This window comes from Thermoanaerobacter ethanolicus JW 200, from assembly GCF_003722315.1.
GTDB lineage: Bacteria > Bacillota > Thermoanaerobacteria > Thermoanaerobacterales > Thermoanaerobacteraceae > Thermoanaerobacter > Thermoanaerobacter ethanolicus.
In genome coordinates this window covers 668,015-725,685 of record NZ_CP033580.1, presented here as the reverse complement: position 1 = coordinate 725,685, position 57,671 = coordinate 668,015, and the positions used below count along the sequence as shown (strand labels likewise).

Sequence of the window (57,671 nt, the reverse complement as noted above, 5' to 3'; positions counted from 1 at the left end):
CATTACAAACTTTATCCCTGATGCTTGTATTTATTGCAATGGGTCTCATGATTTCTATGCAATTTAAAACTGTACAAGGCGGCAATAGACCTCCTACCTCTATTTCAGCTACAAATTATGCAAGATTAGAAGAACTTACTCAGCAGCTCAAAAAAGCTCAAGAAGAAAAGGCAAATTTAGAACAGCAATTAGAAGAACTCACTAAAAGATTTAAAGAGTACGAAGATGCTGCATCAAAAGATGATGCCGCTTTAAAAAATCTACAGCAGGATGTTGAAAAATATAAAATTTTAGCAGGACTTACAGATATGGTAGGCCCAGGAGTTATAGTAACGGTAAATGACAGCGACTTACAGCCTCGAGACGGCGAAGACCCTAATTTGTACTTAGTCCACGATGAAGATTTATTAAATATTGTAAATGAATTGAAAGCGGGTGGTGCTGAAGCAATAGCTATAAATGACCAAAGAATAATTGCAATGTCTGAGATACGATGTGTAGGCCCCACAATAAACATAAACTCTACAAGGTACGCTCCTCCTTACGTAATAAAAGCAATAGGAGACCCTGACACATTACAAGCAGCCCTTAATTTAAAAGGCGGAATAGTAGATACTTTAAGATTTTATGGTATCAAAGTAGATATACAAACTTCTGATAAAATAGTAGTGCCTAAATACAGTGACCCTATTAAATTCTTTTACGCTAAACCTGTGACTCCCTAAACCCTCTTACCTTCTTAATATAGGAAAGACAGGTTCTATCCACTAAACCTGTCTTTAATTTTTTTGATAATTTTGTTTTCCGCAATTATGTAGTAGCAGAAAAATTTACCTGCCATTGTGGGCATTGCCGCCACAAATCGCATATTTCGCTTTTTTGAAGAAGTCCAGTTTTTTTTGTACTCTTCATCTCCTCTTAAAAAGTCAAATATTCTATCTCCTTCTTCAATAGACTGCTTTATAGCAAGACCTAAAGTTATAGTGCCAACACTTCTTTTGCTATAATCCAAATCATAACCGCTTATATAATAATACCTTTTACCCCCTACATGATAACTTAAAAGACTAGCAACTGTTTTTCCCCCGTCTTTTAATTCAAAAAGACTCAATTCTCCTTTTGATAACATGTCTTTTGCCACATCCTTGTGGAACTCCCTTATCCTCTTAGAATAAAAAGCTCCAGGCATGTGCCTTTGTCTCCATCGCCTTTGATGAAGAACTATTAAATTATCCATTGCTCTATCTATCGATTCTATATCCTTCACCATTGAAAAACTTCCGTCATATTCCTTAAAAAATCTTCTGATTTCATAATTGAGATTTCGTCTAAATTTTCCATCTAAACTATTTAAATATTCTTCCCAGCTTTGAGGTAATTCCACATAAGGACATACATCTTGCACATCATAATCGTAATAAAGGTTACTACCCATTATATAGGGGAAAAACTCACTCTTTTCAGGAATATGTTCCAAATCTAAAACAGTAAAAGCATCTATATATCTTTCCAAAAAATTTACTAAGCTTGTATAAAATTCATTTTCATGTCCTTTTCTCACGATAAAATCAAGATAATCACTATTGTTAGAACCTATAAATTTTATCCTTTTAACCAAAAGTCCTTTTTCAAAATATGTTATCATAAAAGGCGCAATTCCAATGGGCATATTTTCTTCATAAACCAGTAATACCAACATTTTTTTACCATATCCAAAATGTTTCCACCAGTTTAACACCCATTCAAAAGTATTAAAAGGATAAATTTCCGCCACATTCTCTAATTCATGCCATATATCCTCTATATCTAAAAGGTCAGAAACATTTGTTATCTTCTCAAAAATTACGTTAGATACTTTTCTTTCATCCAAAGAAGTACCCTCCAAACTATATATAAAAATATCATAAAGCCTATTGTAGAAGCAAAATATACCCAAGGCGGTTGACTTTTCGCAAAAAAGTCTATTTTAATCAATTGCATAGCAGCAAGATAAGACACTACTGCCCAAAAAGTAGACCATATAAAATCAGCAATAGCAGAAAATATCACATACACAGTAAAATTCATACGGGTTATACCTGAAGCCCAAATAGCCGGCGTCCTTGGAAGACCTACAAGCCTACCTAATAAAACCGTAAATCCTCCATATTTAGCAAACCATTTATCCATAGCTTCAAGGTCTTTTACTGTTATTTTTAAATATTTACCGTATTTTTCAACAACAGGCCTACCTTTATAATAGCCTACCAAATAAGCTATCACATTTCCTGTCACATTTCCTAAAGCAGCGATGACTATAACATAAAAAAGGTTCATATCCCCTTTTGTGACTAAATACGCTGCCGCAAAAAATAATATTTCTACAGGGCCTGGCATTCCCGTTCCTTCAATCATAAGCCCTATAAAAAGCGCTATATATCCATAATTTATTATTGCATTATAAAGAAAAGATTGTCCTTCCATCGCCACACCATCCATTATTTTTAAATTTATTATAGCACAAATAAACAAAGCAGGGCAATTGTCACCCCTGCCTTAGCGCATTTATTTTTTATATTTCTCTATTACATCCTTGTACATCTCATAAGTCTTTTTAGCAATGCTTTCCCAACTAAACATCTCTTCAACACGTTTTCTCCCATTTTCTCCAAATTTTATAGCTAAATCTTTGTTATTTAAAAGTATGTTTATATATTTTGCTAATTCTTCAGGATTGCCTGGTTCTACAAGGAATCCTGTCTCTTCATGAACTACAACCTCTTTAATTCCTCCTGTAGCACTTGCTACAACAGGAGTTTTACAAGCCATTGCTTCTAAGTTTATTATGCCAAAAGGCTCATAAACAGAAGGGCATGCAAAAACTTCCGCATTGCTGTATAACTCTATAATTTCTTCTTTTTCCACCATTTTATTTATCCAAATAATATTGTCGTAAAGTTTAACTTTTTGCTCTACTTCTTCTAAAACCTCTTGTGTATCCGGAGAACTAGCACATAGTACAACCTTTATATCCTTAGGTAGATACTTTACTGCATCTATTAAATGAGTAATGCCCTTTTGCCTTGATATTCTTCCTACAAAGAGAATGTATTTACCCTCAATTCCATATTTTTGGCGAGCAATATTTCTATCTGTTTTCTGGTATTGGTTCAAATCTATGCCGTTATATATAACTTCAACTTTTTCTTCTGGAATATTGTAATACTTCAATATATCTTCTTTCGAACCTTGTGATACTGCTATAACCCTATCGGCGGCTTCAATCCCTGTTCTTTCCATCCAAGAACTTAATTTATATCCATTACCTAACTGTTCCTCTTTCCATGGCCTTAAAGGCTCAAGGCTGTGAACTGTAACTACAAGGGGTTTATCATACAATTTTTTAGCTAAAAAGCCCGCCATGAAAGTATACCAGGTATGGCAGTGTAAAATATCTGAGTCTATCTCATCCTTCACCATTGCCAAATCAATGGAAAAAGGCCCCAAAATTTTCTGATATCTTGGATCTGAATTTTCCTTTAACTTATCCCACTGTTTATATCCACGGACTTTTAGATTATCAGCCGTATAATCTTGGTCACCAAAGCATCTCACGTCTACTTCCATCAGTTTAGACAGTTCCCTAACAAGATAATCTACATGAACACCAGCTCCACCGTAAATATTAGGAGGGTATTCATTTGTAAACATTGTAACTTTTAACTTATCCATAGTTTACCTCCGATCCGTGTTTTTCCAATTTCAAATCCTCAATACACCCTAAAATACCTTTTAAAGGTATTTTAAACCAAGAAGGTCTATTATTTACCTCATAAATTCCTTCAAAAAGAGCTTTATCTAATTTAAAAATAGCTAAAGCCTTCTCGAAATTTTCACCTTCTGGTATAATGTCTGGTGCTTCCCTTGTCACCAATTCCAAATAGTTTTCTACAAAAGTCTCCGTGACAGCTTCTTCCCACACTGACAGCACTTTTTCTATTTTTTCATCCTGCAACTTACCTTTTGCATTAAGATAATTAAAATAAGCAGCATAAGCAGCATAACTAAAAGAACGTACCATGCCTGCCACATCTTTTAAGGGAGATATTTTTTTTCTCCTCACCTCAATAGGTTTTGTCGGTTCCCCTTCAAAATCTATTATCACATATCCCTCTTCAGTCTTTAAAATTTGCTCCAAGTGTAGGTCTCCATGACATCTTATATATTTGCCAAAAACAGCAGTATCTTTAAATTCTTCTAATTTGCTCATTAAAAACTCTTGTTGCTTTACAATCTCTTCTATCATTGAAGTTATTTGTTCATCAAAAGTAGACAATTTTATAAAATTTAAAAGTTTAGCGAAATTATTTTTTATGCTCTTCAACACTTCTTCAACATCTGATATTTCAACATTTCTTTTAGCAAAATCTTCTTTATCAATATAAGACAATTTAATATGCATATCGGCAATTATCCTTGCTATCTCTCTTACCTCTTCAAAGTAATTGCTCAAGTATCCTTCTACGTAACTTTCTTCAATTTCCTCATAATCGGATAAAGTAGAAATTACAGAAGACAGATACTCTTGCGTATATTGCCACATGTCTCCCATGTTTTTAATGTGTTCCACTATTATAGCAACAGTATACCTATCTCCGCTACTGTCTTCATATAAAAAATAACCTCTTATATCTTGAACATTTCCAAAACCTGCATTTTTAAGTTCAAAAGTCATTTCAAGGTCAGGATTAACTCCTTTTACAAATTTTCTATAAGTCTTTATTATTTCATCTTTTTGTAAAAATGTTAAACTATTACTGGACTTATTGCTCAGCCTTCGTGAACTGTATATATCGTCTTTTTTAAGATTATAAGGAATTAATTGGGCACCAGACTCAAATTTTATAACTGTTTCTTCACTTAACGCTTTATTTAAAAACTTAACATAATTTATATCGTCAATTCCATCGTATATAAAAGCTTTTAAATTTGGACTCTCAATAATATCTATTAAATCATTATTCCTAAAATAAGGAGTTATAATTAAAGGCACATAATAAAGCAAAGTAATCTCTTTCTTACTCGTTGGAGCTTTCACCACAAAAGCTATAATAGCTGCAATTATAATCTCAGCTTCCTTTTTAGACAATATTGCATAATCAAATAAAAATATATCTAAAATATTATAAGCCTTCTCCTGAAACCACCTAAACTTTTTAAAATTGTCTTTATCTATATTTTTAATTATATCTTTCAGTTTTGTAGGTATATCTTCAAAGTTGAAGGTTTTACCAATATACATTTGACCACTTCTTTCAATAGAATTTCATTCTATTCTTAAAACTGATGCTGCCAATTCTGGTGGCACAGGATTTATATAAACTCCTGTCCCTAACTCGAAACCAGCTGCCACAGTAAGCCTTGGAATAATTTCAATATGCCAATGATAATTTCTTATATCAGAAATTGGTACTGTATGAACCACAATATTATATGGCGGAAAGTTAAATTCTCTCTCGTACTTTTCTATAAGAGGCTTCAAAATTTCAGTCAAATTTGCAATATTTTCTTCTTTTAACTCTTCAAATCGCTCTTGATGCTCTTTGGGTATTATCCATGACTCATAAGGATATTGAGATGCATAAGGAGCGATAACAATGAAATTCTCATTTTCACCTATTATCCTTTTACCTTCTTCTTTTTCACATTTGACAATTTCACAATAAGGACATTTGCCCTTCTTCTTAATATATTCTTGTATACCTGTTACCTCTTTTTCTACTACATCTGGAATAAAAGAAGTAGCTATAATCTGCCAATGCCCGTGTTCTAAGGAAGCTCCTCCTCTTGCTCCAAAATTTTTGAACACCTGAATGTATTTTATTTTATCGTCTTGAGCAATTTTTTTATAACGCTCAATTATTGCCATAAAAACTTTTTGCATTTGCCCTAAAGATAAACTTCCAAAAGTTACATCGTGTTCTGGTGACTCTACTATCACTTCCGCTACACCATAGCCATATTCCGCTTTATAAAGGGATGGTACCTCAAAACTCTTTAAATCCCTATTCACGGCTGCAAATTTATTTTCAAATCCTCTCACTAACCAGTTCCCTTTTTTATCCTTAATTTCAACTAAAGTAGGAGGAGTCATCTCTTCATTCCCGGGGCAAAAAGGGCAAGTATTATTATTTTTCTTTTCCTCATGAGTTATGTTAAAATCATAAGGTCTTTTACCTCGCTCTGTAGCTATAATCACCCTTTTACCAGTTATAAGGTCATATCTTATTTCGGACATTTGTAAGACCTCTCCTATTCTTTTTAGTAAATGCAATCGAATGCATCGTCAGATTAAAAAAAGAATTTGATTAATTATGAAAATTAATCAAATCGGGGAGAAATGCTAAAACTTTTATGCAACCGAATGCATTCTACTATTATAATATACTTTTCCTTTAAAATTGTCAATGTTTTTTTGAAGATTACTAATTCATTTTTAAATAATTTCTCCTCATGAAGGAAAAAATAAAACAAAAAACTGTTGACAAAACTAAAAATTAATATTATAATAAAATTGAAATTAATACAAAATTAAATTTAATACAAACGAGGTGGGATAAATGGAAGTAAAAGAGTTGGTACTAAAAACTTTAAAAGAATCCTCTGAACCTTTAAGACCAGGAGATATTGCTCAAAAAGCTAATTTAGACAAAAAAGAAGTAGACAAAGCTATAAAAGAGCTAAAAAAAGAGGACTTGATAATGTCTCCCAAAAGATGCTACTACGCAGCAAAATAATCGTGAGAAAGAAGTAATGAAAATGACTTATACAATAGAGCAATTAAAAGATTATTTAAAGAGACATGATATAAAGCCTTCTACCATAAGGATAAAAGTATTAGAATACCTTTTAAACAATAGAATACACCCAACAGCTGATGACATTTATCAATACTTGATAGGCGAAATACCAACCCTTTCAAAAACCAGTGTTTACAACACATTGGAATTGTTTATGGAAAAAGGAGTTGTAAATGCTTTATCTTTGAAAGAAAAAGAATTGCGATATGATATAAACACTTACTTTCACGGACACCTTAAATGTGAAATATGTGGCAACGTATACGATTTTCCCGTATCAGAGGAAATTATAAATGTAGAAGAATTAAAAGGCTTTATAATTAGAAATGTTGACATAAATGTTTATGGCATATGCAAAAAATGTAATGAGAAAAATAAGGAGGTTTAAAAATGGAGGAAATTAGAATGAAATTGTTAGGAGAAAAATTCCCATCTATGGAGGTAGTGACCACTCACGGAGTAAAGAGACTGCCTGAGGATTACGCGGGAAAATGGTTTGTGCTTTTTAGCCACCCAGCAGACTTTACACCAGTTTGCACAACAGAATTTGTAGAATTTGCAAGGAAAGCTAATGACTTTAAAGAATTAAACACTGAATTAATAGGTCTATCAGTTGACCAAGTTTTCTCCCACATAAAATGGGTAGAGTGGATAAAGGACAACACAAACATAGCTATTCCTTTCCCAGTCATAGCTGATGACTTAGGAAAAGTCTCTAACCAATTAGGAATGATTCATCCAGGCAAAGGCACCAATACTGTAAGAGCAGTATTTATAGTAGACGACAAAGGAACAATAAGACTTATAATGTATTATCCACAAGAAGTTGGAAGAAATGTAGATGAAATATTAAGAGCATTAAAAGCATTGCAAACAGCAGACCAATACGGCGTGGCACTCCCTGAAAAATGGCCAAATAACTACTTAATTAAAGACCATGTAATAGTCCCACCATCCACTGATGAAGCTTCTGCAAATGAAAGAAAAGAAAAGATTAAATCAAAAGAAATTGAAGCTTTTGACTGGTGGTTTGTACACAAGCCTTTGAAATAAGGTCACTCATAAAATATCCCTTCTTTTCGACAGCGACGACCTCTTTAACAAAGTAGGTCGTCGCTTTAGTTTGTTGACAAATGAAATTTTTATGAGATGTGATATAATGAAAGTAAGCTTAAGTTGATAGGGGGATAAAAATGAAATATATAGATTTTAGAAGCGATACAGTAACTCTTCCAACACAAGAAATGCGAGAAGCCATGTACAAGGCTGAAGTAGGTGATGACGTCTACGGCGAAGACCCTACAGTAAGAAAACTTGAAGAAATGGCAGCAGAAATGTTGGGAAAAGAAGCAGCAATGCTAGTAACAAGCGGTACACAAGGTAACCAAGTCTCAATAATGACTCACACTCATCCAGGAGAAGAAATTATTGTAGAAGAAAACTGCCATATCATAACTTATGAAGTTGGAGGAGTGGGATACCTTGCAGGCGTACAGACAAAAGCTTTGAAAAGCAACAAAGGTGTCTTAAATCCTGCCGATGTAGAAAAGGCCATAAGGCCAAAGGACATACATTACCCCGTCACAAGTCTTATCTGCCTTGAAAATACTCATAACAGAGCTGGTGGCACTGTAACTCCAATTGAAATTATGAAGGAAATATACGAAATAGCTCAAAAACACAATATACCTGTTCATTTAGATGGTGCGAGAATATTCAATGCCGCTACTTATCTTAAAGTAGATGTAAGAGAAATAGCCAAATATGCAGATAGTGTAATGTTTTGCCTCTCCAAAGGCTTATGCGCCCCTATTGGGTCGGTAGTCGTCGGCACAAAAGATTTCATTGAAAAAGCAAGAAAATACCGCAAAATGTTAGGTGGTGGAATGAGACAAGCAGGTTTTATTGCAGCTGCTGGCATTGTAGCACTTGAAAAAATGACAAAAAGGCTACAGGAAGACCATGACAATGCAAGATTTTTAGCAGAAGGATTAAAAAATATACCGGGAATAAACCTCGACCTGGAAACGGTACAAACAAATATAGTAATGGCCGACATATCAAAAACAGGAATGACTGGCAAAGAATTTGCTCTAAAATTAAAAGAGCAGGGAATTTTAATAAATGGCGGAAATGATTTTGCAGTAAGATTTGTAACTCATTATTACATAAGTAAAAAAGACATTGAAAAAACTCTCGATGCAATTGAGAAAATTGTAAGACAGTTTTAGAGAGAAGGTATCCCCTTCTCTCTATGTATATTCTATTCTCACCTTACTCCCTTCGCCAGAGACGGCAGGTGGTGTAACAATTAGTTTTACAGGTACTCTGTTTTTTAATTCTTCTACGTGGCTTATTATGCCCACTACCATTTTGTCTTTTTTAAGCCTTTCTAAAGAGGTCATCACTATATCCAAAAGTTCCGCGTCAAGACTTCCAAAACCTTCATCTAAGAAAAAGAATTCTAAAGGTGCTCTTCCCTTTAATTGTATATGAGAAGAAAGAGCCAAAGCCAAAGAAAGGGATGTCAAAAAAGTTTCACCGCCAGATAAAGTATCTACAGACCTTCTTACTCCGCCATTGAAGTCATCTCTCATTACAAAATTGTTGTCTGAATCAATCTCAAGGGCATACCTTCCCCTACTTATTTCCTTAAGCCTTTTTGATGCAAAAAAGGTTATATATTTAAGCTGTCTTGCGGCAATAAAATCTACAAATTTATTTCCCTGAAAAAGATTGTCCAATTCATTTAATATATCCACTACACGCTCTAATTCCTTTTTCTGCTTTGTAAATTCTTCTACTTTTTGCAAATTCTCTTGCATATCTGAAATAGCCTTTTCTGTAGCGCCTATTTCCTTCCTTTTTTCGTTTAAGACCTGTTCCAACCCTTTAATGCTTTCTTCTAATTGATTCCATTCTTCTTCATTAATTTTATGCCCTTGCAATATCTCCATCAGTCTGTCTATACTTTTGTTTACAGATACATATTCATTTTCAAAATTCTTAATTTCTTCCTCAATTTTTTTAATATTTTCACTGTCTAATAAATACTCCAAAGCCTCTTTTTTATCCTTAAATCCCTTTTCTAATAGAGCATTTTCTAATTTTTCACTTTGTTCCCTAAACATATTATTTAAAAGGTCCCGACTCTCAAGGGCAGATATCTTTTTACTCTCTATATTTTGTTTATCCTTTCTTGCCTTTTCTAAAGTTTCTTTTAAAACACTCTCCATTTTTATAATTTTTTCTTTATTATACTGAATCTCTTTTAAATATTCTTCTATGTCTCTACCTTCTGATAAAGAATCAAACTCCTGCTGCCTCTCCCGAAGGTTTTTACTTTTTTCCTTACCTATTTCCTCTATCTGTCCTTTCCTTATTGAAAGAGCATTGAGATTGTTTGAAAGGGTTTCCTTTTTATTTGTCAATTCTTCAATCGTATTTTTAAAATTCTCTATTTCATTCCTCAGCCCTTCTATTTCCCTCTCTTTTTGATTTATTTCCTCCACTTTTTCTTTAAAATCTGAAATCCCCAATTCTTCCCTTGATATTCTTAACTGACCTTCTAATTCACTGTAAGTTATACTAATAGCCTCAAGAGAAGACTCAAACTCTTTCAAAAGGCTAATATCTTTATTTATACCTTCTTTTAATCTTGTATGTTCTAAATCTAAACTTGCTTTTTCCTCCTTTAATTTTTTAATTAAGGTCTCTAATTCTTCCTTACTCTTATTCCATTTTTCTAATTTTTCTTTCCACTGTATAAAATCAGACTCCATCTTATTTAATTCTTCTTCTAACTTTAAAAGGTTAATGTCTTTTAGTATATCCCACAGTTTATCATATTCTTTTTTATACATCTCTTCTTTGACTTCTATTCCTGATAATTCACCTTTTAACTTAAAAAGCTTACTTTGATAGTCCATTATATCCTTTTCTAAGTTTGCCTTTATTTCCTGCTTTTCTTTTATTAAGTCTTCCTCTACCTTTTGTGCCAATCTTACATGATGAATCGAACCACAGACAGGACAGGGAACACCTTCTTTTAATCCCTCTGCCAGTTCACCTGCCATGTTGTTTTTTACAAGTTCCTCTATATCTTTTTTTACTTCTTCCAAACTATTATTTTTATTTTTTAATTTCTCTTCAATCTCTTTTATCTCATTATTTATTTCTTCTTTTATTTTTAAAATTTCTTTTAAATTATTTTCCGCCTCATTTTTTAACTTTTCTTTTTCTTTCAATTCTAAAATTTCTACTCTTTTTCTTTCTAAACTTTTTTGCAGGTCCAAAAGGTCTTCATTTGTGGGAGGCTTTTGCATTTCAAGTTTTTTTATATTATTGTCAACCTCTTGTATTTCTTTTTCTTTTCGTTTCAATAAATTATCTATTTTTTCAATATCTTTCTGCTGCTTACCTATTAGCTCTTTTAATTCTAAAATTCTTTTCTCCTTTTCTTTTTTCTCTTTGTCTGCCCTTTCAAACTCTTTCTGAATCTCAAAAGCAGCAAAAATTTTTTCCCTTTTATTCGAATCAACTTTAATTTCATTAATTCTTTTTTCCTTCTCACCCAACTGTCTTTTTGCTATATCTATAGAATCGGACAGGGCTTTTATTTCTCTTTCTATCCCATCTATCTGCTTTTTTAAATCTTTATACTCCTTTACAAGTTTCTCCCTTTCACTATTAATCTTTTTTATCTCATCTCTCAGTTTAAAAGCCCTTTTAAGCCTTTCTTCCTTTTCAATTATGAGAGGAATTTTTTCTTCCTTTTCTTTTAATGAAGCCTCATATTCTTTTTCTACCTTCTCAAGTAATTTTTCAGCCTCCTCCAACTCTTTAGAATACTTTTCCACATCCTTTTGATTTAAAATGAGTTTTTTCTCTGTCTCCACTAAAGAGTCTATATACGGTTTTACTGATAATGCCTTTTCCGCTTTTTTTAACTTTTCCTTTTTATCTTCTATTTCTTTTAATTGCTGGTCTAAGACTTCCTTCTTATGCAAAAATTGATTTAACTCCTGCTGTTTTTCCCATATCCCTTTAAGTTTTTCCCTTTCTTTATCTAATTTATCCTTTTGTTCTTTTAAAGTTTTCTCTTCTTCTTTTAAAATCTCAAACTTTTTCTTTAAATCTTCCAATGCTTCTTTAGTAACACCTTCGTGCTGACTTAACTTCGCATTTACCTCATTCAATAAATTACTTTTTTCTCTCTTTACATCTCTTATTCTAACAAGTAATTTGCTTCCATACTTTTCTAAGCCAAAAATCCTCTCTAACATGTCCCTTCTTTCTTTGCCTGTTAGCTTTAAAAATTCACTAAATTTCCCTTGTGGAAGCACTACAGAACGAGTAAAATCCTCTGCTGTAAGTCCAATTAAATCCACTATTTTTTGCTGAACTTCCCTATCTTTTTCTGCCAAAACTCTTTCTCCACTTTCCCCTATTTCCCGCAGTCTTGCTAATGTAGTTTTATAGCCGCCGCTTTTTGCGTCCCTTTTTACATTTCTCTCAACTATATACCTTTTTCTTGCCCCATCAACACCTATTTCAAACTGGTATGTCAAAGACATAGATGTAGATTGAGTATTTATAAAATCCTTGCTATTTCTGGGAATTTTCCCGTACATTGAAAGAGTAATTGCATCTATAATAGTGGATTTTCCACTTCCTGTGGGACCAAATATGCCAAAAAGTCCTTTTTCTGTTAGGACTTCAAAATCAATAATTTGTTCTTCTACAAAACTATTAAGCCCAGCAATTTTAAGCTTCAGAGGTCTCATCTTCCTCATCCTCTTCCTTTACTATACTCATAAAAAGTTCTAAAACCTCCTCTGTTGGAGGAACTTTGTTTTCCTTTAAATAAAATTCTTCAAAAAGTTCCTTTACACTTTTATCATCTATCTCATAGTCTTCAATTTCCATCTCATCCTCTGGCAAAATTGGCTTTATTTCAACTATATCCGGTAATATGCTCTTCATTTCTTTTATCTTTGAAGAAGGCAGTGGAGACTCAGTTTTAATCTCGAAATATGCCCATATATCTTTATCCCTGTATTCATTGCAAATCTCTAAAGCTTCCTCTATACCATTGCACCTAAACACTTCAATAGGCTTGTAATTTTTAAAATATATTTCCTTCACAAGTGCAGGTTCTCCTACCTTTAAATCTACTAAATAAGCACATTTAGAATGGTTCATCTCACTTTTGCTGTACTGAAGAGGGGAACCAGAATAATAAGCAGGAAGAGTAGAAGAAATTCTCTGAGGTTTGTGAAGGTGTCCGAGAGCTATGTACTGCGCCTTTTGTGGCAGGTGCCTTATTTCTACTGTAAAACTTCCTCCTAACTGAATAGGCCTTTCTGAACCTGACTCCTCTCCTCCTGCAACAAAAATATGAGATACCGCAATGTTTATAGTATCTTCTCTGTATTTTTTCGAAAGGTCATTAAAAATTTCACCAACTCTTTCAGAGTAACTTTTCTGCCTTTTCTCTTCCTCCAATTCTGATGTAAAAATTTCATTTAGCCTTTTTTCACTGGGATAAGGAAGAGCTATAATTACAGCTTTTTCACCTTTTATCTCAATTTCTAAAAAACCTTCTCCCGAATCTAAAATTTTAAACTTTCCAAAATCTCCTTTAGGAGCAATACTTTTAGGAGTACCTAAAAGTATCACTCCGTGCTCATAAGCAAGAGGGCTGGCAGCAGAAAGCCTTTCAGGATTGTCATGATTCCCTGCTATGACCAAAATCACTCTTTCCCCGTTGGAAAGTTTTTTTAAAGTTGTGTAAAAAAGCATTTCCGCCCTTGCAGGAGGGTTTGAAGAATCGTATATATCCCCGGCAATTATGACCAGGTCTACATTATTTTCCTCCACCATCTGCACAAAATCCTCTAAAAATTTCTCCTGCTCTTCAATCCTTGAAAAATTTTCAAGGCTTTTTCCCAAATGCCAGTCTGAAGTATGTAAAATCCTCATTTTATCACCCTTAATATTCCAGAATCATTCCATTAAAGAAGAGGTAAATATATTTTTCTTTGACTCTTTTGCCAGTAATCTTTTCTAAAGCCTTTGCATAAAGATCTATCTGCACTTTATATTTTTCTTTTATTTCCTCCATCATTTCCTCTGTCACATAATCCGTCTTGTAATCAATAAGGATTATTTCTCCCTCTTCTTCAAAAAAGCAGTCAATAATGCCTTGCACAGCTATAAATTCATTTTCGTATTCTTCAGGCAAATCTTTGTAAACTTCTGTACTTTTAATTTTTATATGGAAAGGCACTTCCCTTTTTACATTTTGAGAACTTAACATTCTCCTTCCAAGAGAAGCTCTAAAAAATTCTTCAATTCTTCTTATGTCTATCTCTTTAGACTGTGCTTCTGTCAAAATCTCTCTATCCACCATATTCTTAATTTGCTTCTTTATGCCTTCTACACTCAAATCCCCATTTAAATCTAATTTTTGCATGACAAGGTGCATAGCTATACCTTTTTCGGCTGCAGTAAGTCCTTTTTTCTTTTCTAAAAAGGCAGGAATTTTAAGGACTGTTTTTTCAAATATTGAAGTAGTGTCCTCATCTATTACTTCTTCGTTTAAAATTCTTTTAATTTCTGTAACAGAAAGTTTCGCAGGCAAATGGCAGGCTTTTTCATAAAGATATACATAATTTAAACGCCTTGTCACTTCATCATAAAATTCACTGCTAGGGCTATCTAAATCTAAGTTTTCAAGCCTTTGCAATAAGTTTGTCTCTTCCTCAACCTGTTTTTTATCAAAAATCACATCTTTTTTATTCCAAATCCTTACCTGCCACTGTGAGCTATCCTCTTCCACAGCCACATATTGTACCTGTGCAAAATCCCTTAAAGGTTTTAAATCCGCATGCTTTATAACAGCAGGACCTATCCAATCTATATAACTTTTACCTTTTAAAATTTCATACTCAGGCACCTTACTCTCCAACATAGCAATATTGCACCATTTTTTCACTTTTTCCTTTATGTCTTTAACACTTCCAACTAATATTAACTTTTCTTTTGCCCTTGTCAAAGCAACGTACAAAACTCTCATCTCTTCAGAAAGGCTTTCTAACTTTATTTTGTTTTTTATTGCCTCTTTCACAATGCTGGGATAAGAAATTCTTCTTTTGAAGTCCACAAACTCAGGGCCTAATCCTAATAAATGATGGTACAATACGCTTTGACTTAAATCCTTTAAATTAAACTGTTTACCTAAGCCTGCAACTATAACTACCGGGAATTCAAGACCTTTACTTTTGTGTATACTCATTATCCTGACTACATTTTCATTTTCTCCTACTATTTTAGCACTTCCCATATCGCCACTGCTGACTTTGAGGCGGTTTATAAAATTGATAAAGTTAAACAGCCCTTTAAAACTTGTTTCCTCGTACTGCTTTGCCCTTTCAAACAAAATCCTCAAGTTTGCCTGCCTCTGCACTCCTTGAGGCATTGCCCCCACATAGGCATAATAACCAGTGTCTTGATATAAATACCACAAAAACTCATCCACCGGCATATAAATGGCTTTCTCTTGCCACTTTTTCAATGATTCTAAGAAACTTTTAGCTTTTTGCCCTAATTCATCCTCCCTTTGTGATACCTTTTTAAGTGCTTCATATATAGCTCTATTAGGCTCTTCTAACCTTATGTCAATTAATTCTTCTGGGATAAAGGAAAAAATAGGAGACCTCAAAACTGCCAACAACGGAATATCTTGCATTGGGTTGTCTATCACCTGAAGGAGGGATATTATAGTCTTTATCTCCGTTGTTTCAAAGTATCCCGTTCCTGTGTCCGCAAAAGCAGGAATACCGACATTTATAAATTCTTCTAAAAATACAGGTGCCCATCTTTCTGTAGCCCTCAAAAGTATTACTATATCCCTATACTCAACAGGCCTATAATTTTTGAGGTTTTTATCATAAACCATAAAGGTATTTTTCTCATTTTGTGTAACTAATTCCTTTATCCTTTGAGCTACCACCCTTGCTTCTACTTGTATGTTGTCAATAATCTCTTCCTCTTCTTCCCCATAAACCTCTAATTCTTCCTCTTCAGGAGTTTCATCATTTTTCTCTATCAAATGTATTTCCACAGGTCCACCTACAATGGCATCAAGAGGAGGTGTTCCAAAATCTGCTCCACAATTTAACTTCTCTTCCTCTGTATAATCTATCTCCCCTACATTCTTAGACATTATTTTTTTGAAAATGAAATTTACCGCATCTATGATTTGGGGTCTGCTTCTGAAATTTTTATAAAGCAGTATCTTTTTATTTTTATCTTCCTCTTTTGAAGAATAAGTATTGTACTTTTCAAAAAATATATGAGGATTTGCCTGCCTAAACCTGTATATGCTCTGTTTTACATCTCCTACCATAAACCTGTTAGGTGTGTCTTCTCGGGCTATAGTGCTTAGTATAACTTCCTGTATTAAATTAGAATCTTGATATTCATCCACAAAAATTTCTTGGAATTTTTCTCTATACATCAAAGCTGCCTCTGAAGGCTTCACATTCCCGTTTTCATCGACTTCTGTCAAAATTTGCAGTGCAAAATGTTCAATGTCATTAAAGTCTATAATGCCTTTTTCCCTTTTTTTATCAGTATATTTTTTATCAAAAAGTAGAATCAAATCCACTAAAGCCTTCATGTTAGGGTATAAAGCTTTAATTTCTTCTTCAATTTTTTCTATGTCATCTGAAAAAAACTTATTTCTTATCTCCTTAATTTTAGCTTTAACCTCATTTCTTATTTTTGTCACTTCATCTTTTACTTTAGGGTCTGCATCTTTACCTGCTCTGGGAAGTCTATCAAACTCTATGGCATTTATCTGTTTTCTAAATTCCTCCCAATTTTCACAGTCTAGAAGTTTTTCCAAGCTTTCCGCCTCTATTTCAAAATTATCAAGATAGCTTTGTAAACCATTTTCACCATGAAGTTTATCAATTGCCACATACATTCCATTTAAAAGCCCTGACATTTCTACTTTTAAACTGTCTAATATTACTGCCGCCCATTGTGAATTCTCAAAATGAAAATCCTCTTTAACTTCAAAGCTTAATAACACATCTCTAAGCCATTTTTCAGGCCAGGGAAGTGATTTTACAAAATCGTACAATTTTAAAAGAATATCTACAAGGGGTTTATCGTCCTTTGTGCCTCCATAACTTTCAACCAATGTCAAAAAATCTTCATTATCCTCTTTTTGATATAATTCCTCAAAAAGCTCCTCTACCGCCTCTAATTTTAAAAGTAAAGTTTCTGTATCATCCCCTATTCTAAAGTTAGGGTCTAAATCTATGAGAAAAAAGTTATTTCTCACTACTTCCAAGCAGAAGGAGTGAATTGTGGTGATTATAGCTTTGTTAAGTAATGTTAGCTGATTGCTAAGCCGCCTGTCTTCCGGATTTTGGTCTAACTTAGAAATCAACGCTTCTGCTATCCTTTCTCTCATCTCAGAAGCGGCAGCATTTGTAAAAGTAACAACTAAAAGTTTATCAATATCTACAGGATTTTTGTCATCCGTGACAAGTTTTATGATTCTTTCAACTAAGACAGCCGTTTTGCCAGAGCCTGCACCTGCTGCCACCAAGAGATTACTGCCCCTTGTATTTATAGCCAGCTGTTGTTCATAAGTCCATTTGGTTTCCATCTGACTTCACTTCCTGTTCCAATATACTCCATATCTCCTCAACATCTTTACTCTTTATAACCCTGTACTCATTCCCTTTAAAATTCGTTTCAAATTGGCAGACAGAAGAGTAATGGCAATATTTACAAGGAGTTTCTTTATCTTTTTTATATGGAGAAATTGAAATGTTTCCCTCTAACATCTGTTCGCTGAGACGTTGTATGGTCTTTTTGACGTGCCTTCTCAACAATTCAAACTGCTCTTTTGTGGCTCCTTTGGTGTTTTTGCCTACACTCCCGTCTTTATTGATTGTTGCTGGAATTATATAAGAAGTACCTTCAATTGATTTGTCCATCTCTTTTATGATTTGAGCATCATTTAAAACAAGCCCTTCCAATCTCAACTTTTTAAAAATTTGCATTTGCAACTCTTCATCTGATATATCTTTATCTGCCTTTATAATCGGGTCATCTATTTTAAAGTAGAATATGCCAGCCGGATTTAAATTTGTGTTTCCGTTTATTGCACTTTCTAATATAGCATCTAAATATATCAAAAGCTGAAGTTCTAAACCATAAAACACATCTGAAAGGTCTAAAGTTTTGTTGCCAGACTTGTAATCTATTATCCTTATATAGGCTTCATCCTCTTTTTCAAATATATCAACCCTGTCTATCCTCCCTATGAGATTTATCTCCTCACCGTTTGACAGCACAATCTTTATAGGAGGATACTTTTGGTTATCGCCAAAAGCAACCTCATGGTCTAAAGGCACAAAAGAACTTCTCTTTATATGCTCAGATACCACCCATACCGCATTAGAAAGCACTCTTTTTAACCTTTCAGCAAGATATTTGTATCTGGGACTGCTGTTTAAAATATATCCTGGTATTTTTTGTATCATGTCATCCACAATAATAGCCACAGCCTCATCGCACCACTCTCTGTCAATATCCTGCCAAGTAAGTCCTTCTTCCTCCAATGCCTTTGAAAATCTGTCAAGGACATTGTGCATAAAGGTCCCTAAATCAGGAGGCTCGAAACTAAATATTTTCCTTTCTTTCGCTTTAAGCCCGTATTGGACAAAATAAGCAAAAGGACAAGCTGCGTATTTTTCAAGTCTGGATACGCTAAAATACATTTCATCCCCATACAACTTTTTTACCTTGTGGGCAGGTACTTTTTTAACCTGATTAGTGTAATAAAGTCCTTCTAAAGCCCTTGTCAATTTCGGCTTCCATGATTCACTTTTAGCATACCATTTATACACATCCAACCACAGAGGATGCATTTTATTTGTAATATCCCATTTTTTAACTGCACTTACCATTTCATTAAAAGTAGGTGAAGGTGTTGATACGCGATTTAAATTTTCCTCTGCTGTATCCATCTCTACCACGTTGCTAAACTGCTTTATTTTAGGAAAAATCTTTTTCAAGCGGGAAATTATTATAGAGGGTCTCATGCTTTTCCCTTCATGGTCAGCAATGGGATAGCTTATCTTTAAAAATTTACTTGTGGAAGTCAGAGCAGTGTAGACTAAAAATTGCTCTTCAAATATTTTAGTCTTTGTATCTCTGTCTAACTCCACATTATGGGAAGCTAAAATTTCCCTATCCCCATCTGTCAAAATTCCTTCCTCAAAAAGAGAAGCAGGAAATATACCATCATTTACGCCGATTATGTAAAGGGCTTTTGCATTGTGACTTTTCATCCTATCGACACTGGTAACCAACACTTCATCAAGTGCAGGAGGAATACTTCCAATTTGATATTCATCAAAACCTATGCTTAATATCTTTGCAAACTGCTCTGCTGTAACTTTTTCCTCCCCCATCACTTCTACCAATTGATCTAAAACATCTACAACAATATCCCAAACCTGTGCGTATTGATTTGCTGTGTCATATTCCTTTTCTTCTTTGAATTTTTCAATTAATTTTTCAATCTTTTGAGGCAATTTCATTTCAACTAAAAAGTCATACAAAGTGCCACAAGCTTCTTTAATATTCTTCGATTTAGAAAATTTTTTATAAAAATCCTGTAAGGGAGTTGCGATTTTTCTTTTTATTTCATTCACTCTCTCTATTATCTCTTTTTCATCTTCCTCTATTGAAAGTCTATCAAATCTGTAATTTAACCTGTAATTCCAAACTTCCTCTTTCCATTTATCTCCCTTTATACCGTTAGCTAAAACATAATTCTCAATAAGGTTTATGTCCTCTTTTTCTAAATCTGTAAAACCTGTCTTTAGGTATCTAAAAACAGACTCATAAGACCATCTTTTTAAATGAATGTCAAAAAGAGAGGTTATAAAAACGATGATGGGGTTGTTTTTTATTTCTATCTTTAGGTCTATAAAATAGGGAATTCCATATTGAGAAAATATAGCTTTTATGAGTTTATGATATCTATTTAAATCGCGAGTAGCTACCACAATGTCAGAATACCTAAACCCCTCATCTCTCACTAATCTTATGATATCTCTTGCAGTCTCTTCAACTTCGCTATAGACATTGACAGCCTTAAATATGCTTATATCCTCTGTTTCTTTTAGATATACTTTGTAAGGGTAGGAAAAGAGATGTTTTTCTATAAAACTTAGTTCTTCACTTTCTTTAAATCTCTGTGGAATCCCTATATTCAAATTCACTGGTTTTTCATAGGATATATTATTTCTTTGGCAAATCTCTAAAAGTTTGCTTTCTGTCTTTTTAGTGGTGTAAAAAAGGTCTGTAGTATCAATTTCAGCAGAGATATTAGAAGTGTCCATACAGAGAGTAATATTTACTCTTGATGCTTTTTTTAAAAGCTTTTCTATTACCCTGTACTGCTTTGGCGTAAAACCCGTAAAGCCGTCTATCCAAAATTCCGCTCCTTCAAATTGAGAAGAATATTCGATTTTCTCTGCCAAAAGAGTCAACTCATCCTCTTGGTCTATATAATTTTGGTGTAAGCTCTCTTCAAATTTAGAATATATTAAACTTATGTCTTTTAGTTTTTCTCTTAATCCTAAATTATCTATTGTTTCAGTTATCTCTAATAACTTTTCAGGAGTCACTTCAAATCTTTTAAGCTCTGTTATAACTTCTGAAACTTTTTTGATAAAACCCTGCTGCCTGGAGGCTTTAGAATAAACCTTAAGGTCTTTTTGTATGTCTTCTATTATTTTATAAATAAGCATTGACCTCCCGCAGGATTTCATGTGCTGACGGGTAAGGCCTCCAACTTCTGTAAATACCCTATTTGCCAAAGTCTTAAAACTCAAAACTTGTGCCCTTATCTTTTCATCTTTTTCAATTGTATTTAAAAGATATTTTTCTGCCTCAAAGGTAAATTGTTCGGGGACAAGTAGTATAAGAGGGTGGGATTTTCCATCATTCAATTTTCTCTTTATATCATTAAGGCAAAAGGCAGTCTTGCCTGTACCTGCTCTTCCATATATAAATCTTATGCTCATATCGTCCACTCCTTTAAGCGAAAGGACATCTAATATAAATGTTACCACATTATTGATGTTTGGTGAAGAGACTCAAACTATTGAATTATTTTCTCGTTTTGTGGTACAATACATTACTGTAAATGACCTAAAACACTACCCACAAAGGAGTTGTAGAAGTTGACACAAGATATAGTGATGTTGCTTTTTAGTCTCGCCTTTATACTTCTTTCCTGTATCTTATTTACAAACTCAGTAGAATGGTTTGGAAAAAAGTTAAACTTAAGTCAGGGAGTAGTGGGAAGTATTTTAGCTGCTGTAGGCACCGCACTTCCTGAAACAATTATACCAATTATCGCTATACTTTTTTATGGAGGAAGAGAGGCAAGTCAAATAGCCACAGGTGCTATTTTAGGAGCTCCCTTTATGCTTTCTACCTTAGGATTTTTGATAACAGGTGCTGCCATCATAATTTATTCCCTTTTTGGAAAAAGAACGTTGAAAATGAATGCAAATAAAAAAGTGTTTCAAAGAGACTTGACATATTTTATCTTAGTATACGCAATAGCAATTTTCGCTTCTGTCTTTAATCAAGTTAACGAAATTAGAATATCTGCAATTATATTGGTACTTTTAGCATACGCTTTTTATGTAAAACGTACTTTTTCAGATGAACAGCAATTGGATGAAAATATAGGAACTCTATACTTTTCAAAGTTTTTAGGAGTAAAAACTAATTTACTCTGGATAACCAGTCAATTAATTCTATCTCTTTTAGGAATAATTTTTGGCGCTCACTTGTTTGTAGGATATGTAAAAGATTTGTCTCACATGATGGGAATTTCACCTTTAATACTCTCAATTGTCATAACGCCTATTGCAACAGAACTGCCTGAAAAGCTCAATTCTATTGTGTGGGTAGGACAAAAAAAGGATACTCTTGCACTTGGAAATATAACGGGGGCGATGGTGTTTCAGTCTTCCATACCAGTTACTATTGGTATACTGTTTACGCCATGGAACATCACAGGAATAGCTTTTTTAAGTGCCATGTTAGCTTTAACTTCAGCTATTTTAAATTTAATGTGGATAAATATTAGAAAGTCAGTTAATCCTTTTGTGCTGATGTTTGGAGGAGTATTATACGGAATATTTTTAATCACTGTACTCCATTAATTTATATCTTCATCTCTGTTGCTTATATAAATACCTGTATGTTATAATTTTAATAAAGTAAATAAAGTTTTTACGGTTGGCAAGTCTTATGACTTGTTCAAGAACTTTCGGCTTCTTGGGTGGGAAGCTCATCTTAAAGGTGAGTTTTTCCACCTTTTATTTTACAAAATAATACAAATAATAATGTAAAAGGAGGATGGATTGTGGTTATTGTTGCACTCTTAGTAATATTATTAATGATCCTAATTTTGCCTCTTGTAAATAGGCATATAGAACACAACATCGAATATTTTCTTTTTGCAATGGGAGTTGCTGCAGCATTTGTATCAGGAGTATTTTCTTATGACCTGATAGCTCACATATTTAAAAATCATCTTTTGTATTTAATAACAGCAGCCGTATTTTTATCAGGACTTTTATTTGAGATATTTAAAGATAAATTTAAAAAATTTATAGGAACAGTAGTAACTCATATTCCGCTTAAAATATTTGTATTTTTAGTAATTATTATCCTTGGCTTGACAGCCAGTATAATTACAGCCATAATAGCCTCAATAATATTAGTAGAAATAATTCACTTGTTGCCCTTAAAACACAAAGACAAAGTGGTGATTACTGTCATTGCCTCTCTTTCAATAGGCATGGGTGCTGCACTAACACCAATTGGCGAGCCCTTAGCCACAATAGTAACCTCAAAATTAAATGAAAGCTTCCTTTACCTTTTTACTACCTTAGGCATTTACATCATACCAGCTGTATTGGCTTTGGGCTTTTTGGGTTTACTTTATATTAATAAATTAGAGAAAAGTAGTCTCATTATAGAAGAAAATTATGTGGAAGAAGCAGAAGAAATTAAAAAAATTGAAAGATTTCAATTTATCTTTATTCAAGCATTTAAAATTTTTGTTTTTATTCTGGCATTGGAACTTTTAGGTGCAGGATTCAAACCTATTATTGATAATTATATAATTCATCTTGATAGCCGACTTTTATACTGGATAAACATGACCTCAGCAGTTCTTGACAACGCAACACTGACAGCAGCCGAAATAAGCCCTGCTATGACAACAGAACAAATCCAAGCAATATTGATGGGGCTTCTAATAAGTGGCGGCATGTTGATTCCAGGAAACATACCTAATATCATATCAGCAGGAAAGCTGAATATAAAAAGCCGTGAATGGGCTTTGGTAGGAATTCCTCTATCTTTAATTGGTTTAGTTATATATTTTATCATTCATTTTGTAGTCTGATTTTATTTTACTCTATTTGTTAATTTACCTATTCCCTCTATTTCAATAGTTACAACGTCTCCAGGTTTTAAAGGGCCAACGCCAGAGGGTGTTCCCGTCAATATGACATCGCTAGGGTTTAGCGTCATTATGTGAGATATAAAACTCACAAGTTTTGGAACGCCAAATATGAGATGTCTGGTGTTACTTTTTTGCTTTACTTCATCATTTACATATGTAATTATGTCCAAAGAAGATGGGTCTAAGTCTGTCACAATCCAAGGGCCTATGGGCAAAAAGGTATCAAAAGACTTCGCTCTTGTCCATTGACCATCTTTTGCCTGCAAATCTCTTGCTGTTACATCGTTAGCTATCGTATAGCCAAGGACATAATCTAACGCATCTTTTTCAGACACATTTTTCGCTCTTTTGCCTATTACAACAGCCAATTCCCCCTCATAGTCAACCCTCTCTGACATCTTAGGAATAACTATAAAATCATCAGGGCCAATAACTGCTGTTGAAGGTTTTATGAATAATGTCGGTTCCTCCGGCTCTTTGTCCCCCATTTCCTCTATATGATCCCTATAATTTAACCCTACACATATAGCTTTTGTAGGCAGGCAAGGAGGCAAAAGCTTTACTTCCTCCAAGTTGTAAGAATAAAAGCCTTCACTTCCAAATGCAATAACTTTATCCCCTTCAATTATTCCATATTCATTCAACGCTTTATCTATTCTCACAAGCCTCACAATAAAACCCCCTCAAATTTTTAGATTTAAAAATATTTTACCACATAACCTATGATTAAAAAATAGCCTGTATTTACAGGCTCCAGCTTATTGACAAAGTCAAAAATTTTTAAATAGGATATTTTGCATCGTCACTCCGATGTTCCAAAGCGACAAAACTAAACTCGACCTTCGGGCTCCGGCAGGGTACCGGGCACATTCGACATCCTTGTCTTAGTGCCCGCCTCCGCCATCCTTGGCTTCGGCCCTGCCTTCACCCTCGGTCTTGCTAAGTTTTGTTGCCGCTTTGTCACAAGTCGTTCCTTATGCAAAATATCCTATTTTCGAAAGTTTGTCTACAGTCTGTAGCCTGCATTTACAGGCTTAATTACATTTGACTTTTTATGTACTCTCCTAGTTTTTTATCTACTTTGCTTATGTGATTTAGCACCCAATCTACTAAAGTCCTATTAACAGTCATCAAATTAGTGAGCGTAGGACCTTCTTTTTTTATTTTTTCATCCAGTTCATTAACTTCTTTAATAAAATTGTCATGAATTTGTTTATGTATTTCATACTCAGGATATTTATACTTTTTCATCAGCTCTTGTTCGGCGCTAAAATGCGTTACAGTGTACTCTTTTACAAATTCCATTGCTTCCTCAACTTTTTCCTTGCCTCTTTTTTGATTGTATGACTCTAAAAGGTCATTAATTCTCCTTATCCACTCTTTGTGCTGCTCATCAATATAATCATTTCCTACAGACAAAGACTCTGTCCATTTCATTTTAAAAATCCCCCTTTGCTTTTCTTATGTGTTCTCCTACCTTTTTGTCCTCTTTGCTTATGTGATTTATAAGCCAATCCACCAACGTTTTATTAACAAGCATTATGATTGATAAGTTTATGCCTTCTTTTTTTATTTTTTCGTCCAATTCCTCTACTTTTTTAATGAAATCTTCATGAATTTTTTTGTGTTCTTCATAGGAAGGGTATTGATATTTTTTCATGAAGTCTTCTTCAGCGCTAAAATGTTCTATAGTATAATCTTTTAAAAATTTCATCACTTCTTCAATCTTTTCTTTTCCTTTTTTCTGATTGCAAGCTTCCAGAACATCATTTACTTTTTTTATTAACTCTTTATGTTGACTGTCAATGAGTTCATTTCCAACTGATAAAGATTCAGTCCACTTCAATTACTCTCTCCTCCCGATTTTATCATTAACTACATTGTAAACTTTTATCGACAAAAAAGCAATATTAAAAAGGACAAACTCTTAAGTAAAACTAAGAAATTTGTCCTTTTTTGTATTTTACTCGTACCTTAGAGCTTCAATTGGATTTAAATTGGCAGCTTTATTTGCAGGATATACGCCAAAGAACAATCCTACAATTACTGAGAAGGAAAAGGATATTAATAGTGTAGAGAGAGAAGGCTTAGCATTTATATTCATAGCTGAGCCTAGTACCATCGACAATACGTATCCTACTATAATTCCCACTATTCCTCCTAATCCGCTTAAAGTTAATGATTCAATTATAAACTGAAGTAATATATCTTTCTTTTTGGCTCCTAATGCTTTTCTTATCCCTATCTCTCTCGTCCTTTCAGTAACAGATACAAGCATTATGTTCATTATCCCTATTCCACCGACTAAAAGGGATATTCCTGCAATTCCTCCAAGGAGCAAGCTCAATGTAGCAGTAACACTATTTACTGTAGATAAAATTTGTGATTGATCAATTATTCTAAAGGCATTTGTATCGCCTTTAAATATAGTTAGCAGTTTGCTGTTTATTTCGTTTTTAGCGAGTTCCACGGTATCTGGGCTTGTAGCTTCTATATATATTTGTCTTATGTCTCTATTTTTCGCAAAGTAGAACATTGTTTTAAGGGGTATAAATATTGAATCATCATCAGAACCTGCAATTGAAGAACCTTTTTGTGACAAAATACCTACTACCGTGAAGTTTTGGCCATTTAATTTTATAGTCTTGCCAATAGGATCAGTAAAGCCAAAAAGCTCTCTCGCTACATTGCTGCCAAGAACTGCTACCCTGTTCCTTCCTTCATCATCCATTGGCAAAATGAATCTGCCAGCTGCTACTTGTATATCGCGTATTGATTGATAATCTCCATTTACTCCATTTACCGTTGTGTTGTCCACTGAATTATTTCCGTACATAGCCGTTACACTGGTAGATATGACCGGAGAGATAGCAGCTATAAAGTTTGAGTCTTTTAAAACAATGGCTTGGTCATAAGTTAAAGAGCTTTCTCCCCCTCTCCCCATTACGTTTACCATTATGAGGTTTGAACCCATACTCTGTATCTGAGAAGTAATACTTCTTGTAGAGCCCTGGCCTATACTTACTAAGGCTATAACAGCTGTGACACCTATTATAATCCCCAACATGGTGAGAAAAGACCTCATTTTATTGCTTAAAATACTGCGTATAGCTATTTTCAAAGCTTCTACATATCTCACGGTGTTACCACCTCGTTTTCTAAAATACGCCCATCTTTTATTCTTACTATTCTTTTGGCTTGTGCAGCTATATTAGGGTCATGAGTTATGAGTACTACTGTATTCCCTCTCTCGTTTAACTCTTTTATTATTTTCATTATCTCACTACCACTTTTTGAGTCTAAGTTTCCCGTCGGCTCATCTGCTAATATTAGATGGGGATTGTTTGCTAGTGCCCTTGCTATTGCTACTCTTTGCTGCTGACCTCCTGATAATTCATTAGGTCTATGGTGCATCCTTTCCTTAAGTCCTACCATCTCTAAAAGCATCTCTGCTCTTTGCCGTCTTTCTTTTGTAGGCACACCTTTGTATATCATAGGCAATTCCACGTTTTCTAAAGCCGTCATTTTTTGAAGCAAATTGAAATTTTGAAAAACAAAACCTATTTCGCTACATCTTAAATCTGCTAATTGATTGTCAGAAAGTTTGCTTGTGTCTATGCCATTTAAAAAGTATTCTCCAGAAGTTTTTACATCTAAGCACCCTATTATATTCATTAAAGTAGTTTTACCTGAACCTGATTGACCGACAATTGATACAAATTCTCCTTTTTCAATGTCAAGGTTTATACCATCTAACGCTCTTACTTCATTTTCCCCCATTTTGTAAATCTTTGTTAAATTCCTTATTTTTATTAAAATGTTATCCATCATTTACCTCCCTGTGGAAGTGTTATTTTGCCCTGTCCCATTAAAGCTTCTGCCTGGGTAACTACCACCTTGATTAGTCATATTCCTGTTGAAATTGCCTTCTGGCCTAAAGCCACCCATTCCGCCAAAACCACCTGGATTACTGTTATTTGCGTTTGTTGAAGAATTAAGGGTTGGAATTAATACTTTGTCTCCCTCCTGTAAGCCACTCACGATTTCTATAAAGTTGTCGTTGTAAATCCCTGTTTCCACAAATCTTATGTTGTTCCTGAAAAAGTTCCCGTTATTAGTGCTATTGTTAGTGCTATTGATATTTTGATTTTTTAAATCGTCTGTATAGAGTATTACGTATTTTCTATTTCCGTTTGTCTGAACGGCTTGTATTGGAAGTATTAAAGCATCTTGTTTTTCTGCAACAGTTATTGAAACATTCATTGACATACCTAACATTAATCCTTCGCTTGGATCGACTTCAATAATTACGTTGTAAGAAGAAACTCCATTTTGTATTGTTGGAAGTTGTGACACTTCTGAAACAGTACCTGTAAATGTTTTGTCTGGTAAGTCATCTGTTGTAATTTGTGCTTGTTGCCCTACTTTTATGTGCTTTATGTCTGTTTCGTCCACTGAAAGGTTAATGATGTATTTGTTGTTGTTTGCTATTACCGCAGTTTCTGGTTGACTCTCATAAGTAGATAATTGCGTTATATCTAAAACGGGCACAAAACTCGATTGCTGTGATTGGCTATTTGTATTGCTTATGTTAGTGCTCGCTACAGAAGTACCTAATATATCTCCTTCGTTTATGTTCTGGCTAATGATCTTCCCATCTATAGGAGAATAAATTTTTAAGTCGTTGATTTGCTGTAAAATCTGATTGTAGTTGTTTTGTGCTTCCATAACTTTTAATTTGTCATTTTCTATCTGCATCTGCAGATTGCTTATGTTGTCTGATGAAAGTTTTATTAAAAGCTGTCCTTTCTTTACACTTTGCCCTTGAGAAATATATATTTTATCTACCGTACCTGATGTTTGCGCTGTGACATTGACTGTGTTTTTGGCAGTTAACGTGCCATCTTCTAATGCTGTTTCTATTCCGTTATCTGTGTGTATTGATACTTGTACCCTCATTCCATCGCTTAATGCCCCCGGATTGTCAAGCCCTACTGTTACATAGTAGTATTGCACTGTATTATTAGGAACCGGCTGCTCTGAAACGTATTCAACAGTACCTGTTACAGTTGTAAATGAGTCGTATAAAAAAATATCCGCCTTTTGCCCAACTTTTATATTCTTTATTTGAACACCATTGAAAGGAACTTTTACAGTAACATGGGAGTAATCTGCAATGGTTGCAACAGGTGTCCCAGGTGTGACATTCTGTCCTTCTTTTACAAGTATACTGTCTATAATTCCGCCAGAAGGAGAAGTTATGTTTAAATTTGCAATGCTACTATTGTAGTTCTGTGTGTCTTGATTTAGTTGCTGCTCAGCTAAGTTAAGGTTTATTTTTGCTTGTTCCAGCTGATTGTTTAAATCGTCATCTTCAATTTCGTATAATAGGTCTCCTTTCTTTACAGTGTCTCCTACCTTAAAATGCACTTTCTTTACTGTTCCACTGCCTTTTAGCGTAATTGCTCTTACATCACCACTTAAGTTTCCTGTCCCAGTGACTTTCATAGAAATATTACCGCGAGTAACTGTAACATACGAAAGCTGCTGGGATTGTGATGATTTTGCCCTGTTTACAAAGTAAAAAGTGACAATTCCAATGATTAATACTGCAACAATCACATATAAATATTTCCTCTTCATAAATCCACCTCTTCTAAAAATTGATGTTATAATTAAAATAGCAGAAAAATGTTATGTAAAAATTAAGAATATGTGATGAATTTATGTAGTTTACACTTTAATATATTTCCACCTGCCCGCTTTAAATCTATAGCTATACATTACTGACCTTACAACAAAGTCGATACATATACCAATCCATATTCCATATACTCCCATACCAAATACTTTACCAAGAATATATCCAATAGTCACTCTAAAGAGCCATAATCCAATAAAAGCCGTGAGAACAATATAAGGAATATCGCCTGCAGCCCTTAATACTCCTGCCATGACATTTAATATAGCAAGCAAAGGTTCCACAACAGCAAAAATCTTTATAATATCAGAAGCTATTTTTATTACAATAGGATCAGTAGTATAAAGCGCTGCAAGCTGCTTTGAAAATATAAACATAAAAACACCTATAACAGAAATTACAATAACAGCAATGTTTCTTGAAACTTTTGCGTATATTTCCGCTAACATAAAATGTTTTGCACCAAGACTCCGTCCCACTAAACTGGTTGCCGCTATTGAAAATCCAAATATAGGCATAAAAGCAAGACTATTAGCATTCATACCTATTTGATATACAGCAATTGCAATAGTCCCCATTGTGGAAACGATAACTTGCATTACAAGGAAACCACCTTGCATTATTACCTGCTCTAAAGAAGCTGGTATTCCTACTCGTATAATCCTCATCATCATGTTAAAGTCAAGTCGAATCTTTTCTTTTATATCAAGATTAATTCGCCTTTTGCCAAAATATAAAACATATAATTGCAAAAAACCTCCTATTATTCTTGAAATTGTAGCAGAAAGTGCAGAACCTTTTACTCCTAAAGGAGGTATTAAATATCTACCGTGATAAGTCACTCCAAATACAAGTGTGCTATTTAACAAAAGATTTATCACATTTACTGTAGCAGTTATGTACATTGGGGTTTTGGTATCCCCTGCACCTCTTAAAGCCCCGCCTATGATGATATCAATTATCACAAAAGGTAGCCCAAAAAGCACTATTCTATAGTACATTAAAGCCAATTTAAAAACATCAGTGGATACACTTCCAAAGAAGGTTTTAACAATAGGTACTGCAAAAATATAGCCCAAAGTAGTGAGTCCTATAAAAATAGCAATACTCATAATAAGTGACTGCATAACTGCAAGGCGAGCCCCTTCTTCGTCTTCTTCACCAATAAGCCTCGCTACAATTACTGTGGAACCAGTGGCAAGCCCTGAAAAAATTGCTTGAAAGAAAAAAATAAGGGAATTAATCATCCCAACAGCCGCAATTGCACTGGCACTTATTCGACCTACAAATATAGTTGACACCATTCCAACTGTCATTATAAGCATTTGTTCTGTTATAGAAGGCCAAGCCAATTCTATAATTTCTTTAGCAACATTGCGCTTATGCCTCTCTTTTGCTTCCAATTTAATCCCTCCGTTGCTTCGTTTCCTCATTTAAAAGTTCACTTGCTTTTTTCACTACTTCCTGCCCCATCTTTTTATTTATTTCTCTAACTACATTTTCTGCCTTAATAAATTTAATAACCCTTTTATCCAAAAAGGACAATTGCTCATATTTTACTGCACTCAAGTTAGAAACAGATAGACCAATAAGCCTTATATATTGGTCTAATTTTAGACTTTCAATAATTTCGTAGGCTACATCGTATATGTCCTCACCTAATCGTATATATTTATTTAATGTCTTGCTTTTGGTGTGAACTGCAAAATCTGGTGTCTTTATCTTAACAGTAACCGTTCTGGCATAAAGTCTCTCTCTAACTAATTCTTCCGATATTATGTCGGAAAATAATTTCACATAATGAAGTAAAAGCTTTTTGTCCTTTGTATCCTTTTCCAGTGTTTTTTCCTTTCCTATAGACTTAATCTCTCTCATAGTTTCTACAGGCCTCTCATCAATGCCCCTAATTCTATTATATATCTCTAAACCCAATTTCCCAAAAATCTCAATAAGACTTTCCTGTGATAGTTTCAAGAGGTCATCTATTGTATTTATTCCCATAGCTTTAAGTTTTTGCTCAGACTTTTCTCCTATCCCATAAACTTTGGAAACGGGAAGTGGTTTTAAAATGTCGGGAATCATATCTTCTGTTATGACCATAAACCCATCTGGTTTATTCCAATCTGAGGCAAGTTTTGCAAGAAATTTATTATAGGAAACTCCTGCAGAAATAGTAAGTCCTGTCGTTTCCTTCACTTTCTTTTTTATTTCCAGGGCAATAATCTCTGGATTTTTGTCAATATATGTAACATCAAGATAGGCTTCATCTATAGAAACAGGTTCCACTAGAGGAGTTATACTGTACAGGATATTAAAAATTTGAGCTGAAACCTCTTCATATCTTTTTCTCCTTACAGAAAGAAAAATACCGTGTGGACATAGCTTCCTCGCCATGTACATCGGCATTGCAGAATGTATTCCGTACTTTCTTGCCTCATAGGAGCAAGTTGAAACTACTCCTCGTTCCGACAAGCCGCCTATAATAACAGGTTTTCCTCTATATTCTGGATTATCATGTTGTTCTACAGATGCAAAAAAAGCATCCATATCAACATGGATAATCTTCCTCTTCATAATCATCCCTCAATTTTTTTATTTCATATTAGGAAAACCCAGTTGTCTCAAGGCCTCATATAGTACTATAGCTACAGAGTTGGACAAATTTAGAGACCTTGTAGATATCACTTCATGCATTGGTATCCGTATACAGTCTTCGTAGTATTTTTCAATCAACCACTTAGGAAGTCCTGCAGTTTCTTTCCCAAAAAGTATATAAGAATTGTCTTCATATTTTACTTCATGATAATACTTTTTAGCCTTTGTGGTAGCAAGATAAAACTTTTTCCCTTTGTTTTGTTCAAGAAATTGTTCGAGATTATCGTAAACAGTAAGGTCTAAAAGAGGCCAGTAATCTAAGCCAGCTCTTTTTACGTATTTTTCGTCTATACTGAAACCTAAAGGTTTTACAAGATGAAGCCTGCTGCCTGTAAGCACACAAGTTCTTGCAATATTCCCTGTGTTTTGTGGTATTTCAGGTTCAACAAGTACTACATTAAGTGGCATCACCAAAACCTCCATGCAGTAACAACTTTACAATTTTATTATATCACAAGGAGTATATAATTAAAAAATTAGCAAAAGTTTTGTGTGTGTAAAAAATTAGTAGGTGAATAATATGCTGACATTTTGCACAGTTCGCTCCAGTGATATCGCAGGCTAAACTAACGCTCGACCTCAGACTCCAGCGGGGTTCCTACGTCAGGTGGCATCCTTGCCTCATGTCCCGCCTCCGCCATTCTTGGCTTCGGCCCCGCTTCCGTCTTTCGGTCTCGCTAAGTTTCCCGGCACTCAACTGAACGGGCTGGTCCTTTCTCTTATTCTCCTTTTTTAACATTTTCGGTTGAGTGCCGGGCTGTCAAGTCGCTTCTCTTGTGCAAAATGTCAGCAGCATTCCCTACTTAAATTTTACACGAACAAAATTTTTATTGCTTATCTACTCATTAAATATTTTCACTAAAACTTTAATCAACACAAAAAATATGACTAACATCAAAAAAGTCACGCCAAACCCAACAGTGGCAATTTTAATTAAATTAAACAAGTTCATTTTGTTCACCTCTTTAAAATTACATAATAGACTTGTGCAAAATTCAGAAGCCTTAATTTAAGCCATTCTACAGACATACTTTTTTCCTATCACTCTTGAATTTTTTATCTTTTATGTAGGATTTCCCCTCCCATTTGTCGAATTATTATATATACACTATAAAAAATTTTTTAAGAAGGAGGAAATTCTACATGTACCAGCTTCAATTGCTTTTAAATATACCTGAACTCTTTACCTCTCAGTCTAAAATTGATTTCTATTCTTCTATGTTTGAAAATCTTGACCTGTCTTCAATACCTGAATTCCCTTCCTCTAGTCCTGGCCGTAAGGGTTATTCTCACCATGCACTTTTTAGAGCTTTTATTGTCATGAAAGCTGAAAGATTCGGCACAATTTCTGACCTTTTAGATTATCTCCGCAATAATCTTATCATTGCTCATCTTTGTGGCTTCGACATTTCTAAACCTCTTCCTTCTTATTGGACTTTTCGCCGTTTTATTAATGACTTCTCTCATGATTATTTGACCTCTATTTTTCAAAATCAGGTCAATATCCTCAAAAATATGGGTATTATCTCCGGTGAGTTTATTTCCATGGATTCTACCCCTATTAAAGCTAACACTAAGTTAAATAACCCTAAGTCTTTTTCTAAAAATAAATTCTCTAAAGATAATCAGCCTAAGTCAGATAAGGATTGTAAATTAGGCGTTTATTCTGCTTCTAACGATTCTTCTAATAAACGCTATAAGTTTTATTGGGGCTATAAAAATCACATTATTGTTGATGCTATCTCTGGTTTACCCATCGCTGAAACTACTACCCCCGCTGATGCCCCTGATTTTGAAGCCGCTTTATCTTTGCTTGAGAAGACTAATAAGTGGTTTAACCTTAAGTATGTTAATTTTATTGCTGATAAAGGCTATGATGTTAAGAAACTTTATAATTATGTTAGAAATATTCTCCACGGTCATTGCTTTATTCCTCTTAACAAGCGTAATTCTAAAAATCCCCCTCTGACTGATGATGGTTATATGGTCTGTGAAGCGGGTATTAAAATGCTTAAAGATGGCAAGCAATATTTTGATGGTTTTATTAAGCAAAAATTTGTTTGCAAGTTCTGTAATTCTAAGGATGATTCTGCCTGCCCTATAAATCATCCTAAATATTTTAATGGCAAAAAGCATAGAGGCTGTACTAAGTATGCTATTATATCTTCTGATTATAGGTCCTCTATTAATAGAGACTCCCTATATTTTAAGGCCGTCTACAAATTGAGAATTGAATCAGAAAGATATAATTCCCGCTTTAAAGCTCTGGATTTTGAAAAGGCTTATGTTAGAAATATTAATTCTGTGAGCAACCTTAATACTTTTGGCCATATTACTTTGCTTACTGTCGCTATTGTAGCTATTAAATTGGGCAAATATGATGAGTTTAGATCTCTTGTTGCTTTGATGCAATCGGCCTAATTTTTATTGAATCTATTTCATGCCATTTTTTAACATTTGACTTCTACAGGATATTTATGCCCTTTTTTAGCTCCTCTTTTTGTCTTTTCTTTTCCCTTACCACTTCCTTTATGTTTGATTGTCAGTGTTGATTACTATATATTGTATGTAATACATATTTTGGTTTTTGATTATGATTATTTTAATTAATTTTGCACATCCCTATTACATAATAGAACTTACAAGTGCTATTACAATACCTCCTGCTATGATAGAACCTAACTGACCTGCAACATTTGCTCCTACAGCCTGCATTAAAATAAAATTTGTAGGGTCTTCTTTTTGGGCCATTTTCTGTATCACACGAGACGACATTGGAAAAGCTGATATTCCAGCAGCTCCTACCATTGGATTGACTTTATTTTTTAAAAACAAATTTAAAAACTTTGCAAACAATACTCCTCCTGCTGTATCAAATATAAATGCTATAAGTCCCATTCCAAATATCAAAAGAGTTGTAGGTGTCAAAAATTTGTCGGCAGTCATAGTAGAACCTATTGTTATCCCAAGTAAAAGTGTCACAAGATTGGCAAGTTCATTTTGTGCAGCTTTTGAAAGCCGTTCTACTACCCCACTTTCTCTTATGAGGTTGCCAAACATCAAAGAACCTACAAGAGGAACACTAGTTGGTACTAAAATTCCTGCAACAAATGTCACTGCTATTGGAAAAAGTATTTTAGCTGTTTTTGAAACTTCATTCATGCGCAAATCCATTCTAATTTTTCGTTCTTCTTCACTGGTAAGCATTTTTATCACAAAGGGCTGGATTATTGGAACTAATGCCATATACGAATAAGCTGCAACTGATATAGGACCCAAAAGCTTTGGTGCAAACAAATTAGCTACATAAATAGATGTAGGGCCATCTGCAGCGCCAATTATGCCTATAGCAACTGCTTCTTTTAAATTAAAGCCCAGCATATGCGCAAAAATTATAGTTAAAAATATTCCTAACTGCGCTGCTGCGCCAAAAAATATCATTAACGGTTGCTTAAGAAGTGGTGAAAAATCTACCATTGCACCAACTGCAATAAAAATGAGAATAGGAAAAAGTTCTGTACTTATTCCAGCGTTGTATAGAATTGTAAGAAAACCATTTTCACCTATAGCAGATGAAAGCGGAATATTGGCTAGTATTATGCCAAACCCTATAGGCAAAAGTAACATTGGCTCGTATTCTTTTTTTATCGCAAGATATATAAGGATACCTCCAATGATAAACATTATAATATGACCTGGTGTAAGATTTAATATACCTTCTATAAAAGCGTTCATTATCTATACTCCCTTCTTTTGTAAATATAAACAAAAAAGACCCTTATAGTGGTAAACACTATAAAGGTCTTGCTCAAACTCCGCATGGAGTTTTTGACCTGCCGGAGAAAATCTCTCGTGCTGACGGCAGGTCAAACCACAATGTGTGGCAAGCTACTCCCCTTTACATATTTCTATGCCGCATATTACAAATTCCAAAAGAAAACAAACTACCTCTCTCTGATTCGCCTTGTTTCTAATGAAATTATAACATATTAACTTAAACGTTAGCAATAAAACATTATTCGGGATAGTGTCAAAAATTAGTATGTAACTCATTCATATGAAAGGTTTGCGTATGTGAGGAATCTCAGGCGTAAGAGGTGGGTAGCTACAAAATTTTTATACAAATTCATATTTACAGCGTATTGACTTTGAAAAAAATATGATTATAATAAAAATGTAATTCGTAAACCAAAATATTCGGGAGGCATATTGATGGAAATAACACATATAGGCAATTTAGAAATGCTTTTAAGAGAGATAAATCACATATTAAATTTATATACTCGAAGCTATCTCAATGAAAAAAATATAACAATGGCAAGATTTTGGGTTATGAATAAGCTGTCGGTTGACAACCCAATAACCATGAAAGAATTGCAAAGAAGGTTGCTGTTGGCTCCCGGTACTCTGACAGGACTTGTTGACAATCTTGTAAGCGACGGACTTGTCAAAAGATGGCGAGATGAAACTGACAGAAGACTTGTTTATCTTGTTTTAACTCATGAAGGTGATAGGTTATTAAAAGATATATTAAAATATCGTGTATCAATACTTGCAAATATTTTGGAAAAGATTGATGGACTTGACGTAGAACGTCTAAACAGTGATTTGAGATTAATTTGGAATCAATTGAAAGAATGTGAGACTTGCTAAATTTTAATTTGGAAGCAGGTGTTTATATGCCTTTTTCTGTTGAAGTTAAAAATCTAAGGAAGTTTTTTGGAAAGTATGAAGCGGTTGCAGGTATAAGTTTTACCATAAACGAAGGAGAAGTTTTTGGCTTATTGGGACCTAATGGGGCAGGAAAAACAACTACAATTCGTATGATAACTACACTTTTACCTCCAACATCAGGTGAAATCAAAATAGAAGGAATAAATATAGCTAAGAATGGAGCTTATGTACGCAAATTAATAGGATATGTCCCTCAAGCTTTATCAGCCGATTCAACCTTGACAGGATATGAAAATCTTTTGTTTATCGCAAAATTATTGCGCTTATCTAAAAAAGAGAGGGAAGAAAGAATTAATTACATCCTTGAAATATTAAATTTAAAGGAAGCAGCAAACAGGGTTGTCAAAGAGTACTCTGGTGGTATGGTTAGGAAGCTGGAAATCGGCCAGGCATTAATACACAGGCCTAAATTATTAGTCCTTGATGAACCGACAGTTGGCCTTGACCCAGTTGCTAGACGTAACGTTTGGGAAGTTCTTGATGTGCTTAGGAAAGAAACTGGACTTACAATTTTAATAACAACTCATTATATGGAAGAAGCAGAAACCATGTGCGACAGGGTAGCTATTATGAATAAAGGCAGTATAGTTGCTCTTGGTACACCTGAAGAATTAAAGGTTATGACGGGAAATAAAGAAGTTACTTTAGAAGATGCTTTTACATTTTTTACCGGAAATCGACTGGAAAGCGGGGGAAGCTTCAATGAAATGCGACAAGTCAGAAGACGCATTCAACGCTTTAACTGACGAAAAACTACATAGTCTTTCTATTTTATCAAAATTTATAGCCTATATAGCTAATTCTTTTACTATTGCTGAGATGGAAATAAGAAAATTACACCATGACCCAACTGAACTTTTTACTCGTGCAGTTCAACCAGCTTTATGGCTGTTAGTTTTTGGCCAAGCTTTTTCCAAAGTGCGGGCTATTCCAACAGGAAATGTTAATTATCAGACATTTATGACTCCAGGAATTTTGGCACAGTCTATGATGTTTATATCAATTTTTTATGGACTTAGCATTATTTGGGATAAAGACCAGGGAATTCTTCAAAAGCTGATTGCCCTGCCGGTATCTCGTTTTGCATTTGTTACTGGGAAAGCTTTAGGAGCCAGTGTAAGGTCAATAAGCCAAGTGGTGATTATACTATTTTTATCCTTGTTAATAGGGATAAAATTATATTGGAATATTGTTAACATATTAATGAGTGTAATTACTATAGTTTTTGGGGCTATCATCTTTTCATCTTTATCCATGGCTATTGCAGCTATAGTAAAAACAAGAGAAAGATTTATGGGCATAGGGCAGGTAATAACAATGCCTCTTTTCTTTGCCAGCAATGCAATTTATCCTATTAAGATTATGCCTCATTGGTTACAAATAGTAGCAAAAGTAAATCCTTTAAGTTATGTTGTAGAACTTTTAAGAGGGTATTTATTAAATAGTCCTATACTTAATGCAAACTTGGATTGGTTAATAATTATATTTATAACTGTTATTTTGCAATTGTGCGCTGCACTACTATATCCAAGAATCGTTATATGAAAGGAGATGCATACTGTGAAAAAATTGGAGTACAAATGGATTGCACTTTCATGCACTACAATAGGTGCTCTTTTTTCTGTACTTAATGGAAGCATGCTTTTAATTGCTTTACCTGATATTATGAAGGCTTTACATGCGGATATAACTATAATCATGTGGGTTGTTATGAGTTATATGCTTTCTATTACAATACTTGTACCGACGATAGGTAGAATCGCAGATATGATTGGAAGGAAAAAATTATATGTTACTGGCTTTGCAATATTTACTATTAGTTCATTATTATCTGGCATGTCGAACTCAGGTATTCAATTGCTTTTATTTAGGATTATCCAATCCATCGGCGGAGCTTTAATGATGGCTAACAGCACAGTGATTGTAACAGATGCTTTTCCCAAAAAAGAATTAGGCAAAGCTTTAGGCATAAACAGCATGGTTATAAGCATTGCAAACGTCGTAGGACCTATTTTAGGAGGATTTTTGCTTAAATTTGGCTGGAGAAGCATATTCTATATCAATGTGCCATTTGGGATTATTGGTACATTGTGGGCAGCACTACAACTCAGAGAAATAGAGGCTCTTCCTGAACATCAAAAATTTGATTACAGTGGTACTTTAGTATTTACTACTGCTATGATAATACTTTTAATCGCTTTATCCTTTGGAGGGTTTGCAGGATGGGACAATCCACACATTGTTACTCTCTTTGTTGTCGCAATAGCTTTGTTTGTTTTATTTATTTATATTGAAAATGCTGTTGAACAGCCAATGCTTGATTTGAATCTCTTTAAAACGAGAATATTAGCTTTTGCATATACGAGTAATCTCTTGAATGGAATAGCAAGAGGAGCAGTTACTTTTCTTTTGATCTTTTATTTGCAGGGTATCAAAGCAATGGATCCATTGACTGCAGGTATTTTATTGACACCGTTTGCTCTTGCAATGATGATAATTTCTCCAATTAGCGGTTGGCTGTCCGATATGTATGGTTCACGAGAGTTAAGCAGTATAGGGTTACTTATATCTGCGGTAGGACTTATAGGTTTTATGGGAATAAGTGCTACAACCTCAATTACAAAGTTAATACTGTGGATGTCTATCATGGGTTTTGGCTCTGGGCTATTTATATCTCCCAATACCAATGCCATAATGAGTAACGTTCCTGCTGATAAAAGGGGAATAGCGGCAGGAGTAAGGACAATGATGAACAATGCTGGTACAGTAATAAGTATAGCTTTGGCCATGGGAATAATTTCTTCAAGCATAAGCCCTGAGGCTTTACAAGCACTTTTTGTAGGCACCCAAGTTGGGTCAAAAGGAATAGCAGTTGCACAATTTATAAAAGGTTTAAAAGCTACTTTTGGAATATCTTTTGTAATAAGCTTGGTTGCAGCTTTTATATCATATTTAAGAGGACCACAGCCCCAATGGAAATCAGAATATGGCAAGTGGAATTAGCTTTGAAAAAAGAAATGGATTTTTTAAAATGCTTGATGATGTTCTTACAGGTAAGGTAGAGAGAGTTGTTATAGCCTACAAAGACAGGTTAAGTAGAGTAGGATTTGAGTTGTTTAAACATTTATTTAGAAAATTTAACACTGAAATAGTTGTTGTATCCGAAGTTGGAAATGAGAAGCTTGATTCTCGAGAAATAATTGAAGAAATTATAAGTTTGTTGCACTGTTATAGTATGAAATTCTACAGCAAGAAAAAAGTTCAAAAGATAAAAAAACTTTTAGAAAGTGAGGTGTTTGAAGATAATAGTCAAGAGAGTGGAGAGAATACAGATAAATAGAAATCACGAATTGTGGAATTATTGTGATGAAATATGCTTTGCAGCGAAAAACTTATACAATTATGCTAACTACATCATAAGACAGGAGTTTATAAAAAACAATAAATGGATAAGATACAGAAAGCTCAATAGAATATTAAAAGAACACGAGACTTATAAAAAACTGCCTGCACAGACAGCACAGCAGACTCTAAGACTTCTTGATAGAAATTGGAAGTCATTTTTTAGAGCAATGAAAGAATGGGAAAAGGATAAAAAGAAGTTTAATGGTAGACCTAAACTACCAAAATATAGAAAGGAAAATGGAAAAAGTATTGCTATATTTAGATGGTGTGGGGTTACACCCGGTTAGGGTGAGTATAGCCTAACAAAGAATAGTGTTTAATAAAATTTTGAATAGTTTTTGATACTTTAAACACTATTCATAACCTGTAGGTCCTTCAGAAGTAAGGAATGTACTCAACTAAAAAAGAGGCGAAACCGCCTCTTTTTTAGTTAGTTTTCTCCCTGCTGCTCAAGTTGTACAGTGTCGTTGTCAGGAGCATTTGCTTTTTCAACTTCGCCAGTCTTTTCTTTTTCATGTTTTTCATTGTCTTGATCTTTATCTTGCGCTAAAACTGTACCATTACCTGCATCAACTTTTACATCTACTACTCCATTAGCAGTCTTTACTTCTACGCTGTATACAAGATATCCATTTTCGTTGTCAAGACTTACTTTTGTCACTGTACCTGGTACAACTTTCAATGCTGCAGCTTTTGCCTCATCAGGAGTTATCTTTGCAAGAGAAGCCAACTTCGCGCTTTCTTGCGCTTCATTGTCTTTTATATTCTTTTCATTGTCTTTTACATTGTCTTGTGGATTGGCAACTTTTATTGACCCTTGATATACTGGTTGTTGCTCATTTATGTTCTGTTGGTCTTGTGTTGATGATGTTGTAGATGTCACCGTTGGAGGCGTATTAGTCTGAGCCTTTGCAATCCCTTGATAAGCTGCACCTCCTGTTAACCCTAAAGCCATTGCTCCTGTAACGACATAAGCTAATAATTTTTTGTTCATTTAAACCACCCTTTCTTTTATTTTTGTTGACGTTCACCATCAACTTTCAAGTTTATTTTATAATCCCAACATTAAAGCAATATTAATTGAAAATTAAACTAAAATTAATTTTTAAATTGACTCTCATATAAAATAGTGTTATTATTTTTAAGAAGATAACACTATTTAAGGAGAGTGATATATCTGGAAGAAATAATACGTTTTGGAGTTTCAATGGAATCAAAACTACTTCAACAATTTGATGAATTGATTAAAGAAAAAAATTACAACAACAGATCTGAAGCAATAAGAGATTTGATAAGAGATTTCATAGTGGAAAACCAATGGGAAGCAGAAAATGTTGAAACTATTGGAACAATTACTTATGTTTTTAATCATGAGGTTAGAGAAATAAGTGACAAACTAACAGACATCCAACACAAACATTATCAAAACATAATCTCAACAATGCACGTACACTTGGATAAGCATAATTGCCTCGAAGTAATGGTAGTAAAAGGCACTGCAAAGGAAATTACAAAAATTGCAGATGAAATAATAAGCACAAAAGGAGTAAAGCATGGAAAACTGGTAATGACAACAACAGGGGAAAATTTGTAAGGGGGAATTTTTATGCACATACCAGAAGGATATTTAAGTCCTCAAACCTGCGCCGTTATGGGTGCTGCTATGGTACCAGTCATTGCGGTTGCAGGAAAAAAAGTCAATGAAAATTTTGACAAAAAAAACATCTCTGCCTTGGCAATAGGGTCAGCTTTTGCCTTTACAATAATGATGTTTAACGTGCCAATACCAGGAGGTACAACTGCCCATGCCGTTGGTGCAACTCTTCTTGCAATTACTTTAGGACCGTGGGCAGCAAGTATATCTCTTACGATAGCCTTATTTATTCAAGCATTGCTTTTCGGTGACGGAGGGATTTTAGCTTTAGGAACAAATAGCTTTAATATAGCTTTTATAGCTCCTTTTGTTGGATACGGAGTTTATAAACTCCTGGTGTCTTTTAAATTAAACAAAGTCATATCATCTGCTATAGGGGGATATGTAGGAATAAATGCTGCAGCTCTTGCCACAGCAATAGAACTTGGACTTCAACCATTGCTTTTTCATACAGCAAATGGAACACCACTATACTTTCCCTATGGATTAAACGTAGCAATACCTGCAATGATGTTTGCTCATCTTACTGTAGCTGGTATTGTAGAAGCTGTTATAACAGGCCTTGTAGTATATTATTTACAAAAAGTAGACGAAGAAAATATATTATATAAATTCTCATATAGGCTTAGAGGTGATAATAGATGAAAAAATTCTACATTGCAGCTATAGTTATAATACTTCTCACTCCTCTCGGGCTTTTAGCTCCTGGTTCTGCTTGGGGAGAATGGGGCCTTGATGAAATTAAAAGTATGATAGGATATGTTCCCGAGGGAATGAACCGATTCTCAGAAGTTATAAAAGCAATATTACCCGATTACAGTATACCAGGATTTGATGCTAATTTCTTCCAACAAGCTTTAGGTTATATTTTTTCAGCAGTTGTAGGAATTGCAGCTATTGTATTGATATTTGCAATATTAGGGAGGATTATGGGGAAACCCCAGAAGAAAAATGGATAATTTTTTAGAAAAGACAATCTTAAGTATACAAAATGCATTTGAAGATATGTTTTATTCTGACACAATTTCTGCTAAGAAAGGTATTATGCAGTCTCTTGATACGAGAATAAAACTTGTCTCTGTTTTTATATTAATCATTATAGTCAATTTTGGAAAGACAATACCTTTTATGACCATATTTCTTATTTATGCACTTTTATTGGCTTATTTTTCTAAAATACCTTTAAAAGCATATGTTGTGAGGGTATCAGCAGTCTCAATATTTTTTACAGGTATTGTCCTGATACCTTCACTTTTTAATGTAGTAAAAGAAGGACAGGCTTTAGTATATTTCACAAAAAATTTTTATATAACAAAAGAAGGATTAGAAAGTGCCATTGTTTTTATGATGAGGTCATTTATATCTTTATCTTTTGTGTATATATTAGCTCTATCAACAAAATGGGTAGAAATATTAAAAGCATTGAGAGCTTTTAAGCTTCCCCGCATTTTTACTGCTACACTTGAAATGGCCTTACGTTATATCTTTTTGCTTTTAGAAATTGCTATAAACATGTTCCTCGCAAGAAAAAGCAGAAATGTCGGGAAAAGTGATAGTAGTGAAGGAAGAAAATTTGTCGCTTCTGCTATGGCAAATGTTTTGATAAGGTCTCAACAACTGAGTGATGATGTTTACAATGCTATGGTTTCGCGGGGTTACAAAGGAGAATACAAAACAATAACTACTTTTAAAATAACTTTTTATGATTATATATGGATAGGTTTTAATATAACTTTTTTATCCATCTTGTGGTATATCCACCCATAAGGAGGTGTAAATTGAACATAGTATTTGAATTAAAAAATGTCTATTACTCTTATAACAAGGCAGTTCCTGCTTTAATTGACATAAGTTTTGAAGTAAAAAAAGGAGAAAAGTTAATTCTTCTCGGTGCAAATGGCAGTGGAAAATCCACTCTTTTAAAATTGATGGACAATTTAATTTATCCGGATAAAGGTGAAATATGGGCATTTGGCAAATTGCTGGGGGATAAAAAAACTTTTGATGAATACGAATTTAGAAAAAAAGTAGGCTTTGTGTTTCAGGATTCTGATGTACAACTTTTTAACACTACCGTTTTTGATGAAGTAGCCTTTGCCCCACTTCAATTGGGTTTTAAACAAGACGAAGTTCAAAAAATTGTAGAAGAAGCACTTAATTCTTTTGGAATTTATAAGTTAAAAGATAGACCACCCCACAGATTAAGCGGCGGAGAAAAGAAAAAAGTCGCATTAGCGTCAGTCATGGTAATAAATCCTGAAGTTCTGCTTCTTGACGAACCTACAAATGGCCTTGACCCACGGTCAAAAAGATGGCTTTTGGAAAAATTAGAAGAATTAAATAAAAATGGTATCACAATAGTAATCGCAACACATGACCTTGATATGGCCGCAAAGTTTTCTGACAGGATAATAGTGTTAAACGAAAATCACACAATAGAAACAATAGGCAAACCTGATAAAATTCTTAAAGACGAGGAGTTACTGCTTAAAGTTAATCTTATTTAATAAAAATAAGAGTAGGTTTTATCCCCTACTCTATTTTTTCTTCTACAAATTTTATTATTTTTGTTGCCTTATTAATAGCTGAAATAGCATCCTCTTCTATAAAAGCCTCTGAAGGAATTCCACCGGGGAGTCCATTTGGATAACGTGTCGGAATATAATACTTATCTAATGAACCCCCTTCTTTTTTTATTTCAACAAAACTTTTGTCAAATTGAGTGGCATCATTTATTAGTTCAGCAACAGAATGCCCCCAAACGAATTCTGCACCTTGACTGTATAGATAAGCTTTTATTGCTTTTTCTGCGGCTTGTTGCGATAAAAAGCAAGCTAAGTTGTAACGCTGGCCCTCTTTTGAAAAAATCGCATCATCAAGGTCTCTTTTGGCCTGTTGAAGCCATCTCTTGGCTTCTTCTTCATTGCTTCTTTTCATATAATACACGCCCTTCATCTAATACTTTTGCTATAAATTTATTTTTCCTATATAATTTTTCAATTTCTTCAGGAGTATAAACCAATATATCCATTGCAACATTTGGCTTTATAGCATCATAAAACACTTGCAATCTTTCCAAAAACGGCAGGTCAGTCTTCCAAATTATCAAAAGGTCTATATCGCTTCTTAAATGTACATCTTCTCTTTCCAATGAACCAAATAATACCACTTTTTCGGGATTTAAAGATATAATAGAATCAATAGCTTTTTCTAACTCATCTCTCAACACTTTTAATCTTTTTTCTTTTTGAGGCATTATATATGGCATAATTTTATCACCTATTCACATTATACCATATTTATATAAAAGTAAGAATTTGATTTAATATTCCCCCTACCAATATTGCAACGAAAATGTCAACAAAAACTACCCACCATGTCTTTCTCCAGCCAATTGTCCTTTTTAATGCCGCAATTGTAGCAATACATGGAATATAAAGCATTGTAATTATCCCAAAAACAATCATCTGCTTTGGGCTTAAAATCTCTGTTATATGACTTGTCCCAGACAGCGTGAGAAGCATTATAAGTGTGAGCTCTTTTCTCAAAATCCCAAAAATCAATACTATTCCTACTATTGATGGCAATCCTAACCACTTTACTACAATAGGATCCGTTACATAAGTCACATATTTAAATATACCTGTATATTTAAATATTTCAAGCACAAGACTTCCCGCAACAATTATGGGAAGTGCTACATACAAAAAGTCTTTTATCCTAAGCCATATTTGCTTTAATGTAGGTTTTAATGCGGGCATTCTGTAGCCAGGAAGCTCCATTATCAAATCATAGGGTTTTCCAGGCGCTATTTTATTTGCAAAATACGCCGCTATATAAACTACCAAAACATCTAAGGCAAAAACAGAGAGCGCGTATTGCGGCCCCATGAAAACGCCTATTGTTCCTAAAATTATCACGATCCTTGCAGAACAAGGAACTAAAGTTGACATAAAAGAAGCAATAAATATCTCTCTATCAGTTTCTAAAATTTTTGTCCCCAGTACTGCTGGCACATTACACCCAAATCCCATTAACATTGGAATGAGAGCTTTACCGTGAAGCCCAACTTTGTGCATAACTTCATCCATTAAAAATGCAATTCTTGCAAGGTAGCCCGTGTTTTCAAGTATTGATAAAAATACATAAAATGGAAGTATATAAGGTAGTACGATGGTTATAGCAGAAATAAGTCCTTCAGCAAAACCATTCCATAAAATGTCTTTGTACATATTTGGCATATGCAAATTATATACCAGAGGTTTTAAGCCATCAAAAAAGTTCTCCAACACACCAGAAAAATACTCTCCAAATTTAAATATGCCGTAAAATGATATGAAGACAATAGCAAACATTGATATATAACCCAATATTTTATGAAGAGCAACATTGTCAATCAAATCAGTCCAAGTAATTCTATGGTGAATCTCTGATACAGTTTGGCTTGCGATAAAAGAAGCAATATCATATCTGTCTGCTGTAACTAAAGTTGCAAGAGGACTATCTGTCTTTGCCTTTAAACCTTCTAATTCTTTTTGAATTTCTTCATAAGCTTTTTTCCCGTTAGGCTCTCCTTTTAGTTTTTCTATTATATCGCTATCTTCTTCTATAAGTTTTAGAGAAATCCAAAGAGGATGAAACAAATTTATAATTTCTACATTATATTTTAAAAGGATGTTATAAATTCTCATTACATATTCGCTCACTTCATTTCTGTATTTGAGAATTTTTTCTTGTTTTATGTCATATTCTTTTACAGTCGTTTCTTTATGTGAATCAACAATTTCCAAAACCTTATCTATCAATTCTTCAAGACCTTTCCCCTTTGTAGCGATAGTTTTAACAACAGGAATTCCTAAAAGTTCTTCAAGCCTTTTTACATTTATATCTATACCCTTCTTAATGGCATAATCCACTTGGTTTAAAGCCATAACCATAGGCACGTGAAGCTCTAAAAGCTGCACTGTAAAAAACAAATTTCTCTCAAGATTAGAAGCATCCACCACATTTATTACAACATCTGGTTTTTCAAAAGCTATAAACTCACGGGAAACAATTTCCTCTTGAGAATAAGCAGAAAGTGAATAAATACCAGGAAGGTCAACAATTTTTATAGTTCGGCCTTTAAAACGCAGTACACCTTCTGCCCTCTCGACTGTTTTTCCCGGCCAGTTGCCAATTATCTGAGTCAAACCTGTCAGTTGATTAAATATGACGCTTTTACCTACATTAGCATTTCCCGCCAAAGCTATGACTATTTCGTTTTTCATCGCATATCGCCCTTTCTGTCAGACGATTTTTACATATATTTTTGAAGCAAGACCATATCCAATCACAAGGTGAGAATTCCTGACCTCCAATTCCACAGGGCCCCTTAAAGGACCTTTTCTAACCAGCTTAACTTTTGTCCCCGGGACAAGTCCCATTTCATTTAACCTTTGCGTAGCTGCTCTTCCTGCTTTTATTAATACAATCTCTCCTTCATGATTTTCCTTTAATTCTATAAGATTTATAATAGTATTTTCTCCCATTTATATGCAGCCTCCATAATTGAAAATAATTATCAATATCCCTATAAAAATTGTAACATTCTTTACATGTATCTGTCAACCCAACAATCTTGTATTACTTCAATTTCAAACGTTTTTATTTAAAATTTTATACTTCAATTTATTAAATTATTGAATTACGCCTATCTTTGTATTATAATGTGCATAAAATATCTTTTTAGGAGGGTGGATGAAATATGGATAAATCTATGGAAATCATTGACCTTTTGTGCGAAAACAGTCGTCTTACAGAAAAACAAATTGCAACAATTACAGGGCTTAGTGAAGAAGAAGTCAAAAACACAATAAAAAATCTTGAGGACAAAAAAGTGTTGTTAAAATACACTACTTTAGTGGATTGGGAAAAGACTGACCGGGAAGTCATAACTGCCCTCATAGATGTGAGAGTAGCACCCCAGCAAGGACATGGATTTAACAGAGTAGCCCACAGAATATGCCAGTACGAAGAAGTAAAATCAGTTTCCTTAATTTCCGGAACTTATGACCTTTCTGTGGAAGTAGAAGGCAAAACCATGAAAGAAATAGCATTATTTGTAGCTGAAAGACTTGCACCTATTGAAGGAGTCTTAAGCACTACAACCCATTTTGTATTAAAAAGATATAAAAAGGACGGCGTTTTTTACGAAGAAGGACAAAATGACAAAAGACTGGTGGTAACACCATGAACACAGACAAATATATATCTAATGCAGTAAAAAGCATACCACCGTCCGGAATTAGAAAATTTTTTGACCTTGTGACAAATTCAAAAGACATAATATCACTGGGAGTTGGCGAACCAGATTTTGTAACTCCATGGGAAATAAGAAAAGAAGGCATAGACGCACTAGATAGAGGTAGCACAACATACACCTCAAACTTAGGCTTGCCCGAACTTAGAATCGCCATATCCTATTTTTTAAAGACTCATTATAATTTAGCTTATGACCCAGAAAAAGAAATTATGGTAACTATCGGTGCCAGTGAAGCTATCGACTTGGCACTCAGAGCTCTTTTAAATGACGGTGACGAAGTCTTAGTTCCTGAACCTAGCTATGTTTCATATGCCCCCTGTGTAACTCTGACAAGAGGTATCCCTGTGTTTGTACCTACCGACGAAAAAAACAATTTTATACTAACCCCTGATGACCTAAAATCAAAAATAACCCCAAAAACAAAGGTATTAATTCTTCCTTACCCCAATAACCCTACAGGTGCTATCATGAAAAAAGAAGAATTAGAAGAAATTGTAAACATAATAATCGAGCATGATTTAATAGTAATTTCTGATGAAATATATAGTGAATTGACTTATGAAGGAAGACACGTAAGCATAGCCTCACTTCCGGGCATGAAAGAAAGGACAATACTTATAAACGGTTTTTCTAAAGCTTTTGCCATGACAGGTTGGAGACTTGGATATATTGCAGCAGAACACGGATTCATTGAAGCGATGAATAAAATCCATCAGTACACAACTATATGCGCTCCAATAACAGCACAATATGCAGCTATAAAGGGTATATATCAATGTGAAGAAGACATAGTAAAAATGAGAGAAACATATGATAAGAGAAGGAAATTTATTGTAAACGGATTTCGCGAAATAGGTTTTGACTGCTTTGAGCCAAAAGGAGCTTTCTATATTTTCCCGTCAATAAAAAAGACGGGTATGACTTCACAGGAATTTTGTGAAAAACTCTTAAAAGAAGAAAAAGTAGCTGTAGTACCAGGAGACGCATTTGGCCCAAGCGGTGAAGGATTTATTCGTGTATCATACGCATATTCTATAGATAAAATAGCAAGAGCACTTGAAAGAATAAAACACTTCGCTGAAAGAATATTGTAGTCCTATCAAAACTAAAAGGAATCCCCCTTCATTTCAAAAAAGAAAGGATTCCTTTTAGTTTTGTAATACTAAAATTAATTTCTTACTGTTCCTTTACTTTTTTTCTTAAATAATTCAATACATTTATATCAACGACATCACCTTCACAAATTCTTTCTTCGAAATTTTCCCATCCACAAAAATCTTTATACGCTTCTTTTGTATATTCATCATATTTTCCTGTTATTTCTCCCTTATAATAGCCTAATTTTTTAAGAGATTCCTGTATTTCAGCAGCCAATTTCTCATCTACTTTTACCATTTCTTCAGGCTTCGTTTTACTAAAATATAATTCATGCAAATCTAATAAATGAGATAATTTAGCGATTGGATCAGGGTCATCATCAACCCTAAGGTCAATATATCTATCATTATATCCTCCATAGCTTCCTTTTTCTTTAACAATAAGCAAAGATGTCGATTGTCTACCTCTTCTATCTCCTCCTGCATTTTGAGCTGCAGCTAAAGCCGCAACTAATCTTCGCGCAAGAGTCCCTTTCGTATTTACAAAAGTCTCAGCAAGGGCTTTTACAGTATCCTCACTTACTAATATGTTACCTTGACAAGAGAAATTTTCTCCCACAATATGACCTGCCCAATCAAAGCATCTTTTGCCAGTAAAAGCAGCAGCATTTCCTTTTGTATCTACTATACCTACCTGTCTATCTTCTCTATCTGGATCTAATGCAAGCAATGCATCAAGAACTTGTTGTGCAGAATATCCCTTCTCAAGAAGTTTGATGCCTATTTCTCCAAAATCAAGATTAGCCAATGCCTGTGTAGCTATCGCGCCTGCTCCAGCTTTTGCCCAACCTACTGCAGAACCTACCGCCAAAAATTTTGATTGAACCGCTACACCTAATTCACCAGTTTGAGGATCACGCGCGACAATAGAAAATGTTGAAATTCTTCTCATAAACAATTTCCTCCTTTATTTTCAATTCTCTTCAACTTTAGAATTGCTATAAAGCGTATAAGCAATTATTGCTATGAGAACCAATCCTACTATTGATGCTATTCCATTACTTAAAATTCCACTTCCTATTGCAATTTTTTCGGCTACCCCTGCCGTGGTTAATAAAGCAAGTAAAACACCTACCAAAGCATCTCCTGCAACAAGTCCTGATGCATATAATGTACCACTTTCGATTCCATTGTTCCTATATTTTTCTACAAGCGTTCTTACAAAACCTCCAACAAATATTGGAACTGATAAATGTACTGGTAAATATAATCCTATCGCAAATGGTAAAGAAGCTATACCCATTAGTTCCACAATTACTCCTATAGCTGCACCAATAATTAATAGTCCCCACGGCAAGTTGCCAGAAAATACTCCTTTAACTAACACTGCAATTACAGCTGTAGCAGGGGAAGGCAATTCACTACTTCCAATATGATATGCGTTATTTAACAAAGTTAGCACAAAACCTGACATACCAGCAAAGATAAGAATACCAGGTATCATTATAATCTGCTGGGCCTTTGGAGTGGCACCTACTATAAAACCTGTTTTTAAATCTTGAGAAGTGTCACCAGCAATTGCAGCGGCAACTGTTACAATAGCACCAATAACAACAGTTGTAACCATCCCCTTAATGCCTGTATAGCCTATTGATTTCATAATAATAGCACTAATGAATATGGTTGCAATCGTCATTCCGGAGACAGGATTAGATGAACTTCCAACAACCCCAACTATTCTCGAAGAAATAGATACAAATAGAAATCCAAAAATTGCTGTAAGAAATGCACCTAATATATTCATTTCCATTTGAGGTATTAAAGTAATCAAAATAACTATTGCTAAAAATATCGATACAATATAAGGAAATGGTATATCTCTTTCTGTACGCAAAGTATTATTTGAAGTAGATGTTCTTATTTTAGAAAAAGAACTTAAAATAGCATCTTTTACAACAGGAAGCGCTCTGAAAAACTCCACTAGTCCTCCAACAGTTAATGCTCCTGCTCCGATATATTGAATGTAATCTGTCCACATTCCCCATGCATCCAATTGAGAAATGGGAGTTAACGAAGGGAAAATTGGTGTATTTACATTAGCTCCAATAAAAGTTAAAAGAGGAATAATAACTACCCAAGCTAGCAAACCACCAGCTAGTATTATTGCTGAAACTTTATAGCCTATTAAATAACCTACACCTACAAGAGAGGGAAGAATATTAGCACCAATAACTCCTCCAGGAAGTTTTGGTATTGATGTTTCAATAACATCTGGGAAAAAGCCAAGACCCGATTGTATTAATCTGTATATTGCAGCAATTATTCCACCTTTAAACACCATCTTAGCAGATACGCCGCCCTTATCACCTGCGATAAGAATTTCTGCGCAAGCCGTACCTTCAGGATAAGGTAGGATTCCATGCTGCTCTACAATTAAGTATCTTCTGTAGATAACCATTCCAATTACGCCTAAAATTCCTCCAAATAAAGTTATTAATGAGATTAATAACATGGAAGGAATATAATCAAGAAAATATAGTGCTGGTATACTAAATACCACACCTGCCGCGGCAGCTTCACCAGCAGAAGCTAATGTCTGAACTATATTGTTTTCTAAGATAGTACCTCTTCTTAAGACTCCTTTTAATATCGACATAGACACTACAGCAGCTGGAATAGATGCACTTACAGTCATACCAACCTTAAGACCAAGATAAGCATTTGCTGCTCCAAAAATAATAACAAGTATTATCCCTAAAATTACAGAAGTAGGTGTAATTTCTGGTAAATAAACATCTGCTGGTACATACGGTTTAAAACTATTATCCTTTTTTAATACATCATTTTTCATCCCAACTTTCCCCCTTTATTATTTTACTTTATTAAATTTTTTGATAAAAAATAATAGATATTGATGATTTTATGCTATATTAGCAATAATATCTATTATTTATTGCTAATATAGCATATTTATAGATAACTGTCAATAATCATCTAAAAATATTTAATGTTTTATTTTTGGCAGTAAATTAATGAAAGTTAATATAAGAAGTATTTTCTTAATCATTTGACCAAAATAAAAACATGGCACTATAAATTTCCGCCATGCTTTTAGACAAAATATTTTTCTTCTCATTCTAAACTTCATTCATCCAATTGTATGTATCCTTGAAAAGTTTAAGTTCTATAGATAAGTCACATTCTTTAATTCCTTTCATTTTTGCCAAATCCTCAGTCATAAACTTTATCAAATCATCATTTGATTTCATATATATTTCTACAATTAAATCGTATCTTCCAGCTGTATAAGCAATAAATCTCACTTCTTTTACTTTTGCAAGTGCTTCCGCAACTTCTTGTAAATAAACTAAATCTACTTTTAGACAAAGAATAGCCATTACCTCAAACCCAACTTGTTTGGGATCTGGAATAGCAACAACACGTAAAATATTATTTGCAACCAATTGATTATATCTTAATCTTACAGTGCTCTCTGGTTTTTTTAGTAAAGCTGCTATATCTCTAAATGATTTTCTACCATCCGTCTGCAGAATTCGCATTATCTCAAAATCTAACTCGTCAAATTTCATTAAAAAACCCCTCTCACAAAAATATACATCAAGCTAACAATTAATAAACTTAATATAAATTCTTGTTCTTTTTAATTTTTTCTATTTTCTTTTATCTTGTTATACTACTTTATACACAATTTTCCCATTAACCATTGTCATATCTACAGTTAAATCACTGTTTAGAATGGTTATATCAGCATCTTTTCCTATAGCTATACTGCCTTTTCTGTCAGCTATGCCAATTGCTTTTGCAGGATTTAAAGAAACCATCTTGCAAGCTTCAAAAAGTGGTACTCCAAGAGACGTTATATTTGCTACAGCTTTATCCAATGTCAAAGTACTTCCTGCCAAAGTGCCATTCTCAAGTCTTGCCTCTCCATTCTTCACGTAAACTTTTTGCCCTCCAAGACTGTATTCTCCATCTCCTAAACCACAAGCTGCCATAGCATCAGAAATTAATACTACTCTATCTGTCCCTTTTATCTTTAAAAGTATTTTTACTGCCGCAGGATGTGAATGTATAAAGTCACATATCAACTCGCTGTACAATCTGTCATCCAAAAAAACTTCTCCTAAAGCACCTGGCTCCCTGTGGTGAAGCCCTTTCATGCCATTATATGTATGAACTGCTATTGTCGCTCCATGGTCAACTCCATTTTTCATCTCTTCATAAGTAGCATTTGTATGCCCTAATGATACTCTTATATTTTTTTTAGTTACATATTCTACAAACTCCCCATTCTTGTCCTTCTCTGGCGCCAGTGCTATTACTTTTATATTCCCATTTGAAGCTTCAATAAACTTGTCCATTATGTCTATGTTTGGTTCTAAGATGTATCTCTCATCCTGTGCCCCTTTGTGTTCTTTGCTTATAAAGGGTCCTTCCACATATGCACCTAAAACTTGCGCACCTTCTGTACCCTTTTTCATTGTCTCATGTATGTTTCTAAGAGCATCTAAAATATAGGGTATATCCATTGTCATGGTAGTAGCACAAAAAGATGTAACCCCATGCCTTGCAAGGTGAACTGAAATAGCATTTAAGGCTTCATAAGTACCTTCCATTGTGTCATGCCCTACTCCACCATGTATGTGTATATCAATAAATCCAGGCACCACCTTTTTTCCTTTTAAATCAATTACTTCTGCATCAACATTATATAAACCCTTACCAATCTCTACAATTTTACCTTCTGATATCAATACATCTCCATCGTATATTATTTCCTTCTCAGTATATATCTCACCATGCTTTAATAGAATACATTTCATTTGAAAACAACTCCTTTTAGTAATTTCATATAATCTTCTATATTTGATTATATCACAAAAACTATGACTTTCTTAAATTTATCACGTATGTTATCTCTATATAATTTTCCCCGGATTAAGTATTAGATTTGGATCAAGTGCTTTTTTAATTACTCTCATCATCTCCATATGCTGTGGTTCTAACACCATTGGCAAATAATCTTTCCTTTTGCTCCCTATACCATGCTCACCACTTATTGTCCCACCAAGTTCTTTTACAATCATATAAAGCTCTGTTAAAAGTGCTTTTAGTTTTTTATGCCATTCTTCCATAGAAAGTTCAGGCTTTTTTATAGGCGTTGCATGTATATTGCCATCTCCTGCATGTCCATAGCAGGGAATAGGTATATCATATTTTTCTGATATTTCCCTTACCCTCTTTATAAATGTCGGTATGTCAGATATAGGTACAACCACATCTTCAAGGCTTTGGTGAGGACTAAATTGTTTCCATGCTTCTGCTATGTTCCGCCTTATTCTCCATATCCTCTCTGAAGTAGTAGCATTATCAGCAACATACACTTCTATTGCATCATTTTCCATACACAAGTTTCCTATAATTTCATACTGCTCTTCAAGTTCTGCTTTACTATTCCCGTCAAGCTCTATTAAAAGCATAGCACCCGCTTCTTCAAAGGGAATCTTTTCATTAAGATATCTACATGCAGCCTTGAAGGATAAGTCATCCATAAATTCTATTGAGGTAGGTATTATTCTTCCAAAAGTCATGATTTTGGGGACTATTTTAATAGCAGTATCTATATCTTCAAAAAGTACCAGCAAATCTACTTTTGCTTGAGGAAGTGGCATAAGTTTAAGGTATATCTTTGTAAATATCCCAAGTGTCCCTTCAGAACCTACCATAAGGTGTATAAGGTCATATCCTGTAACATCTTTCATCACCTTACCTCCAAGGTGAACAATATCTCCTGTTGGAGTTACCACTTCCAAGCCTATTACATATCTTCCAGTGACTCCGTACTTTACAGCTCTCCCACCACCAGCATTTTCTGCCACATTTCCACCTATGTAGCAGGTTTCTACACTCATAGGATATCCCGCATAAAAAAGGCCATATTCTTTAACGACATTATTAATTTCATTTGTCACAACTCCAGGTTCAACAACTACCACTAGATTTTCTTTATCTATTTCAAGAATTCTATTCATTCTTTCGACAGATAACACAATCCCACCGTATACAGGTACCGCTCCACCAGAAAGGCCACTGCCAGCACCCCTAGGTGTAATAGGAATTTTGTACTTGTTTGCTAGCTTCATTATTCGTGCTATTTCTTCTGCCGACGAAGGTTTTACAACAGCCTCCGGCATATGGGCATAATGTTTTTCTGCAACTTCATCGTGAGAATAAGGTTCTAATGCATCAGGATTACCGTATATCACATTATTACTTCCTACTATTCCAATTAATTCTTCCACAATTTCCGGCGTTAGCTTATTATACATTCAAATTTGCCTCCTTCTTCTTATACTCTTTGATTCTTTCTATAAGAAGGGGTAATATCTCATTTAGGTCTCCTACTATTCCAAGATTTGTAATTTTAAATATTTGCGCATCTGGATCTTTATTTATTGCTATTATGTTTTCTGATGTTTGCATACCTGCTATATGTTGAACTGCCCCAGAGATGCCAACTGCTATATATAGTGCAGGCGATACAGTTTTTCCACTTAAACCTATTTGATGAGGATACGTCTCCCACCCCCTATCAACAACATCACGGGAAGCCCCTACTGCACCCCCTAAAAGTTCTGCTAATTCATCTATTAATTTGAAATTCTCTGCTTTCCCTAAGCCCCTTCCCCCTGCTACTATTATTTTCGCATCTTGTATATTTACCTGTTGTGATTCATTTTTAATAAATCTTATGTATTTTGTCTTTGAACTAAATACATCATCACTAAATTGTTTATAAATTACTTCTCCAACTCTATTTCTATCAGGTAATGCTGGCTTTGTAGAATGAGGTCTTACTGTAGCCATTTGTGGCCTAGTGTTAGGAGTTTTTATAGTTGCAAGTATGTTTCCCCCGATAGCAGGTCTTGTTTGCAGGAGATTTCCTGTTTCTTCTTCAATATCAAGAACTGTACAATCAGCAGTAAGGCCTGTTTGTTTTTTCACCGCAATATATGGCATTAAAGTTCTACCAGTTGTTGTAGCAGCAGCTATAAATATATCTGGATTATATTCATCTAATAGCTTTAAAATCACTTTTGCATAAGTTTCCACAATAAAATTTTCTAACCTTATATCATCTACTACATATACTTTATATGCCCCTCTTGCGATAAGCTCATCAATATCCTCTTTTTTTATGTTATAGCCTATCACGACAGAAGCAAGAGATGTATTTAATTTTTGAGCAAGACTTTTACCTCTGTTTAATAATTCAAATGATATGGGATTTAATTTGCCATGTCGAAATTCTGCTAAAGTCCATACTTCTTTCACTATGAAGCCTCCTTAAATAAGTTCTTTTTCAATGAGATAATCTATAATTTTATCAATTGCTTGGTGTAAGGTTTTTTCATCTTTTACAATGACTTTTTCGCCTTCTCTTGTCACTTTAGGTGTAAATATTTTTACAACTCTTGTAGGTGAACCTTTAAGCCCTATCTTTTGTCCTTCAGCACCTATTTTTTGTGCATCCCATATAGGTATTTCCATCTTTTTTGCCTTTAATTTGCCTCTTAAAGTAGGCAACCTTGGATCGCTTATTTCCTTGACCACTGTTAACACTGCTGGAAGCATCATTTCAATTTCCTCATATCCTTCTTCAACAAGCCTTTTTACTGTAATTTTCCCATTTTCTACTGATAGGATTTGACTTGTAAAAGTGGAAAGAGGTAAATCTAAAAAAGAAGCAATACCTGGCCCCACCTGTCCTGTATCTCCATCTGTAGCTCTTTCTCCACATATTACAAGGTCAAAATCCCCTGTTTGTTTAATAGCTTTTGCCAAAACATAGGAAGTAGCAAATGTATCGGATCCTGCAAACTTTTTATCTGATAAAAGTATCCCATCATCACATCCCATTGCAATTGCTTCTTTTATTGCCTCCACCGCTTTTTCAGGTCCCATTGATATAACAATTATCTTTCCTCCGTATTTTTCCTTTAGCCTTATCGCTGTTTCAATAGCATATAAATCGAGGGGATTTACTATACTTTCTACTCCTTCTCTTATCATGGTACCTGTTTTTGGATCCATTTTTACATTGCTCGTCTCAGGTACTTGTTTTATTGGAACTATTATTCTCATAGGTTTTTCTCCTTTTACATCCTTATATTTTTACTATAAATTAATTATAGAGATTATTAATATTATGGTTAAGCCATATAAGCTAAATTTTAGTTATCGTATAAATTTTTTTCATGTTCAAAAACAGTATAAATTGTCATTTGTTTTACTTCTACAGTTATCGTATTTGCTTTGCGGTTAGCTTTTCCCCCAATATGTTCCCATCTACCATTTTTCTCTTCCCAGAAATAAACTCCAACTTCTTTAAAATCATTCTTATCAGGCAAATTAAAGCTTATCTTAAATGGTTCTTTAATTTTTACTACTTTATCTCCTGCCTTTAATATTACCTCATAGGTATTAGTAAGTGAATTAAAACTGTCTACTTCTATTTTCCCTTTGTTATTTATAACTATGGTCAGTGAACCTTCCTCTTCAATAAGCTTAAAAATATTTTTTGGTGCAACAACGGTTTTTGAGTTGAACTCTAAGGTTATCTCATCTGATTTTATTATTATTCTTTTATTACCTTTTTCCAATAGT

52 protein-coding genes, 2 pseudogenes and 1 other annotated feature (2 of these 55 running past the window's edge) are annotated in these 57,671 nt (G+C 34.1%); of the genes and pseudogenes, 21 read left to right on the top strand and 33 right to left on the bottom strand.

Going from position 1 to position 57,671, the window contains the following annotated elements; all coding sequences use genetic code 11:
• Positions 1 to 725: the 3' portion of a DUF881 domain-containing protein gene (locus EB239_RS03545; RefSeq protein ID WP_003869094.1), read on the top strand. Its footprint begins 22 nt before the window's first position; the window shows 725 of its 747 coding nt (coding positions 23-747); its start codon lies beyond the left edge, outside the window; it ends in the stop codon at positions 723 to 725.
• 35 nt (positions 726 to 760) lie between these two features.
• On the opposite strand, the gene EB239_RS03540 is transcribed toward EB239_RS03545, so the two are convergent.
• From EB239_RS03540 to galT, 5 genes are all read right to left on the bottom strand, one after another.
• The gene (locus EB239_RS03540) at positions 761 to 1,870 is read right to left on the bottom strand and encodes a GNAT family N-acetyltransferase (RefSeq protein WP_003869093.1); all 1,110 of its coding nucleotides are present in this window, start codon (positions 1,868 to 1,870) and stop codon (positions 761 to 763) included.
• Positions 1,843 to 2,463: a DedA family protein gene (locus EB239_RS03535; protein ID WP_003869092.1), complete on the bottom strand. Its 621-nt coding sequence runs from the start codon at positions 2,461 to 2,463 to the stop codon at positions 1,843 to 1,845. The genes EB239_RS03540 and EB239_RS03535 overlap by 28 nt, the downstream gene beginning before the upstream one ends.
• A gap of 81 nt (positions 2,464 to 2,544) precedes the next feature.
• The gene (gene glgA / locus EB239_RS03530; RefSeq protein WP_003869091.1) at positions 2,545 to 3,711 is read right to left on the bottom strand and encodes a glycogen synthase; all 1,167 of its coding nucleotides are present in this window, start codon (positions 3,709 to 3,711) and stop codon (positions 2,545 to 2,547) included.
• Entirely contained in the window at positions 3,704 to 5,281 is a 1,578-nt protein-coding gene (locus EB239_RS03525; protein ID WP_003869090.1) for a hypothetical protein, read from the bottom strand. Before EB239_RS03525 ends, glgA begins: the two co-directional genes overlap by 8 nt.
• Positions 5,282 to 5,305: 24 nt before the next feature.
• The gene (galT, locus tag EB239_RS03520; protein ID WP_003869089.1) at positions 5,306 to 6,277 is read right to left on the bottom strand and encodes a galactose-1-phosphate uridylyltransferase; all 972 of its coding nucleotides are present in this window, start codon (positions 6,275 to 6,277) and stop codon (positions 5,306 to 5,308) included.
• A 322-nt stretch (positions 6,278 to 6,599) separates the two neighbouring features.
• Between galT and EB239_RS03515 the strand changes: the two genes are divergently transcribed.
• The 4 genes from EB239_RS03515 (at position 6,600) to ltaE (ending at position 9,070) form a co-directional block, all read left to right on the top strand.
• Positions 6,600 to 6,776, top strand: a complete 177-nt coding sequence (locus EB239_RS03515; RefSeq protein WP_003867080.1) for a MarR family transcriptional regulator — start codon at positions 6,600 to 6,602, stop codon at positions 6,774 to 6,776.
• A gap of 16 nt (positions 6,777 to 6,792) precedes the next feature.
• Complete coding sequence (locus EB239_RS03510) at positions 6,793 to 7,227, top strand: Fur family transcriptional regulator (protein WP_003869088.1); 435 nt, start codon at positions 6,793 to 6,795, stop codon at positions 7,225 to 7,227.
• A 2-nt stretch (positions 7,228 to 7,229) separates the two neighbouring features.
• Positions 7,230 to 7,892, top strand: coding sequence for a peroxiredoxin (locus tag EB239_RS03505; protein WP_003869087.1), 663 nt, complete (start codon positions 7,230 to 7,232; stop codon positions 7,890 to 7,892).
• 140 nt (positions 7,893 to 8,032) lie between these two features.
• The gene (gene ltaE, locus EB239_RS03500; RefSeq protein WP_003869086.1) at positions 8,033 to 9,070 is read left to right on the top strand and encodes a low-specificity L-threonine aldolase; all 1,038 of its coding nucleotides are present in this window, start codon (positions 8,033 to 8,035) and stop codon (positions 9,068 to 9,070) included.
• A 21-nt stretch (positions 9,071 to 9,091) separates the two neighbouring features.
• Here ltaE and EB239_RS03495 read toward each other — a convergent pair whose 3' ends face one another.
• From EB239_RS03495 to addB, 4 genes are read right to left on the bottom strand one after another with little or no spacing between them, the layout of a single operon-like run.
• Positions 9,092 to 12,625 carry an AAA family ATPase gene (locus EB239_RS03495; protein ID WP_003869085.1) on the bottom strand — a complete coding sequence of 1,178 codons (3,534 nt, stop codon included), beginning with the start codon at positions 12,623 to 12,625 and terminating at the stop codon, positions 9,092 to 9,094.
• A complete protein-coding gene (locus EB239_RS03490; RefSeq protein ID WP_003869084.1) occupies positions 12,606 to 13,823 on the bottom strand; it encodes an exonuclease SbcCD subunit D in 1,218 nt (405 codons plus the stop codon). The genes EB239_RS03495 and EB239_RS03490 overlap by 20 nt, the downstream gene beginning before the upstream one ends.
• A gap of 10 nt (positions 13,824 to 13,833) precedes the next feature.
• Positions 13,834 to 17,526: a helicase-exonuclease AddAB subunit AddA gene (addA, locus tag EB239_RS03485; RefSeq protein ID WP_003869083.1), complete on the bottom strand. Its 3,693-nt coding sequence runs from the start codon at positions 17,524 to 17,526 to the stop codon at positions 13,834 to 13,836.
• Positions 17,504 to 20,965 carry a helicase-exonuclease AddAB subunit AddB gene (addB, locus tag EB239_RS03480; protein ID WP_003869082.1) on the bottom strand — a complete coding sequence of 1,154 codons (3,462 nt, stop codon included), beginning with the start codon at positions 20,963 to 20,965 and terminating at the stop codon, positions 17,504 to 17,506. Before addB ends, addA begins: the two co-directional genes overlap by 23 nt.
• A 159-nt stretch (positions 20,966 to 21,124) precedes the next feature.
• Here addB and EB239_RS03475 point away from each other — a divergent pair, with 159 nt between their 5' ends.
• Together EB239_RS03475 and EB239_RS03470 are read left to right on the top strand one after the other, a co-directional pair.
• On the top strand, positions 21,125 to 22,120 hold the full coding sequence (locus EB239_RS03475) for a sodium:calcium antiporter (RefSeq protein ID WP_003869081.1): 996 nt from the start codon (positions 21,125 to 21,127) through the stop codon (positions 22,118 to 22,120).
• 74 nt (positions 22,121 to 22,194) lie between these two features.
• Positions 22,195 to 22,249: a sequence feature (sodium ion sensor (DUF1646 type); this cis-regulatory element may regulate processes involved in with the transportation of sodium ions), on the top strand.
• 74 nt (positions 22,250 to 22,323) lie between these two features.
• On the top strand, positions 22,324 to 23,373 hold the full coding sequence (locus tag EB239_RS03470; RefSeq protein WP_003869080.1) for a DUF1646 family protein: 1,050 nt from the start codon (positions 22,324 to 22,326) through the stop codon (positions 23,371 to 23,373).
• A gap of 2 nt (positions 23,374 to 23,375) precedes the next feature.
• Here EB239_RS03470 and EB239_RS03465 read toward each other — a convergent pair whose 3' ends face one another.
• From EB239_RS03465 to EB239_RS14850, 10 genes are all read right to left on the bottom strand, one after another.
• Positions 23,376 to 24,104 carry a fumarylacetoacetate hydrolase family protein gene (locus EB239_RS03465; protein ID WP_003869079.1) on the bottom strand — a complete coding sequence of 243 codons (729 nt, stop codon included), beginning with the start codon at positions 24,102 to 24,104 and terminating at the stop codon, positions 23,376 to 23,378.
• A 367-nt stretch (positions 24,105 to 24,471) separates the two neighbouring features.
• Positions 24,472 to 24,870, bottom strand: a complete 399-nt coding sequence (locus EB239_RS03460) for a bacteriohemerythrin (protein WP_003869078.1) — start codon at positions 24,868 to 24,870, stop codon at positions 24,472 to 24,474.
• A gap of 1 nt (position 24,871) precedes the next feature.
• Positions 24,872 to 25,279 carry a bacteriohemerythrin gene (locus tag EB239_RS03455; protein ID WP_003869077.1) on the bottom strand — a complete coding sequence of 136 codons (408 nt, stop codon included), beginning with the start codon at positions 25,277 to 25,279 and terminating at the stop codon, positions 24,872 to 24,874.
• A 117-nt stretch (positions 25,280 to 25,396) separates the two neighbouring features.
• A complete protein-coding gene (locus EB239_RS03450) occupies positions 25,397 to 26,572 on the bottom strand; it encodes an ABC transporter permease (RefSeq protein ID WP_003869076.1) in 1,176 nt (391 codons plus the stop codon).
• Positions 26,569 to 27,261 carry an ABC transporter ATP-binding protein gene (locus tag EB239_RS03445; protein WP_003869075.1) on the bottom strand — a complete coding sequence of 231 codons (693 nt, stop codon included), beginning with the start codon at positions 27,259 to 27,261 and terminating at the stop codon, positions 26,569 to 26,571. The genes EB239_RS03450 and EB239_RS03445 overlap by 4 nt, the downstream gene beginning before the upstream one ends.
• Positions 27,262 to 27,264: 3 nt before the next feature.
• Positions 27,265 to 29,076, bottom strand: coding sequence for an efflux RND transporter periplasmic adaptor subunit (locus tag EB239_RS03440; RefSeq protein ID WP_003869074.1), 1,812 nt, complete (start codon positions 29,074 to 29,076; stop codon positions 27,265 to 27,267).
• 90 nt (positions 29,077 to 29,166) lie between these two features.
• Positions 29,167 to 30,537: an MATE family efflux transporter gene (locus EB239_RS03435; protein WP_003869073.1), complete on the bottom strand. Its 1,371-nt coding sequence runs from the start codon at positions 30,535 to 30,537 to the stop codon at positions 29,167 to 29,169.
• Position 30,538: 1 nt separating this feature from the next.
• On the bottom strand, positions 30,539 to 31,708 hold the full coding sequence (locus EB239_RS03430; protein WP_003869072.1) for a DNA polymerase IV: 1,170 nt from the start codon (positions 31,706 to 31,708) through the stop codon (positions 30,539 to 30,541).
• An 18-nt stretch (positions 31,709 to 31,726) separates the two neighbouring features.
• Positions 31,727 to 32,197 (bottom strand): tRNA (uridine(34)/cytosine(34)/5-carboxymethylaminomethyluridine(34)-2'-O)-methyltransferase TrmL, encoded by a 471-nt coding sequence (gene trmL / locus EB239_RS03425; RefSeq protein WP_003869071.1) that lies wholly within the window; start codon positions 32,195 to 32,197, stop codon positions 31,727 to 31,729.
• Between the two features lie 430 nt (positions 32,198 to 32,627).
• On the bottom strand, positions 32,628 to 32,741 hold the full coding sequence (locus tag EB239_RS14850; RefSeq protein ID WP_003869070.1) for an OadG-related small transporter subunit: 114 nt from the start codon (positions 32,739 to 32,741) through the stop codon (positions 32,628 to 32,630).
• A gap of 191 nt (positions 32,742 to 32,932) precedes the next feature.
• On the opposite strand from EB239_RS14850, the gene EB239_RS03420 reads away from it, so the two are divergent.
• Positions 32,933 to 34,210: a transposase gene (locus EB239_RS03420; RefSeq protein WP_003869069.1), complete on the top strand. Its 1,278-nt coding sequence runs from the start codon at positions 32,933 to 32,935 to the stop codon at positions 34,208 to 34,210.
• 204 nt (positions 34,211 to 34,414) lie between these two features.
• Here EB239_RS03420 and EB239_RS03415 read toward each other — a convergent pair whose 3' ends face one another.
• A complete protein-coding gene (locus EB239_RS03415) occupies positions 34,415 to 35,524 on the bottom strand; it encodes a sodium ion-translocating decarboxylase subunit beta (RefSeq protein WP_003869068.1) in 1,110 nt (369 codons plus the stop codon).
• A 477-nt stretch (positions 35,525 to 36,001) separates the two neighbouring features.
• On the opposite strand from EB239_RS03415, the gene EB239_RS03410 reads away from it, so the two are divergent.
• The 6 genes and pseudogenes from EB239_RS03410 to EB239_RS03385 all read left to right on the top strand — a co-directional run.
• A complete protein-coding gene (locus EB239_RS03410) occupies positions 36,002 to 36,442 on the top strand; it encodes a MarR family winged helix-turn-helix transcriptional regulator (RefSeq protein ID WP_003869067.1) in 441 nt (146 codons plus the stop codon).
• 26 nt (positions 36,443 to 36,468) lie between these two features.
• On the top strand, positions 36,469 to 37,269 hold the full coding sequence (locus EB239_RS03405) for an ABC transporter ATP-binding protein (protein WP_003869066.1): 801 nt from the start codon (positions 36,469 to 36,471) through the stop codon (positions 37,267 to 37,269).
• Entirely contained in the window at positions 37,226 to 38,068 is an 843-nt protein-coding gene (locus EB239_RS03400; RefSeq protein WP_003869065.1) for an ABC transporter permease, read from the top strand. Before EB239_RS03405 ends, EB239_RS03400 begins: the two co-directional genes overlap by 44 nt.
• 15 nt (positions 38,069 to 38,083) lie before the next feature.
• Positions 38,084 to 39,526 (top strand): MFS transporter, encoded by a 1,443-nt coding sequence (locus tag EB239_RS03395; protein ID WP_003869064.1) that lies wholly within the window; start codon positions 38,084 to 38,086, stop codon positions 39,524 to 39,526.
• Positions 39,504 to 39,863: pseudogene (locus EB239_RS03390) on the top strand (recombinase family protein); the annotation flags it as partial. The gene EB239_RS03395 and the pseudogene EB239_RS03390, both read left to right, overlap by 23 nt.
• Positions 39,820 to 40,188, top strand: a pseudogene (locus tag EB239_RS03385) (RNA-guided endonuclease TnpB family protein); the annotation flags it as partial. The pseudogenes EB239_RS03390 and EB239_RS03385, both read left to right, overlap by 44 nt.
• Positions 40,189 to 40,358: 170 nt before the next feature.
• On the opposite strand, the gene EB239_RS03380 reads toward EB239_RS03385, so the two are convergent.
• Entirely contained in the window at positions 40,359 to 40,922 is a 564-nt protein-coding gene (locus tag EB239_RS03380; protein ID WP_003869061.1) for a PepSY domain-containing protein, read from the bottom strand.
• A gap of 174 nt (positions 40,923 to 41,096) precedes the next feature.
• Here EB239_RS03380 and nikR point away from each other — a divergent pair, with 174 nt between their 5' ends.
• The 5 genes from nikR to EB239_RS03355 are packed head-to-tail and all read left to right on the top strand — an operon-like array spanning position 41,097 to position 44,089.
• Complete coding sequence (gene nikR / locus EB239_RS03375) at positions 41,097 to 41,522, top strand: nickel-responsive transcriptional regulator NikR (RefSeq protein ID WP_129545086.1); 426 nt, start codon at positions 41,097 to 41,099, stop codon at positions 41,520 to 41,522.
• A 12-nt stretch (positions 41,523 to 41,534) separates the two neighbouring features.
• Positions 41,535 to 42,227, top strand: a complete 693-nt coding sequence (gene cbiM / locus EB239_RS03370; RefSeq protein WP_003869059.1) for a cobalt transporter CbiM — start codon at positions 41,535 to 41,537, stop codon at positions 42,225 to 42,227.
• On the top strand, positions 42,224 to 42,541 hold the full coding sequence (locus EB239_RS03365) for a PDGLE domain-containing protein (RefSeq protein ID WP_003869058.1): 318 nt from the start codon (positions 42,224 to 42,226) through the stop codon (positions 42,539 to 42,541). Before cbiM ends, EB239_RS03365 begins: the two co-directional genes overlap by 4 nt.
• Complete coding sequence (gene cbiQ, locus EB239_RS03360) at positions 42,534 to 43,349, top strand: cobalt ECF transporter T component CbiQ (RefSeq protein WP_003869057.1); 816 nt, start codon at positions 42,534 to 42,536, stop codon at positions 43,347 to 43,349. Before EB239_RS03365 ends, cbiQ begins: the two co-directional genes overlap by 8 nt.
• Before the next feature lie 11 nt (positions 43,350 to 43,360).
• Entirely contained in the window at positions 43,361 to 44,089 is a 729-nt protein-coding gene (locus EB239_RS03355) for an energy-coupling factor ABC transporter ATP-binding protein (RefSeq protein WP_003869056.1), read from the top strand.
• A 25-nt stretch (positions 44,090 to 44,114) separates the two neighbouring features.
• Here the strand turns inward: EB239_RS03355 and EB239_RS03350 are convergent, their stop codons facing one another.
• Genes EB239_RS03350 through EB239_RS03335 form a run of 4 tightly spaced genes read right to left on the bottom strand, consistent with a single transcriptional unit; the run spans position 44,115 to position 47,113 of the window.
• Positions 44,115 to 44,519 (bottom strand): HEPN domain-containing protein, encoded by a 405-nt coding sequence (locus tag EB239_RS03350; RefSeq protein ID WP_003869055.1) that lies wholly within the window; start codon positions 44,517 to 44,519, stop codon positions 44,115 to 44,117.
• The gene (locus EB239_RS03345) at positions 44,503 to 44,850 is read right to left on the bottom strand and encodes a nucleotidyltransferase domain-containing protein (protein ID WP_003869054.1); all 348 of its coding nucleotides are present in this window, start codon (positions 44,848 to 44,850) and stop codon (positions 44,503 to 44,505) included. The genes EB239_RS03350 and EB239_RS03345 overlap by 17 nt, the downstream gene beginning before the upstream one ends.
• A gap of 31 nt (positions 44,851 to 44,881) precedes the next feature.
• A complete protein-coding gene (gene feoB, locus EB239_RS03340; protein ID WP_003869053.1) occupies positions 44,882 to 46,852 on the bottom strand; it encodes a ferrous iron transport protein B in 1,971 nt (656 codons plus the stop codon).
• An 18-nt stretch (positions 46,853 to 46,870) separates the two neighbouring features.
• A complete protein-coding gene (locus EB239_RS03335; RefSeq protein WP_003869052.1) occupies positions 46,871 to 47,113 on the bottom strand; it encodes a FeoA family protein in 243 nt (80 codons plus the stop codon).
• A gap of 215 nt (positions 47,114 to 47,328) precedes the next feature.
• Here EB239_RS03335 and EB239_RS03330 point away from each other — a divergent pair, with 215 nt between their 5' ends.
• Both EB239_RS03330 and EB239_RS03325 read left to right on the top strand, forming a co-directional pair.
• A complete protein-coding gene (locus tag EB239_RS03330; protein ID WP_003869051.1) occupies positions 47,329 to 47,817 on the top strand; it encodes an Lrp/AsnC family transcriptional regulator in 489 nt (162 codons plus the stop codon).
• Positions 47,814 to 48,980, top strand: coding sequence for an aminotransferase class I/II-fold pyridoxal phosphate-dependent enzyme (locus EB239_RS03325; RefSeq protein WP_003869050.1), 1,167 nt, complete (start codon positions 47,814 to 47,816; stop codon positions 48,978 to 48,980). The genes EB239_RS03330 and EB239_RS03325 overlap by 4 nt, the downstream gene beginning before the upstream one ends.
• An 82-nt stretch (positions 48,981 to 49,062) precedes the next feature.
• Here the strand turns inward: EB239_RS03325 and EB239_RS03320 are convergent, their stop codons facing one another.
• The 8 genes from EB239_RS03320 to EB239_RS03285 all read right to left on the bottom strand — a co-directional run.
• Positions 49,063 to 49,935 carry a DUF1028 domain-containing protein gene (locus EB239_RS03320; protein WP_003869049.1) on the bottom strand — a complete coding sequence of 291 codons (873 nt, stop codon included), beginning with the start codon at positions 49,933 to 49,935 and terminating at the stop codon, positions 49,063 to 49,065.
• A 21-nt stretch (positions 49,936 to 49,956) separates the two neighbouring features.
• Complete coding sequence (locus tag EB239_RS03315) at positions 49,957 to 51,834, bottom strand: OPT family oligopeptide transporter (protein WP_003869048.1); 1,878 nt, start codon at positions 51,832 to 51,834, stop codon at positions 49,957 to 49,959.
• Between the two features lie 286 nt (positions 51,835 to 52,120).
• Positions 52,121 to 52,573: an Lrp/AsnC family transcriptional regulator gene (locus tag EB239_RS03310; RefSeq protein ID WP_003869047.1), complete on the bottom strand. Its 453-nt coding sequence runs from the start codon at positions 52,571 to 52,573 to the stop codon at positions 52,121 to 52,123.
• Positions 52,574 to 52,672: 99 nt separating this feature from the next.
• Positions 52,673 to 53,827, bottom strand: a complete 1,155-nt coding sequence (gene nagA / locus EB239_RS03305; protein WP_003869046.1) for an N-acetylglucosamine-6-phosphate deacetylase — start codon at positions 53,825 to 53,827, stop codon at positions 52,673 to 52,675.
• A 96-nt stretch (positions 53,828 to 53,923) separates the two neighbouring features.
• Positions 53,924 to 55,333: an FAD-binding oxidoreductase gene (locus tag EB239_RS03300; RefSeq protein WP_003869045.1), complete on the bottom strand. Its 1,410-nt coding sequence runs from the start codon at positions 55,331 to 55,333 to the stop codon at positions 53,924 to 53,926.
• Positions 55,326 to 56,339, bottom strand: coding sequence for an electron transfer flavoprotein subunit alpha/FixB family protein (locus EB239_RS03295; RefSeq protein ID WP_003869044.1), 1,014 nt, complete (start codon positions 56,337 to 56,339; stop codon positions 55,326 to 55,328). Before EB239_RS03295 ends, EB239_RS03300 begins: the two co-directional genes overlap by 8 nt.
• 12 nt (positions 56,340 to 56,351) lie before the next feature.
• Positions 56,352 to 57,149, bottom strand: coding sequence for an electron transfer flavoprotein subunit beta/FixA family protein (locus tag EB239_RS03290; RefSeq protein ID WP_003869043.1), 798 nt, complete (start codon positions 57,147 to 57,149; stop codon positions 56,352 to 56,354).
• A gap of 89 nt (positions 57,150 to 57,238) precedes the next feature.
• Positions 57,239 to 57,671 carry the 3' portion of a family 10 glycosylhydrolase gene (locus EB239_RS03285; RefSeq protein WP_003869042.1) on the bottom strand. It continues 3,038 nt past the right edge of the window, so the window shows 433 of its 3,471 coding nt (coding positions 3,039-3,471); its start codon lies beyond the right edge, outside the window — the gene reads right to left on this strand; it ends in the stop codon at positions 57,239 to 57,241.

Coding starts and splice junctions, on each gene's coding strand:
- EB239_RS03535 (WP_003869092.1), bottom strand. CDS start 2,463: ATGGAAGGACAATCTTTTCTTTATAATGCAATAATAAATTATGGATAT.
- glgA (WP_003869091.1), bottom strand. CDS start 3,711: ATGGATAAGTTAAAAGTTACAATGTTTACAAATGAATACCCTCCTAAT.
- EB239_RS03525 (WP_003869090.1), bottom strand. CDS start 5,281: ATGTATATTGGTAAAACCTTCAACTTTGAAGATATACCTACAAAACTG.
- galT (WP_003869089.1), bottom strand. CDS start 6,277: ATGTCCGAAATAAGATATGACCTTATAACTGGTAAAAGGGTGATTATA.
- EB239_RS03515 (WP_003867080.1), top strand. CDS start 6,600: ATGGAAGTAAAAGAGTTGGTACTAAAAACTTTAAAAGAATCCTCTGAA.
- EB239_RS03510 (WP_003869088.1), top strand. CDS start 6,793: ATGAAAATGACTTATACAATAGAGCAATTAAAAGATTATTTAAAGAGA.
- EB239_RS03505 (WP_003869087.1), top strand. CDS start 7,230: ATGGAGGAAATTAGAATGAAATTGTTAGGAGAAAAATTCCCATCTATG.
- ltaE (WP_003869086.1), top strand. CDS start 8,033: ATGAAATATATAGATTTTAGAAGCGATACAGTAACTCTTCCAACACAA.
- EB239_RS03495 (WP_003869085.1), bottom strand. CDS start 12,625: ATGAGACCTCTGAAGCTTAAAATTGCTGGGCTTAATAGTTTTGTAGAA.
- EB239_RS03490 (WP_003869084.1), bottom strand. CDS start 13,823: ATGAGGATTTTACATACTTCAGACTGGCATTTGGGAAAAAGCCTTGAA.
- addA (WP_003869083.1), bottom strand. CDS start 17,526: ATGGAAACCAAATGGACTTATGAACAACAGCTGGCTATAAATACAAGG.
- addB (WP_003869082.1), bottom strand. CDS start 20,965: ATGAGCATAAGATTTATATATGGAAGAGCAGGTACAGGCAAGACTGCC.
- EB239_RS03460 (WP_003869078.1), bottom strand. CDS start 24,870: ATGAAATGGACAGAGTCTTTGTCTGTAGGAAATGATTATATTGATGAG.
- EB239_RS03445 (WP_003869075.1), bottom strand. CDS start 27,261: ATGGATAACATTTTAATAAAAATAAGGAATTTAACAAAGATTTACAAA.
- EB239_RS03440 (WP_003869074.1), bottom strand. CDS start 29,076: ATGAAGAGGAAATATTTATATGTGATTGTTGCAGTATTAATCATTGGA.
- EB239_RS03430 (WP_003869072.1), bottom strand. CDS start 31,708: ATGAAGAGGAAGATTATCCATGTTGATATGGATGCTTTTTTTGCATCT.
- trmL (WP_003869071.1), bottom strand. CDS start 32,197: ATGCCACTTAATGTAGTACTTGTTGAACCTGAAATACCACAAAACACA.
- EB239_RS14850 (WP_003869070.1), bottom strand. CDS start 32,741: ATGAACTTGTTTAATTTAATTAAAATTGCCACTGTTGGGTTTGGCGTG.
- EB239_RS03420 (WP_003869069.1), top strand. CDS start 32,933: ATGTACCAGCTTCAATTGCTTTTAAATATACCTGAACTCTTTACCTCT.
- EB239_RS03415 (WP_003869068.1), bottom strand. CDS start 35,524: ATGAACGCTTTTATAGAAGGTATATTAAATCTTACACCAGGTCATATT.
- EB239_RS03410 (WP_003869067.1), top strand. CDS start 36,002: ATGGAAATAACACATATAGGCAATTTAGAAATGCTTTTAAGAGAGATA.
- EB239_RS03405 (WP_003869066.1), top strand. CDS start 36,469: ATGCCTTTTTCTGTTGAAGTTAAAAATCTAAGGAAGTTTTTTGGAAAG.
- EB239_RS03400 (WP_003869065.1), top strand. CDS start 37,226: ATGAAATGCGACAAGTCAGAAGACGCATTCAACGCTTTAACTGACGAA.
- EB239_RS03380 (WP_003869061.1), bottom strand. CDS start 40,922: ATGAACAAAAAATTATTAGCTTATGTCGTTACAGGAGCAATGGCTTTA.
- cbiM (WP_003869059.1), top strand. CDS start 41,535: ATGCACATACCAGAAGGATATTTAAGTCCTCAAACCTGCGCCGTTATG.
- EB239_RS03365 (WP_003869058.1), top strand. CDS start 42,224: ATGAAAAAATTCTACATTGCAGCTATAGTTATAATACTTCTCACTCCT.
- cbiQ (WP_003869057.1), top strand. CDS start 42,534: ATGGATAATTTTTTAGAAAAGACAATCTTAAGTATACAAAATGCATTT.
- EB239_RS03350 (WP_003869055.1), bottom strand. CDS start 44,519: ATGAAAAGAAGCAATGAAGAAGAAGCCAAGAGATGGCTTCAACAGGCC.
- EB239_RS03345 (WP_003869054.1), bottom strand. CDS start 44,850: ATGCCATATATAATGCCTCAAAAAGAAAAAAGATTAAAAGTGTTGAGA.
- feoB (WP_003869053.1), bottom strand. CDS start 46,852: ATGAAAAACGAAATAGTCATAGCTTTGGCGGGAAATGCTAATGTAGGT.
- EB239_RS03335 (WP_003869052.1), bottom strand. CDS start 47,113: ATGGGAGAAAATACTATTATAAATCTTATAGAATTAAAGGAAAATCAT.
- EB239_RS03330 (WP_003869051.1), top strand. CDS start 47,329: ATGGATAAATCTATGGAAATCATTGACCTTTTGTGCGAAAACAGTCGT.
- EB239_RS03325 (WP_003869050.1), top strand. CDS start 47,814: ATGAACACAGACAAATATATATCTAATGCAGTAAAAAGCATACCACCG.
- EB239_RS03320 (WP_003869049.1), bottom strand. CDS start 49,935: ATGAGAAGAATTTCAACATTTTCTATTGTCGCGCGTGATCCTCAAACT.
- EB239_RS03315 (WP_003869048.1), bottom strand. CDS start 51,834: ATGAAAAATGATGTATTAAAAAAGGATAATAGTTTTAAACCGTATGTA.
- EB239_RS03310 (WP_003869047.1), bottom strand. CDS start 52,573: ATGAAATTTGACGAGTTAGATTTTGAGATAATGCGAATTCTGCAGACG.
- nagA (WP_003869046.1), bottom strand. CDS start 53,827: ATGAAATGTATTCTATTAAAGCATGGTGAGATATATACTGAGAAGGAA.
- EB239_RS03300 (WP_003869045.1), bottom strand. CDS start 55,333: ATGTATAATAAGCTAACGCCGGAAATTGTGGAAGAATTAATTGGAATA.
- EB239_RS03290 (WP_003869043.1), bottom strand. CDS start 57,149: ATGAGAATAATAGTTCCAATAAAACAAGTACCTGAGACGAGCAATGTA.